The organism is Sphingomonas mangrovi (genome assembly GCF_047975845.1).
Taxonomy (GTDB): domain Bacteria; phylum Pseudomonadota; class Alphaproteobacteria; order Sphingomonadales; family Sphingomonadaceae; genus Sphingomonas.
In genome coordinates this window covers 1-54,839 of sequence record NZ_JBIUCZ010000005.1, presented here as the reverse complement: position 1 = coordinate 54,839, position 54,839 = coordinate 1, and the positions used below count along the sequence as shown (strand labels likewise).

General features: G+C 70.0%; 54 protein-coding genes, 1 pseudogene and 1 riboswitch (1 of these 56 running past the window's edge). Of the genes and pseudogenes, 34 read left to right on the top strand and 21 right to left on the bottom strand.

Annotation, left to right across the window (positions count from 1 at the left end):
* On the top strand, nt 1-263 hold the end of the coding sequence (locus ACBY01_RS04315) for a flagellar motor protein MotB (protein WP_416459539.1). It extends 595 nt beyond the left edge of the window; 263 of the gene's 858 nt are visible here — the last part of the coding sequence; the start codon falls outside the window, past its left edge; its stop codon occupies nt 261-263.
* A 12-nt stretch (nt 264-275) separates the two neighbouring features.
* Complete coding sequence (locus tag ACBY01_RS04310) at nt 276-716, top strand: hypothetical protein (protein WP_416459538.1); 441 nt, start codon at nt 276-278, stop codon at nt 714-716.
* Nucleotides 717-735: 19 nt separating this feature from the next.
* Here the strand turns inward: ACBY01_RS04310 and fliP are convergent, their stop codons facing one another.
* From fliP to ACBY01_RS04295, 3 genes are read right to left on the bottom strand one after another with little or no spacing between them, the layout of a single operon-like run.
* The gene (gene fliP / locus ACBY01_RS04305; protein WP_416459537.1) at nt 736-1,473 is read right to left on the bottom strand and encodes a flagellar type III secretion system pore protein FliP; all 738 of its coding nucleotides are present in this window, start codon (nt 1,471-1,473) and stop codon (nt 736-738) included.
* On the bottom strand, nt 1,466-1,885 hold the full coding sequence (locus tag ACBY01_RS04300; protein WP_416459536.1) for a flagellar biosynthetic protein FliO: 420 nt from the start codon (nt 1,883-1,885) through the stop codon (nt 1,466-1,468). Before ACBY01_RS04300 ends, fliP begins: the two co-directional genes overlap by 8 nt.
* 1 nt (nt 1,886) lies before the next feature.
* Nucleotides 1,887-2,123 carry a FliM/FliN family flagellar motor switch protein gene (locus tag ACBY01_RS04295; RefSeq protein ID WP_416459535.1) on the bottom strand — a complete coding sequence of 79 codons (237 nt, stop codon included), beginning with the start codon at nt 2,121-2,123 and terminating at the stop codon, nt 1,887-1,889.
* A gap of 119 nt (nt 2,124-2,242) precedes the next feature.
* Between ACBY01_RS04295 and flgC the strand changes: the two genes are divergently transcribed.
* From flgC to ACBY01_RS04265, 6 genes are all read left to right on the top strand, one after another.
* Nucleotides 2,243-2,650 carry a flagellar basal body rod protein FlgC gene (gene flgC / locus ACBY01_RS04290; protein WP_416459534.1) on the top strand — a complete coding sequence of 136 codons (408 nt, stop codon included), beginning with the start codon at nt 2,243-2,245 and terminating at the stop codon, nt 2,648-2,650.
* Nucleotides 2,651-2,662: 12 nt separating this feature from the next.
* Entirely contained in the window at nt 2,663-3,004 is a 342-nt protein-coding gene (gene fliE / locus ACBY01_RS04285; RefSeq protein WP_416459533.1) for a flagellar hook-basal body complex protein FliE, read from the top strand.
* 9 nt (nt 3,005-3,013) lie between these two features.
* The gene (locus ACBY01_RS04280) at nt 3,014-3,277 is read left to right on the top strand and encodes a flagellar biosynthetic protein FliQ (protein ID WP_416459532.1); all 264 of its coding nucleotides are present in this window, start codon (nt 3,014-3,016) and stop codon (nt 3,275-3,277) included.
* A 2-nt stretch (nt 3,278-3,279) separates the two neighbouring features.
* Nucleotides 3,280-4,038, top strand: a complete 759-nt coding sequence (fliR, locus tag ACBY01_RS04275) for a flagellar biosynthetic protein FliR (RefSeq protein ID WP_416459531.1) — start codon at nt 3,280-3,282, stop codon at nt 4,036-4,038.
* A 4-nt stretch (nt 4,039-4,042) separates the two neighbouring features.
* Nucleotides 4,043-5,107, top strand: coding sequence for a flagellar biosynthesis protein FlhB (gene flhB / locus ACBY01_RS04270; RefSeq protein ID WP_416459530.1), 1,065 nt, complete (start codon nt 4,043-4,045; stop codon nt 5,105-5,107).
* Between the two features lie 173 nt (nt 5,108-5,280).
* Complete coding sequence (locus tag ACBY01_RS04265) at nt 5,281-7,461, top strand: putative bifunctional diguanylate cyclase/phosphodiesterase (protein WP_416459529.1); 2,181 nt, start codon at nt 5,281-5,283, stop codon at nt 7,459-7,461.
* A 183-nt stretch (nt 7,462-7,644) separates the two neighbouring features.
* Here ACBY01_RS04265 and ACBY01_RS04260 read toward each other — a convergent pair whose 3' ends face one another.
* The 10 genes from ACBY01_RS04260 to ACBY01_RS04215 all read right to left on the bottom strand — a co-directional run bounded on the left by ACBY01_RS04260 (nt 7,645) and on the right by ACBY01_RS04215 (nt 20,958).
* Nucleotides 7,645-8,316, bottom strand: coding sequence for a flagellar hook assembly protein FlgD (locus ACBY01_RS04260; protein ID WP_416459528.1), 672 nt, complete (start codon nt 8,314-8,316; stop codon nt 7,645-7,647).
* A 13-nt stretch (nt 8,317-8,329) separates the two neighbouring features.
* Complete coding sequence (locus ACBY01_RS04255) at nt 8,330-9,289, bottom strand: flagellar hook-length control protein FliK (RefSeq protein ID WP_416459527.1); 960 nt, start codon at nt 9,287-9,289, stop codon at nt 8,330-8,332.
* A 661-nt stretch (nt 9,290-9,950) separates the two neighbouring features.
* Nucleotides 9,951-12,032: a flagellar biosynthesis protein FlhA gene (gene flhA, locus ACBY01_RS04250; RefSeq protein WP_416459526.1), complete on the bottom strand. Its 2,082-nt coding sequence runs from the start codon at nt 12,030-12,032 to the stop codon at nt 9,951-9,953.
* Nucleotides 12,033-12,085: 53 nt separating this feature from the next.
* The gene (locus tag ACBY01_RS04245; protein ID WP_416459525.1) at nt 12,086-13,444 is read right to left on the bottom strand and encodes a sigma-54-dependent transcriptional regulator; all 1,359 of its coding nucleotides are present in this window, start codon (nt 13,442-13,444) and stop codon (nt 12,086-12,088) included.
* Between the two features lie 3 nt (nt 13,445-13,447).
* Nucleotides 13,448-13,810 carry a flagellar motor switch protein FliN gene (fliN, locus tag ACBY01_RS04240; protein ID WP_416459524.1) on the bottom strand — a complete coding sequence of 121 codons (363 nt, stop codon included), beginning with the start codon at nt 13,808-13,810 and terminating at the stop codon, nt 13,448-13,450.
* Nucleotides 13,807-15,375: a flagellar basal-body MS-ring/collar protein FliF gene (gene fliF / locus ACBY01_RS04235; RefSeq protein ID WP_416459612.1), complete on the bottom strand. Its 1,569-nt coding sequence runs from the start codon at nt 15,373-15,375 to the stop codon at nt 13,807-13,809. Before fliF ends, fliN begins: the two co-directional genes overlap by 4 nt.
* Before the next feature lie 127 nt (nt 15,376-15,502).
* The gene (locus ACBY01_RS04230; RefSeq protein WP_416459523.1) at nt 15,503-17,008 is read right to left on the bottom strand and encodes a peptidase; all 1,506 of its coding nucleotides are present in this window, start codon (nt 17,006-17,008) and stop codon (nt 15,503-15,505) included.
* Between the two features lie 7 nt (nt 17,009-17,015).
* Entirely contained in the window at nt 17,016-18,998 is a 1,983-nt protein-coding gene (locus ACBY01_RS04225; RefSeq protein ID WP_416459522.1) for a TonB-dependent receptor plug domain-containing protein, read from the bottom strand.
* Between the two features lie 176 nt (nt 18,999-19,174).
* Nucleotides 19,175-19,403: riboswitch (cobalamin riboswitch) on the bottom strand.
* 108 nt (nt 19,404-19,511) lie between these two features.
* The gene (locus tag ACBY01_RS04220) at nt 19,512-20,624 is read right to left on the bottom strand and encodes an aldo/keto reductase (RefSeq protein WP_416459521.1); all 1,113 of its coding nucleotides are present in this window, start codon (nt 20,622-20,624) and stop codon (nt 19,512-19,514) included.
* Nucleotides 20,625-20,724: 100 nt separating this feature from the next.
* A complete protein-coding gene (locus ACBY01_RS04215) occupies nt 20,725-20,958 on the bottom strand; it encodes a helix-turn-helix transcriptional regulator (RefSeq protein ID WP_416459520.1) in 234 nt (77 codons plus the stop codon).
* Between the two features lie 103 nt (nt 20,959-21,061).
* Here ACBY01_RS04215 and ACBY01_RS04210 point away from each other — a divergent pair, with 103 nt between their 5' ends.
* The 8 genes from ACBY01_RS04210 (at nt 21,062) to ACBY01_RS04175 (ending at nt 28,327) form a co-directional block, all read left to right on the top strand.
* A complete protein-coding gene (locus ACBY01_RS04210; RefSeq protein ID WP_416459519.1) occupies nt 21,062-23,968 on the top strand; it encodes a monovalent cation/H+ antiporter subunit A in 2,907 nt (968 codons plus the stop codon).
* Nucleotides 23,968-24,312, top strand: coding sequence for a Na+/H+ antiporter subunit C (locus ACBY01_RS04205; RefSeq protein ID WP_416459518.1), 345 nt, complete (start codon nt 23,968-23,970; stop codon nt 24,310-24,312). The genes ACBY01_RS04210 and ACBY01_RS04205 overlap by 1 nt, the downstream gene beginning before the upstream one ends.
* Nucleotides 24,309-25,895 carry a monovalent cation/H+ antiporter subunit D gene (locus ACBY01_RS04200; RefSeq protein ID WP_416459517.1) on the top strand — a complete coding sequence of 529 codons (1,587 nt, stop codon included), beginning with the start codon at nt 24,309-24,311 and terminating at the stop codon, nt 25,893-25,895. The genes ACBY01_RS04205 and ACBY01_RS04200 overlap by 4 nt, the downstream gene beginning before the upstream one ends.
* Nucleotides 25,892-26,377 carry a Na+/H+ antiporter subunit E gene (locus ACBY01_RS04195; RefSeq protein WP_416459516.1) on the top strand — a complete coding sequence of 162 codons (486 nt, stop codon included), beginning with the start codon at nt 25,892-25,894 and terminating at the stop codon, nt 26,375-26,377. Before ACBY01_RS04200 ends, ACBY01_RS04195 begins: the two co-directional genes overlap by 4 nt.
* Nucleotides 26,378-26,379: 2 nt before the next feature.
* Nucleotides 26,380-26,655, top strand: a complete 276-nt coding sequence (locus ACBY01_RS04190) for a K+/H+ antiporter subunit F (protein ID WP_416459611.1) — start codon at nt 26,380-26,382, stop codon at nt 26,653-26,655.
* Nucleotides 26,652-27,008, top strand: a complete 357-nt coding sequence (gene mnhG / locus ACBY01_RS04185; protein ID WP_416459515.1) for a monovalent cation/H(+) antiporter subunit G — start codon at nt 26,652-26,654, stop codon at nt 27,006-27,008. Before ACBY01_RS04190 ends, mnhG begins: the two co-directional genes overlap by 4 nt.
* 126 nt (nt 27,009-27,134) lie before the next feature.
* A complete protein-coding gene (locus ACBY01_RS04180) occupies nt 27,135-27,839 on the top strand; it encodes a cytochrome c oxidase assembly protein (protein ID WP_416459514.1) in 705 nt (234 codons plus the stop codon).
* Nucleotides 27,836-28,327, top strand: coding sequence for a CopD family protein (locus ACBY01_RS04175; RefSeq protein WP_416459513.1), 492 nt, complete (start codon nt 27,836-27,838; stop codon nt 28,325-28,327). The genes ACBY01_RS04180 and ACBY01_RS04175 overlap by 4 nt, the downstream gene beginning before the upstream one ends.
* A gap of 44 nt (nt 28,328-28,371) precedes the next feature.
* Here ACBY01_RS04175 and ACBY01_RS04170 read toward each other — a convergent pair.
* Nucleotides 28,372-28,698, bottom strand: a pseudogene (locus tag ACBY01_RS04170) (DUF2231 domain-containing protein); the annotation flags it as partial.
* 117 nt (nt 28,699-28,815) lie between these two features.
* Here ACBY01_RS04170 and coxB point away from each other — a divergent pair.
* Genes coxB through ACBY01_RS04155 form a run of 3 tightly spaced genes read left to right on the top strand, consistent with a single transcriptional unit; the run spans nt 28,816 to nt 32,269 of the window.
* Nucleotides 28,816-29,478, top strand: a complete 663-nt coding sequence (coxB, locus tag ACBY01_RS04165; protein ID WP_416459512.1) for a cytochrome c oxidase subunit II — start codon at nt 28,816-28,818, stop codon at nt 29,476-29,478.
* Nucleotides 29,475-31,961 carry a cytochrome c oxidase subunit I gene (gene ctaD / locus ACBY01_RS04160; RefSeq protein ID WP_416459511.1) on the top strand — a complete coding sequence of 829 codons (2,487 nt, stop codon included), beginning with the start codon at nt 29,475-29,477 and terminating at the stop codon, nt 31,959-31,961. The genes coxB and ctaD overlap by 4 nt, the downstream gene beginning before the upstream one ends.
* On the top strand, nt 31,958-32,269 hold the full coding sequence (locus ACBY01_RS04155) for a hypothetical protein (RefSeq protein ID WP_416459510.1): 312 nt from the start codon (nt 31,958-31,960) through the stop codon (nt 32,267-32,269). The genes ctaD and ACBY01_RS04155 overlap by 4 nt, the downstream gene beginning before the upstream one ends.
* A 111-nt stretch (nt 32,270-32,380) precedes the next feature.
* Here ACBY01_RS04155 and ACBY01_RS04150 read toward each other — a convergent pair whose 3' ends face one another.
* On the bottom strand, nt 32,381-33,148 hold the full coding sequence (locus tag ACBY01_RS04150) for a helix-turn-helix domain-containing protein (protein ID WP_416459509.1): 768 nt from the start codon (nt 33,146-33,148) through the stop codon (nt 32,381-32,383).
* A 148-nt stretch (nt 33,149-33,296) separates the two neighbouring features.
* Here ACBY01_RS04150 and ACBY01_RS04145 point away from each other — a divergent pair, with 148 nt between their 5' ends.
* From ACBY01_RS04145 to ACBY01_RS04110, 8 genes are all read left to right on the top strand, one after another.
* Nucleotides 33,297-35,417: a marine proteobacterial sortase target protein gene (locus tag ACBY01_RS04145; RefSeq protein WP_416459508.1), complete on the top strand. Its 2,121-nt coding sequence runs from the start codon at nt 33,297-33,299 to the stop codon at nt 35,415-35,417.
* Entirely contained in the window at nt 35,414-36,091 is a 678-nt protein-coding gene (locus ACBY01_RS04140) for a class GN sortase (protein WP_416459507.1), read from the top strand. Before ACBY01_RS04145 ends, ACBY01_RS04140 begins: the two co-directional genes overlap by 4 nt.
* A 74-nt stretch (nt 36,092-36,165) precedes the next feature.
* The gene (locus tag ACBY01_RS04135) at nt 36,166-38,436 is read left to right on the top strand and encodes a TonB-dependent siderophore receptor (RefSeq protein WP_416459506.1); all 2,271 of its coding nucleotides are present in this window, start codon (nt 36,166-36,168) and stop codon (nt 38,434-38,436) included.
* A gap of 38 nt (nt 38,437-38,474) precedes the next feature.
* On the top strand, nt 38,475-39,104 hold the full coding sequence (locus tag ACBY01_RS04130) for a DUF4198 domain-containing protein (RefSeq protein ID WP_416459505.1): 630 nt from the start codon (nt 38,475-38,477) through the stop codon (nt 39,102-39,104).
* Between the two features lie 123 nt (nt 39,105-39,227).
* On the top strand, nt 39,228-39,497 hold the full coding sequence (locus tag ACBY01_RS04125) for a hypothetical protein (RefSeq protein ID WP_416459504.1): 270 nt from the start codon (nt 39,228-39,230) through the stop codon (nt 39,495-39,497).
* Between the two features lie 164 nt (nt 39,498-39,661).
* On the top strand, nt 39,662-40,669 hold the full coding sequence (locus ACBY01_RS04120) for a ferritin-like domain-containing protein (RefSeq protein WP_416459503.1): 1,008 nt from the start codon (nt 39,662-39,664) through the stop codon (nt 40,667-40,669).
* 26 nt (nt 40,670-40,695) lie between these two features.
* Nucleotides 40,696-41,724: a ferritin-like domain-containing protein gene (locus ACBY01_RS04115; RefSeq protein ID WP_416459502.1), complete on the top strand. Its 1,029-nt coding sequence runs from the start codon at nt 40,696-40,698 to the stop codon at nt 41,722-41,724.
* 43 nt (nt 41,725-41,767) lie between these two features.
* Complete coding sequence (locus ACBY01_RS04110; RefSeq protein WP_416459501.1) at nt 41,768-43,120, top strand: Nramp family divalent metal transporter; 1,353 nt, start codon at nt 41,768-41,770, stop codon at nt 43,118-43,120.
* Between the two features lie 24 nt (nt 43,121-43,144).
* On the opposite strand, the gene ACBY01_RS04105 is transcribed toward ACBY01_RS04110, so the two are convergent.
* Nucleotides 43,145-43,594, bottom strand: coding sequence for a DUF1465 family protein (locus ACBY01_RS04105; RefSeq protein WP_416459500.1), 450 nt, complete (start codon nt 43,592-43,594; stop codon nt 43,145-43,147).
* Nucleotides 43,595-43,673: 79 nt separating this feature from the next.
* Nucleotides 43,674-43,871, bottom strand: a complete 198-nt coding sequence (locus ACBY01_RS04100) for a YdcH family protein (protein WP_416459499.1) — start codon at nt 43,869-43,871, stop codon at nt 43,674-43,676.
* A 155-nt stretch (nt 43,872-44,026) separates the two neighbouring features.
* Here ACBY01_RS04100 and ACBY01_RS04095 point away from each other — a divergent pair, with 155 nt between their 5' ends.
* Nucleotides 44,027-44,182, top strand: coding sequence for a YdcH family protein (locus ACBY01_RS04095; protein ID WP_416459498.1), 156 nt, complete (start codon nt 44,027-44,029; stop codon nt 44,180-44,182).
* A 255-nt stretch (nt 44,183-44,437) separates the two neighbouring features.
* Here ACBY01_RS04095 and ACBY01_RS04090 read toward each other — a convergent pair whose 3' ends face one another.
* From ACBY01_RS04090 to ACBY01_RS04075, 4 genes are all read right to left on the bottom strand, one after another.
* Nucleotides 44,438-44,791 (bottom strand): PilZ domain-containing protein, encoded by a 354-nt coding sequence (locus ACBY01_RS04090; RefSeq protein ID WP_416459610.1) that lies wholly within the window; start codon nt 44,789-44,791, stop codon nt 44,438-44,440.
* A gap of 81 nt (nt 44,792-44,872) precedes the next feature.
* Nucleotides 44,873-45,340: an RNA polymerase-binding protein DksA gene (gene dksA, locus ACBY01_RS04085; protein ID WP_416459497.1), complete on the bottom strand. Its 468-nt coding sequence runs from the start codon at nt 45,338-45,340 to the stop codon at nt 44,873-44,875.
* 661 nt (nt 45,341-46,001) lie between these two features.
* Nucleotides 46,002-46,241, bottom strand: coding sequence for a hypothetical protein (locus ACBY01_RS04080; RefSeq protein ID WP_416459496.1), 240 nt, complete (start codon nt 46,239-46,241; stop codon nt 46,002-46,004).
* A gap of 356 nt (nt 46,242-46,597) precedes the next feature.
* Nucleotides 46,598-47,107 carry a host attachment family protein gene (locus ACBY01_RS04075; RefSeq protein ID WP_416459495.1) on the bottom strand — a complete coding sequence of 170 codons (510 nt, stop codon included), beginning with the start codon at nt 47,105-47,107 and terminating at the stop codon, nt 46,598-46,600.
* 113 nt (nt 47,108-47,220) lie between these two features.
* Between ACBY01_RS04075 and serS the strand changes: the two genes are divergently transcribed.
* The 6 genes from serS (at nt 47,221) to ACBY01_RS04045 (ending at nt 54,670) form a co-directional block, all read left to right on the top strand.
* Entirely contained in the window at nt 47,221-48,501 is a 1,281-nt protein-coding gene (serS, locus tag ACBY01_RS04070) for a serine--tRNA ligase (protein ID WP_416459494.1), read from the top strand.
* Between the two features lie 72 nt (nt 48,502-48,573).
* Nucleotides 48,574-49,653: a peptidoglycan DD-metalloendopeptidase family protein gene (locus tag ACBY01_RS04065; protein WP_416459493.1), complete on the top strand. Its 1,080-nt coding sequence runs from the start codon at nt 48,574-48,576 to the stop codon at nt 49,651-49,653.
* Nucleotides 49,650-50,693, top strand: a complete 1,044-nt coding sequence (locus ACBY01_RS04060) for a potassium channel family protein (RefSeq protein WP_416459492.1) — start codon at nt 49,650-49,652, stop codon at nt 50,691-50,693. Before ACBY01_RS04065 ends, ACBY01_RS04060 begins: the two co-directional genes overlap by 4 nt.
* A gap of 74 nt (nt 50,694-50,767) precedes the next feature.
* Nucleotides 50,768-52,117 (top strand): 30S ribosomal protein S12 methylthiotransferase RimO, encoded by a 1,350-nt coding sequence (gene rimO / locus ACBY01_RS04055; protein WP_416459491.1) that lies wholly within the window; start codon nt 50,768-50,770, stop codon nt 52,115-52,117.
* Between the two features lie 48 nt (nt 52,118-52,165).
* Complete coding sequence (locus tag ACBY01_RS04050; protein ID WP_416459490.1) at nt 52,166-53,557, top strand: leucyl aminopeptidase family protein; 1,392 nt, start codon at nt 52,166-52,168, stop codon at nt 53,555-53,557.
* Between the two features lie 78 nt (nt 53,558-53,635).
* Entirely contained in the window at nt 53,636-54,670 is a 1,035-nt protein-coding gene (locus ACBY01_RS04045) for a choice-of-anchor A family protein (protein WP_416459489.1), read from the top strand.
* Nucleotides 54,671-54,839: the final 169 nt, after the last annotated feature.

Below are 54,839 nucleotides of genomic sequence, written 5' to 3'. Positions count from 1 at the left end.
AGATCGCGATCGAGGGGCACACCGACGGCACCGGCGGGCAGAGCGAAGCCAATTGGCGCCTGTCTGCCGACCGTGCGCTCGCGGCGCGGCAGGCGATGATCGGCGCCGGGCTGACCGCCGACCGCTTCGCCGAGGTCGTGGCGATGGCGGCGACCCGCCCGGTCTACCCGGACCAGCCCGACCGGCCGGAGAACCGTCGCATCACCATCGTCGCGCTGGGCGACGCCCCGGCGCTCCCCAGCGACGCCAGCTTCAAGTTCTGACGGAAGGCCGCGATGAAGAAGATCCTCCTCCCCCTGGCCGTGCTGGTCGCCGGGCTCGGCGTCGGCGGCGGTGCGGCGTTCGGCACCAGCATGCTGGTCGGCAAGCGTCCCGCCGGCGCCGCCGTCGCCGCGAAGAACGAGAAGACGGGCTTCGTGCCCGCGACCAAGATCATCGCCCCGCTGGTGCTGAAGGACGGCACCATGTCGGGCTACGTCAGCTTCGACGCCTCGCTGGAGGTGCCGCTCGACGAGGTGGAGAGCGTCAACGCGCGCATGCCGCTGCTACTCCACGCGATCAACATGCAGACCTATCGCACGCCAATGGCGGCGGGTCCGGACGGGTTGCTGCCCGAACTGGAGACCTTCCGCACGGTGGTGCGCAACGCCGCGACCCAGGTCTACGGCCCGAACGTCGTCCGCTTCGTCGCGGTCACCAACGCGGTTCCCGCCTGATCGGAGACCGTGGGCGGGTTCAGCTGCCGCTGAAACTCCGTACCAGCGACCCCGCCACCAGCGCCCAGCCGTCGACCAGCACGAAGAAGATGATCTTCATCGGCAGCGAGATCGTCGTCGGCGGCAGCATCATCATGCCCATCGCCATCAGCACCGCCGACACGGCCAGGTCGATGATCAGGAAGGGCAGCAGCAGCAGGAAGCCGATCTCGAACGCGCGGCGCAGCTCGGAAATCATGAAGGCCGGCAGCAGCGTCGGCAGCGGCGTCTCCGCACGCGGCACCAGGGGCTTGTTCGACAGCTTGGTGAACAGCCCCAGATCGTCGTCGCGAACCTGCGACAGCATGAACACGCGGAACGGCTCGGCGGTGCGCTCGAACGCCTGCGTCTCGGTGAGTTGGCCCTGCGTATAGGGACTGACGCCGTTGTCCCAGGCGTTCTGGAAGGTCGGCGCCATCACGAAGAACGACAGGAACATCGCCAGGCTGATGATCACCGGGTTGGGCGGCACGCCCTGTGCGCCCAGCCCGGTGCGCAGCAGCGACAGCGCCACGACAATCCGCGTGAACGACGTCACCGTCATCAGGATGCCGGGCGCGAGGCTCAGCACCGTCAGCATCAGCACGAGGCTGATCGCGCGGCCCGACATCGATCCGCCGCCCAGGTTGAGCGTGGCGGTCTGGGCGAAGGCGGCGGCGGGGGTCAGCAGCGCGACGCCTGCGGCGGCGAGCCGCAGGAGCGTGCGGCGATCAGTCATGGACGGGGTGCTCGCCCTCGCCCCGCACCCGGCGCTTGCGCGCTTGGATGCGGTCGAGCGCTTCGCGGAAGGTCGCCAGCGGTGCGGTCGCCGAGGTGTCGTGCATCTCGGCGGATTCGGCGGCCGGCGCCGCCGCGGCGCTCGCGGAACGGGCGATGCCGGCCTCCACGACCACCGTCCCCGCCGGATCGATGAACAGCAGATGCTCGCGGTCGTCGCGCCGGATCAGCACCACGCTGCGCTTGGCGTCGACCGCGACCCGCTCGACCAGTTCCAGCCGTCGCTCGGCCGCGCCGCCGATGCGGCCGGGCAGCTTGATGTCGTAGCGACGGACCAGCCACAGCGCGCCCCACAGCAGGCCGAGCACGATGCCCAGCCCGCCGAGCGTGCGCAGCAGCGACAGCACGTCCATCTTACAGGTCGCCCTTGCGCACCACGTCGGTGACCTCGAGCGACATCTGGTCCTCGCTCACGAGCACCTTGCCGCGCGCGACCAGCTTGTTGTTCACATAGACCAGCGTCGGATCCTCATGCCCGCAATCGAGCGGGATCATGGCGCCGCGGCTCATCTTCAGGATCTGCCGGATCGGGAGCTGGCACGAGCCCAGCACGATCGACATCTCGATGGATATATCGTCGAGAACCGACATGACGCGTTCCTTTCGAGCAACGTTATAGGATCAAAAAAGCACGCCCGACCGCCGACTAGGAAAAACTTGCCTATAAGTCTGGTGTCAGCGGCAGCCCCTGCCGCCCGGAGAATTTCCAGATGGACCTCAACACAGCGGTGCAGGTGTCGGCATCGGGCCTGCGGGCGCAGTCGCTGCGCATGCGCGTCATCGCCGAGAATCTGGCGAACCAGGACTCGGTGTCGAGCCAGGCGGGGGGCGATCCGTATCGCCGCCGCGTCGCCACCTTCCGCGCCGAAGTCGACCGCGCCACCGGCGCCACGCAGGTGAAGGTGTCGCGCGTCGACACCGACAAGTCGGCCTTCCAGCGCGTCTACCAGCCCGGCAGCCCCGCGGCGGACGCACAGGGCTATGTCTTCACGCCCAACGTCAACAGCCTCGTCGAGAGCGCCGACATGAAGGCGGCACAGCGCTCCTACGAAGCCAACCTCAATGCGATCGACGCGGCCAAGAGCCTGACGATGCGCACCATCGACCTGCTCAAGTAAGGACCTGCCGACATGTCTATCGGAGCATTGGACGCAGCCGCCGCCTATGGCCGGGTGCTGGGTGTCGGCCGCAGCGGCGGGCTCGGTGGCTTGGGCGAGTTGGGCGGCACCAAGGGCGGCGCCGGCGCAGCGGGTGCCGGCGGCTTCGGCGCGATGGTCGAGCAGATGGTGACCGACGCCGCCGGCTCGATGCGCCAGGCCGAGGCGGCGAGCGCCAGGCAGGTCGCCGGCAAGGGAGACCTGATCGACGTCGTCACCGCGATCGGCGCGGCGGAGACCGCGCTCGACACCGTGGTCGCGGTGCGCGACCGGGTGGTGAACGCCTATTCCGACATCATGCGCCTGCAGATCTGAGCACGCGCGATGACCGCCTTCGACGCCATGGAGATCGCACGCGCCGGGCTGGTGCTGGTGCTGACGATCGCGGGGCCGCTGCTGTTCACCTCGCTGATCGTCGGCGTCGTCGTCAGCCTGTTCCAGGCGCTGACGCAGGTGCAGGAACAGACGCTGACGTTCGTCCCGAAGATCCTGGCGATGGGCGTCGTCCTGCTGCTGTCGCTGCCGATGATTGGCCACGCGCTGTCCGACTTCACGCTGCAGATCAGCGACCGCATCATCCACGGCTGACCGTGAACCCCGACGCTCTTCCGCAGGAGGCCACCGCCTTTCTGATCCTGTTCGCCAGGATCGGCGCGGTGCTGATGCTGTTGCCGGTCTTCTCCGAAGATGCGGTGCCCGGCCGCATCCGCCTGCTGATCGCGCTGGGCATGACGGCGGCGCTGTGGGGGCTGCTCGGCGTCCACACCATGCCGCTGGCGACGGACGGCGACGCGCTCCCCGGCATCCTGGTGACGGAACTGCTGATCGGGCTGGGCCTCGGCCTGCTGGTCAAGATGATGTTCCAGGCGATCGCGATCGCCGGGTCGATCGTCAGCCTCCAGATCGGCCTCTCCTCGGCGGTGATCTTCGATCAATCGCAGGGCGGCCAGGCGACGATCGTCTCCAAGTTCGTGAGCGTGGCGGCCGCGGTGGTGTGCATGGCGCTCGCCGTCCACCATCTGTGGATCGCCGCGATCGTGCGATCCTACGTCATCTTTCCCGTCGGCGCGCTGCCGCCCGCGGGCGACTTCGCCAGCCTGGCGCTGCATACCGCCACCCGCGCGATGGCGCTGGGCATCAGCCTCGCCGCGCCGCTGCTCGTCTACGGCATCGTGTTCAACGTGGCGCTGGGGCTCGCCGCCCGGCTCGCGCCGGCGGTCCAGGTGTTCTTCGTCGCGCAGCCGCTCAACCTCCTCCTCGGCCTGGCGCTTTTCGCCACCGTGCTCGGCACCATGCTGACCGGCTTCGCCACCGCGATGGCGAGCTGGATGCAGAGCGGCTGGAACTGACCGCATGTCCGAGGACAAGGACCAGAAGACCCACGATCCGACCGACAAGAAGCTGTCGGATGCGCGGAAAAAGGGCGACGTCGCCCACGCGCCCGAGATGCGCCATGCCGCGATCTTTGCGGCGGCGCTGATCGTCACCGGCGCGCTGGGCGTCTGGACCGTCGGACGGATGGGGCACCTGCTGCTCAGGCTGTGGGGCCGCGCCGACGACTTCACCCTGTCGGCGGAAGGGGCGCAGAGCCTCGCCACGGGCACGATGGCACAGCTGTTCGCGGTGCTGGCGCCGCTGCTCGGCACGCTGGTCGCCTTCGCGCTGCTCGGCGGCCTGCTCCAGGGCCGCCCGACGATCAGCTGGTCGCGGGTCTCTCCCAAATGGTCGAAGCTGTCGCCGCTCTCCGGCGCGCAGCGGCTGTTCGGCAAGCGCGCGCTGGTCGAGTTCGCCAAGACGCTCGCCAAGGTCAGCGCGGTCGTGGCGGTATCGCTGATGGTGCTGTGGCCCAAGGCGGTCGCGCTCGACCAGTTCGTCGGCGCCGACCCGATGGTGATCGGCAGCGCCGCGCTCGACCTGATCGTGATGCTGCTGAAGTCGGTGGCGGTGCTGGTCGGCGCGATCGCGCTGTCCGACCTCGTGTATCAGCGCCGTTCCTGGCTCAGCAAGATGCGCATGTCGCTCCAGGAGATCAAGGACGAGCACAAGCAGTCGGAAGGCGATCCCAAAATCAAGGCCAAGATCCGCATGATCGGCATGCAGCGGTCGCGCAAGCGGATGATGGCCGCCGTTCCGACCGCCAGCGTGATCGTCACCAACCCGACCCATTTCGCCGTCGCGCTGAAGTACGATCACGGCAAGATGGGCGCGCCGGTGGTGGTGGCGAAGGGCGTCGACGCGGTGGCGCTGCGCATCCGCGAGGTCGCGACCGGCGCCAACGTCCCGATCGTCGAGAACCGCCCCCTCGCCCGTGCGCTCTACGCCGCGGTCGAGATCGACCATCCCGTCCCCGCCGAGCACTACGCGGCGGTCGCGGAAGTCATCGGCTATGTCATGCGGCTCGCCCGGCGGCTCGGCTGATCCAGACGCTGACTCCGTTTTTGCAGGCGCTACCGGCCCGACCCGGCCGAAATCACCTATAATGCAACAACATGAACCATTCCGGGGGCAATGGTTCGGCGGCACGCCGCGCTCCCCTGCCCCCGCGAGCGAGCCGAGAAGCGGCACCCATCGCTGAGACCGTGGAGAATCCGGTGAGGACAAGGAAGATCGGGCCGGAGGAGGACGCCAGACTGGCGGCACTCCGGGAGTTCGACGCGCTCGACGGCGAGAGCGACCCCGAACTGGACGAGATCGTCCATCTGGCGACGCGGCTGTTCGGCGTTTCGATCGCACTGGTGTCGCTGGTCGATCGGTCGAGCCAGGTGTTCGCCGCCCGCGCCGGCCTCGACATGACCGGTACCGGCCGCGACGTCTCCTTCTGCGCCCACACGCTGTACAACGACGACATCCTCGTCATCCCCGACGCGTCGCAGGATCCCCGCTTTGCCGACAATCCGCTGGTCACCGGCGAACCGCATATCCGCTTCTACGCGGGCGCACCGCTGCGCTCCGCCAGCGGCTTCTGGCTCGGATCGCTGTGCCTGATCGACCAGCAACCGCGCGGCGATCTGTCGCCGGGCGATCGCGAAAGCCTGAAGCATCTCGCCAGACTCGCGCTCGACCGGCTCGAGCACCGCCGGCTGGTCACCGCGGCGGGAGCCGGCCAGAGCCGCTTCGAGAACATCGCCGCGACATCGCAGGATGCGATCGTCTGCACGGATCGCAGCGGCACCGTCCGCTTCTGGAACAGCACCGCCGAGCGGCTGCTGGGCTATAGCGCGGCGGAAGTGCTGGGGCAGCCCGTCGACCTGATCATCCCGCCGGAGCTGCGCGAGCAGCACAACGCCAGCATGCGCCGCGCGCTCGACGGCACCGCCCCGCATCGTGTCGGCAAGACCGTCGAGTTGGAGGCCCTGCACAAGGACGGGCGCCTCCTGCCGATCGAGCTGTCGCTGTCGATGTGGTACGAAGGCGGCGAAGCGAGCTTCGGCGCCATCCTGCGCGACGTCAGCGACCGACGGGTGAACGAGGAACGGCTGCACCACCTCGCCCACCACGACACGCTGACCGAACTGCCGAACCGCGCGATGACGCTGCTCCGGCTGGCGGAGCGGATGGACCGGCAGCAGCCGGTCGACCTGCTGCTACTCGACTTGGACGAGTTCAAGGAGATCAACGCGAGCGTCGGCCACCGTGCCGCCGACCAGCTGCTCGTCCAGATCGCCCGTCGGCTGCTCCACTGCGTACGGCTGGGCGACATGGTCGCCCGGCTCGGCGGCGACGAATTCGCGGTGGTGCTTCCCGGCGGCGGGGAGGCCGCGGCCGAGCGCATCTGCGACGCGCTCACCGCACCCTTCGCCATCGGCGGCGAGTACTTCCACATCGGCGTCAGCATCGGCATCGCCCGCAGCCCCGACCATGCCGACACCGCCGAGCAGTTGCTCGCCAACGCCGAGCTGGCCATGTACCAGGCGAAGCGTGAGGGTCGCCGGTGCGCGCGGACCTATACCGAAGCGCTTCGCCAGGACTCCTCCCGGCGTCACGCGCGCGAATGCGATCTGCGCCGCGCGCTCGACAACGGCGAGTTCGTGCTATTCTATCAGCCGCAGGTCAGCCTCGACGACGGGCGCCTGATCGGCGCGGAGGCGCTGGTGCGCTGGCAGCATCCAACCCGCGGGTTGCTGCTCCCCAACGAGTTCCTCGGCGCGATCGAGGAAGCGCTGCTTGCGGTCGAGCTCGGCACCTGGGTGCTGGATACCGCCTGCGCCCAAGCCGCTCGCTGGCATGGTCTCGGGCTGCGGCTGCGCATGGGCGTCAACCTGTTCGAGGCGCAGTTCAGCAACGGCAACCTGCCCAGCCAGGTCCAGTCGACGCTGGAGCGTGTCGGCCTCTCCCCGACCTCGCTCGAGCTCGAGATCACCGAGAACATCATCCTGCGCCAGGACGCGACCATGCGCGATGCGCTCGGCGCCCTCCACGCTCGCGGGGTGGCGATCTCGTTCGACGATTTCGGCACCGGCTATGCGTCGCTGAGCATGCTGAAGAGCTATCCGCTCAGCCGGCTGAAGATCGACCGCAGCTTCGTCCAGGATATCTCTGTCAACGGCACCGACGCGGTGATCGTCGGTGCGGTCGCCGCGCTCGGCAACGGGCTGGGGCTCGACGTGATCGCCGAGGGGATCGAGACGCAGGCACAGCGCGACCTGCTGCGCGGCACCGGCTGCGGCAGCGGCCAGGGCTATCTGTTCGGCAGACCGATGCCGGCCGACGCCTTCGAGCAATGGGTACGCGAATGGGACGGCGACCCGATGCAGGCCGATCTCGCCGCATAACCCCCCCGTTCGCGAACACGAGAAAGCCGCCCGATCGTCAGGATCGGGCGGCTTTTCTGTTGGTGCGAACGATGGCCGGAGGGCGTCCGGTGGCGAGCAGAAACGGTTCGCGCTCCGCCCGAAATGATCCGGGCGGAGCGCGACCGTCGTGGGAGATGGAAGCGGCCCGGCGACCGCCCGACGTCAGTCGGCCGAGGAGACGCGGACCAGCTTTTCGGCAGGCATGTCGGCGCCGTTCACGCCCAGCTTGACCGCGCCGCCGACCGTCGTGACCTGCTTGACGATGCCTACGCTGTTGACCGTCACCGGCACGCTGGTGCCCGACAGATCCTGCCCGGCGATCGACAGCGTGTAGCTGCCGGCGGCCGCCTGCCCGCCGGCGGCGAGCTTGCCGTCCCAGCTGAACCGGCCGCTGGTCGCCGGGTCGATGGTGCGCGTGTCGACCACCTTGCCGCTGGAGTCGGTGACCGTCGCGACGAGCGAGCCCACCGTGCGATCGGCGGTGAAGTTCCACTGCGCCGGCGAGGCGCTGGTCAGCCCGGCGACGTTGGTGTCGAACTGCGCCTCGCGGCCGAGGAACGATGAGGATTGCGCCATGTCCTGCGTGGTCAGGCTGGCCAGGATGTCCTTGAGGGTCTGGTTCTGCTGGATCGACTGCTCGACCTGCGAATATTGCACCAGCTGCTGGGTATATTGCGCGGTGTCCATCGGGTTGAGCGGGTCCTGGTTCTGCATCTGGGTGGTGAGCATCTTCAGGAACATGTTGAGGTCCTCCGACACCTTGCCGGCGGCGGTGGTGCCGACGGCCGAGGCGACGGAGGGGGTGTTGCCGGTGAGGGCGGTGATGCTGGTCATGATCGAAAAATCCTCAGGCCATGAGATCGACGCGCCCGCTGGTGCGGAGCGCGCGATAGACGGGTTCTTCGCCGGCAAGATCGGCGGCATAGCCGCGGCCGCTGCCGGAGCCGGACGGGTTGCCGCCGGACTGCTCCTGCCGCTGCCACTGGCCGCCATCGCCGGTTCCCGAACGGGTATCGAAGCGGAAGCTCTGCGCATCGGCGCGGACGCCGGCATCGGTGAGCGCGCGACCGAGATCGGCGCTGTCGCGGCGCAGCAGGTCGAGTGCCGCCGGGCTCTCGGCGGCGACGGTGGCGCGCAGCGTGCCGTGCTCGTTGAACGACATCTTCACCTCGATCCGCCCCATCTCGCCCGGATTGAGGCGGACGGTGAGTTCGCTGCCGCCGTCGGTGAGGCGGCGCGCGATCTCCACGCCCATTTCGCGGCCGATGCGGCCGGGTTGCGCCGCAACCGTCGGCGCGTGCGCTGGCAGCGTCGGGGTCGCGACGGCGGCAGCGGGTGCCGCCGCCGGCTGTGCGGTGGGCTGGACGCCGGCGAGCAGCGCACCTTGCGACGCGGCCGCATCCGGGCGCGGCGGAGCCGCCCCTGCGGGAAGAGAGTTCGCGAGGCGCTCGGCGAAGCCGGCGGCAGCCGGCGCGTCGGCGGCAGCGGCCGGCGTCGGCACTGCCTCCCCGCTCCGCTCGGCAGCGGCTGTGCGCAGCGGCGGGGTCGCGGTCTGCGGCAGGGTCGCGACGTTCGGCTGTCCTGCGGAGGGATCGGCAGGCGTCATCACTGCAGCGCCGGCTGACGCGATCGGCAGCGGGACCACCGGCGCGGGCAAGGTCGGCGCCGCGAGCGTCCCGCCGGACGACGAGGTCGGCGCCCCGTCCGACGTTGCATCGTCGGGAAGCGCGTCTTCACCGACCGCAGACACTTCGGCCGTCTGCGCGTCGGCAACAACCGCAGGACTAGCGGCGAGCGCGACCATCATGGCTGGCTGCTGCGCAACCGCCGGAGCCGACGAAGCCACCATCGGTTGCGCCGGCTTGGCTGCGGGTCGGCCGCTGGATGGCAGCGATACCGGCGATGAAGCAGCAGGCGGGGATGACATCGGCGGCGGCCCGGCTTCGTCGCCAGCGACGATCGCCGCTTCAGCCGTCTCCGAGACGCTATCGCGGGTCTCGATAATGGCCGGTTCGCCAGGCTGCGCGGATGCTGGCTGGGCTAGCGAGTTCGAGAGGACTTCGACGCCCTTCAGGTCCGGCAACGGGGGTGCAACCGCAACGTGGCCCGTCTGCGGCAACGTGGCGGGCACCTGTCCCGCAGGCGCCGCAGCATCTGGATTCATCGCGGGCGTCAGAGGCGCCTGCACCGGCATCGTGCCAGCGAACAGGCTCCGGCCGGGAAACGGAAGCGCGGCCGCATCGCCGGTTCCCGATCCCTGCGCAAGCGGGGCCACGATCCCGGCGCCACCGCGTGCGATGGCGGTCTTCACCGCCTCGCCGAAGCCCGGTGTGGCGGCGACAGGCACCGTCGATGCAGCGGGCGCGGGCGGCGTCAGCGGGTTGGCGGTTGCGGCGATCGACATTCGGCGTGTGTTTCCTGGTGCGGGGCCCTCTTCATTATAGGACGGCCGCACGCGTTGCGGCGGATCAGCCGATCGTCCCCAGCGCCCGGATCCGCGCCCGCGCGTGGATTTCGTTCTGCGACAGCACGACGGTCGACGGCCGGACCCGCTCGATGATGGAGCGCACGAACGGGCGGATCGAGGGGTTGGTCAGCAGGCACGGAATCTCGCCGTCCGTGGCGAGCCGGTCGAGCGTCTCGCGCACCGCCGCGATGAAGGCGTGGAGGCTGGAGGGCGCCATCGCCAGCTGGCGGTCGTCGCCCTGCCCGACGATGCTCTCGGCGAAGGCCGCGTCCCACTCGCCCGACAGAGTGACGATCGGGATCGCACCGTCGCGGGTCTGCTGCGCCGAGATCTGCCGCGCCAGACGGCCGCGGACGTGCTCGGTCATCTGGGTGAGGCTGGCGGTGATCGGCGCCGCCTCGGCGATGCCTTCCAGGATCGTCGGAATGTCGCGGATCGAGATTCCCTCGGCGAGCAGGTTCTGGAGGATGCGCTGGACGCCCGAGATCGAGATCTTGGACGGCACGATGTCGCCGACCAGCTTCTCCGACTCCTTGTGCACCTCGTTCAGCAGCTTCTGCGTCTCGGTGTAGCTCAACAGGTCGGCGATGTTGTCCTTGACCAGCTCGGTGACGTGGGTGGTGATGATCGTTCCCGCGTCGACCACCGTCAGCCCGCGGAAGCCGGCTTCGTCGCGCAGGCTGCGGTCGATCCACAGCGCCGGCAGGTTGAACACCGGCTCGCGCGTCGCCTCGCCGGCGATGCCCACGTCGCCGCCACCCGGGTTGATGACGAGCAGCCGGTCGAGCCGGATCTCGCCGCGCGCCGCCTCGGTCTCCTTGATGAAGACGAGATATTCGTTCGGCTTGAGCGCCATGTTGTCGATGATCCGCACCGACGGCAGCACGAAGCCGAAATCCGTCGCCATCTGCCGGCGCAGCGCGCGGACCTGATCGTCGAGCCGCGGCTCGCGCTGGGCGTCGTTGATGATCGGCAGCAGCGCGTAACCGATCTCGATGCGGATCGAGTCGATCGCCAGCGTGCGCGAGATCGGCTCCTCGGTTTCGACCTCCGCAGCCGCGGCGGCGGCTTCCTCCTGGCGCGCGGCGACGGCACGCACCTCGGCCTGCTTGCTCATCTTCCAGGCGATGAAGCCGCTGGCGACGGCGAACAGCGCGAAGGGCGCGAACGGCAGGCCCGGCAGCAGCGCCAGCGCCCCCATCATAAACGCGACCATGCCGAACGCCTTGGGATAGCGGCCGAGCTGCTCGCCCAGCGCCGCGCCGGTCTTGCCGGTGACCCCGCCCTTGGAGACGAGCAGGCCGGCCGCGGTCGAGACGATCAGCGCCGGAATCTGGCTGACCAGGCCGTCGCCGACGGTCAGCAGCGTGTAGGTGTGGAAGGCATCGCCGAACGGCACGCCATGCACCGCCACGCCCATGATCAGGCCGACCAGCACGTTAATCGCGGTGATCATCAGGCCGGCGACCGCGTCGCCCTTCACGAACTTCGACGCACCGTCCATCGCGCCGTAGAAGCCGCTCTCGGCCTCCACCTCGGCGCGGCGCTCGCGCGCCTGGGTCTCGCTGATCATGCCGGCGGACAGGTCGGCATCGATCGCCATCTGCTTGCCGGGCATCGAATCGAGGCTGAAGCGCGCGGCGACCTCGGCGATGCGGCCGGCGCCCTTGGTGATGACGACGAAGTTGATGACGATCAGGATCGCGAAGATGGTGAGCCCGATCACCGTCTCACCGCCGATCAGGAACTCGCCGAACGCCGCGATCACGCCGCCGGCGGCGTCGGGCCCCTCGTGGCCGTGGCCCAGGATCAGGCGGGTCGAGGCGAGGTTCAGGCCCAGCCGCAGCATCGTCGCGATCAGCAGGATCGTCGGGAACGCCGACAGCTGCAGCGGCTTCTCGATGAACAGCGCCGTCATCAGGATCATGACCGACAGCGTGATCGACAGCGCCAGGCCCAGATCGAGCATCCAGCCCGGCATCGGCAGGATGAGCATGCCGATGATCGCCAGCACGCCGAGCGCGAGCGCCATGTCGCGGTTGGCGCCGATGCGCTGGAAGAGCGAGATCAGTTGCGGCGGCATGGCAGGGCGTCCGGGAAAAGGGGTTCAGGCGCTGAAAGTCGGGCGGGTTGGGATCAGGCGGCCGGCGCGACGGGGATGCCCGCCTCGATGAAGCTCTTGAGCTTGTTGCGCATGGTGCGCACGGAGATGCCGAGGATGCTCGACGCCGAGGTGCGGTTACCGTGACAGCGTTCGAGCGTCTGGAGGATCAGCTCGCGCTCGACCTCCTCGACCGTGCGGCCGACCAGCGCCTCCACCTCGGTGCGGCCGGTCGCACAGGGCGTCGGCTCCGCCGCGGCGGGCAGGAAGATGCGCGAGCCGTCGGTGAGCACGATCGCCTCGGGGGCGACGCTGTCGCCGGTGGCGAGCAGCAGCGCGCGATGGACGAGGTCCTCCAGCTCGCGGACGTTGCACGGCCAGTCGTAGCCGCACAGCAGCGCCATCGCTTCCGGGCCGAACGGGCGCGGCGCCAGGCCGTGCGTCGCCGCCAGCCGGCCGACGAAGTGACGCACCAGGAGCGGCACGTCGCCCATGCGCTCGCGCAGCGGCGGCAACGCCACCTGCACCAGCGTCAGCCGGGCGAGCAGGTCCGCGCGGAAGCTCCCCTGCTGGACCCGATCGTCGAGGTTGCGGCTGGTGCTGGCGATCAGGCGCGCGTCGATCGGCACCGCCTCGCCCCCGCCCAGCCGGCGAACGCGGCACTCCGACAGGGCGGCAAGCAGCTTGGCCTGGGTGCCGGGCGCGAGGCAGTCGACGTCGCGCAGGAACAGCGTGCCGTTGGTCGCTTTTTCCAAGGCGCCGTGCCGCCGCGCCACCGCACCGGGAAAGGCACCCGCCTCCTGCCCGAACAGTTCGGCCTCGACGATGTCGGCGGCGACGCCGGCGCATTCCACCGCCAGGAAGGAACCGCTGCGGCCCGAGGCGGCATGGATCTGGCGCGCCATCAGCTTCTTGCCGGTGCCGCGCTCGCCGCACACCAGCACCGGCGCGCGGCTTGCCGCCAGCGTCCGGGCATAGCCGGCCGCGTGACGCAGCGCGGCGTCGTCGCCGACCAGCTCCATCGCCGGCTGGGGGGTCGCGGCGGTAAGCGCGGCAGCGATCAGCTCGGGCTGCGGCGGCAGCGGCACATAGTCGCGGGCACCGGCGCGGATCGCGGCCACCGCCCGCGCGGCTGGGGCGTCGATCCCGCAGGCGAGCACCGGCACCGCGAAGCGTTCGGCGCGCAGCTGCGCCATCAACGCCGGCACGTCGAGCGCGACGTCGATCATCACCAGCCCGGCATGGCCGGTGCGCAGCATCTCCAACGCCTGGAGCGCGGTGTCCGCCACCATCACCTCGGCGCCGGCGTCGCGCGCCATGCCGGCGGCGATGCGGAATTCGGTCTTTTCAGGCACGCCCACCAGCAGCAGGCGGATCGGATCGACGGCGTCCATCGCTCAGCGTTCCGGCCGGATGATCTCGGTGAGCGTCACGCCGAGCGAGTTGTCGATCATCACTACCTCGCCGCGTGCGATCAGCCGATCGTTGACGTAGACGTCGACCGGCTCGCCGACGCGGCGGTCGAGCTCGACGACCATCCCGGTCTTCAGGCGGAGCAGCTGGCCGATCGGCATCCGCGCCCGGCCGAGCACCGCCCGCACCTTCACCTGGACGTCGTGGACCGCCTCCAGCCCGCGTCCGCCCTCGCCCTCGGATTCCTCGGCCGGCGTGCCGAACTCCTCCAGCGGGACCGAAGCGCCGGCGCCGGCGGCATCCGGGGTGAGCAGGTCGATGTCGTGGTTCATCTTGTCGTCCATCATGCGTTCATCCACTGGCGGATCACGGCTGCGGCTTCGGGCGGGCTGGCGGTGATGGCATCGCCGATCCGCTTGAGGGCGGAAGCCTTGATGCGGCCATCGACCTGGGCGAGCGCGATCTCCTGGTCGAGCAGCTGCACGTCGGCGTGGCCCTGCTGCATCGCCTCCAACCGCTGCAGCGCCTCGACGTCGCCGTCGGCGGCCTGCTCGGCCAGCGCGAGCATCTCCGGATCCTGGCTGTTGAGCAGGATCTCCTCGGCCGGCGCCGGCACGGCGGGTGCCAGCTTCGGCTTGAGCATCCGCAGCGCAATCAGCCCGAAGATCCCGATCGCCAGCAGCTGCAGCAGGCCGATGATCTGGCCGGAGGTGATGGTGGAGAAGAAGCCGCTGTCCGCGTCCTTCAGGCTGTCGTCGGCGGCGAAGGCCATGCTCTCGACCACCACGCTGTCGCCTCGCTCGGCGTCGATCCCCACGGCGTTCTCGACCAGCCGCTGGATGCGCTGGACCTGCGCCTGGGGCAGCCCCTTGGCGCCGCCGTCGACCATCACCGCGACCGACAGGCGGGTGATCTTGCCAGGCGCACGCAGCACGACGCTGTGCGTGCGGCTGTTGTCGTAGGTGATGTCCTCGGAATTCTGCTTCTGCGCGGTGTTGCGGGTGTTTCCGCCCGCGGCACCGGCCGGCTGGCCCTGGTTCTCGGGCAGCTGGGTGGCGACGGAGGCGCCCTGCGCGGCGGCTTCGTTCTCGCTGTTCTGGTCCTGGCTCTCGACCGTCACCTGGTGGGCGACAACCTGCTTGTCGGGATCGTAGACGTCGGACTCCTCGCGGGTCTGGTCGCGGTCGATCTGCGCCGAGACCTCGGCGCGGACCTTGCCCTGACCGACGATCGGCTCGATCAGCGCCTCGATCTCGTCGCGCATCTTGCCCTCGACCGCGGCCTGACGCTCGTCGGCGCCGCTCGCGCCGGCCTGACCCGCCTCACCGGCGCGGGCCAGCAGGGCGCCCGTCTGGTCGACGATCGACACCGCCTCCGGCGCCAGCTCGGGCACCGAAGAGGCGACGAGATAGCGGATCGACTCCACCGCCTCGGCCGGCAGGCGCCCGCTGGTCTTGACCGTCACGCCGGCGGTCGCCTTGCGCGCTTCGGTCGCGAACATGTCGCGCTCGGGCATGACGAGGTGGACGCGCGCGCTGCGGACGCCGTCGAGGCTCTGGATCGAGCGGGCGAGCTCGCCCTCGATCGCGCGGGTCTCGTTCATCTTCGCGCGGCTGGCGGAGACGCCGAACGGCTCCTCCTCGTCGAGCACGTCGTAGCCGATCTTGCCGCCCAGCTTCTCGCCGGCCAGGTCCATACGCAGGCTGGCGAGCTTGTCCTGCGGCGCCAGGATCGAGGTGCCGTCGGCGGACAGCTGGAACGGTACGTTCTGGCTCTTGAGCTTCTCGACGATCGACTGCGCCGCCGACGGATCGAGATCGGTGTAGAGGAAGGCCATCTCGGACGAGCCGCCGCGCAGCGCCAGTGCCGACATCGCCAGCAGCAGCGCGGCGGCGACCCCGCCCATGATCATCAACCGTCGCCGCCCAAGCTGGGCGACCAGTGCACGCAACTGCTCCAAGGGAAACCCCGTATTCAGGCGGGGCGGCGCGCCCCCTCCCTCGACTTATAGGAGGGGCGCGGGGGAGCAGTTTCTGCCGCTAGGCAATTTTTTCCGCGTGCCGTCGGAGCCGCCGCCGCCGTCGACGTGCGCGGGCCTTGCGGAGATCGCGCAGGAGCTTGCGGCCGCCCATCCAGGTGCCGGTGGCGCAGACCAGCGTCACCCCCGCGAGCAGCACGAGCACGACCGCATCCCAGATCGGCCGGGCGCGAAGACCGGGGACGTCGAGGCGATGCAGTCCGTCCTGCAGCCAGCGGAAGCCGCGGGCGTTGCGGTCGACCGCGCGGATCAGCTGTCCGCTGCCTGGATCGACGTAGAGCCGCGTTCCCTCACGATCGACGAGGATCGCGCGCCACACCGGCAGCGTCACCGGCTGCTTGTGCGCATAGTGGTAGGCGTCGTCCTCGCGCAGCAGGTCGAGCGACGCGACCGGCGGACCCTCGGCCAGCGCGCGACGGAGTTCGTCGCGGTCGAGCGGCGCGGCCCGGCCGGTCGGCCCGAACCGCGTCGTCGCCCCCTCCGCGTCCTTGGCGACGAGAAACGCCGTGCCGGCGAGCGATGCGCTCTCCAGCCGGACGGTGCCCGGCGGCACCGCGTCCATTCGCATCAGCCCCGACCGCACCGCATCCCAGCGGACGGTGCCCGCCAGCCGCTGGCGTTCGGCGGGCCCGGCGCTGCTGTCGAGGAAGCCCCAAGGGTTCATCGAGAACAGCCCGCTCGCCACCCAGCTGAGCGTCAGCACCCCGAAGAACAGCCCGGCCATATGGTGCCACCACCACAGTCCGCGGTAGGGCGAGCCGACGCTGCCGTCGCGCCGCCGACGGAGGCGCGCGATGCCGACCCACAGGCCCGTCCCCGTCAGGAAGCAGCCGGCCAGCGAGGTCCAGATCACCACCTGGCTCCACGCCGCGCCGTCCTGGCGCAGCAGCGTCGGGTAGAGCCAGTGCGGCACGGCGCCCAGCCAGCCCCAGAAGCGCTGGAAGCGCGTCGTCCGCTGCACCGCCTCGCCGCTCGCACCGGCTACGTAGAGGACGGTGCCGGCCGGATCGGCGAAGTTGACGCGATAGAGCGGCCGGTTGCGCTGGAAGGTCTGCACCGTCCACTGGTCGATCCCCGTCTCCGCCACCCGCGCGGGCGACCCCTGGATCCCGGTCCGTGCCGCGAAGTCCGCCGCGACCGCATGGATCTCGTCGGGTTGCAGGGGCATGAGCGGCTCGCCGGTGGCGAGATCGTAGCTGGCGGGGCTCGCGCGCAACTGGGCGATCGGCCGTGTCGGATCGAGCGCGGGCACGATCCGCAGCACCGGCCGCCCCGCCAGCATCTCCAGCCGCGCCGACGCGAGCGGCGTGTCCGCGGGCAGGTCGACCCGTGCGAGCGCGGCGCGGTCGGGCAGGCGCAGGGGCGCGAGCCCGCGCCCCTGCTCCGCCGGCGCCAGGCGCGGATAGTCGACGTACATCATGACGAAGCCGGATAGGCACCACAGCGTCATCAGCGCGCCGACGAACACGCCGAGCCAGCGATGCAGGATCAGGACGGGGCGTGGCATCGCCGCCTCAGAAGCCGAGGCTGTAGCGCACGCGCAGCGTCCGCGGGACGCCGCGGGTGAAGTAGAGGAAGCGCCCGCCATCGTCCGCCGCCGCCGAGCCGAAGCCGCGGGTGGCATAATCCTCGCCGGTCAGGTTCTCGACGTTGATCCCGAAGCGGTTGCGCCGCGCGGCGTCGAGGAAGACGTGCGCCCCGAGGTCGACCAGCGCGTAGTTGCCGTAGTTCTGCCGCGCGAAGCCAGAGGGCGAGGAATAGACGTCGCCGATCCAGCTGACCGCCACATTGGCGCCGAACCGCCGCTCGACGGGGGCATAGACGATCGCCCCCTTGGCGAACTGCGCCGGCGAGCGGTCGCGCTGCGTCGTTGCGCCTTCGTTACGGACGCGTGAATAGGTGTAGCTGGCGTTGACGTGCCAGTCGCGACCGAGCGCCGCGTCGAGCTGGGCCTCGGCACCGCGCACCCGCACCTTGTCGTCGACGTTGACGTAGGTGCCGTTCGGGAAGGCCGGATCGTCGTAGGTCGCGTCGATCAGGTCGGTCACGTCGCGGTGGAAGTAGCCGGCCTTCCACGCGACCGTCGCGACGCCCAGCGCGACGCTGCCCCCCGCCGTCAGGTTGAAGCCGAAGCTCTGTTCGGCCTTAAGGTTCGGGTTGCCGACCTCGCAACACGGGTCGATGCCGTAGAGCGACGATGCGTCCGGCAGCACGAACGACGTGCCCCCCGTCCCTTCGACGTACAGCGTGTCGGTCAGCTCGGCGCGGCCGCTCACGTTCCAGATCGTCTTCTTCGTGCCGGCGGTCTCGTTGTGGCGCAGCCCCGCGCTCAGCCGGGCGCGCTCGCTCAGTTCGTCAGTGGTGCGCAGCTGCAGGATGCCGGCATGGACCTGCTCGCTGGTCTTGCCGATCAGCAGCACGTCGTCGCGGCCGTTGAAGTTCTGGAAGTCGTAGCCGACCAGATATTCCAGCCCGCGATGCGGGTGGAGCTTGACCACGGCGCTGCCGCCGTAATCCTGGTAGCCCCAGAAGGTGCCCTCCGGATAGACGGTGATCGGCGGTCCGGCGGGAACCGGGTTGCGGATCTGGACATAGGCCGTCTTCCAGTCGTGGAAATAGCCCTTCAGGAAGAACTGGACGGCGTCGCTGCCGGTATAGTCGAGCCGTGCGCTCGCGATCTCCTCGTTGCGGTCGTTGCGGCTGCGGTTGGTCCGCGCCGGCGACAGATTGTCGAGCTTCGCGTCGGTATGCTGATACTGGAGGTTGAGGCGCAGGTCGGCGGCGACGTCGATCTGGTACTTGCCGCCGACCGACCACAGCCGATAGCCACGGCGACGGTCGGTCGCGCTCGGCTGCATCACGCTGTACGGGCGGTAGCCTTCGCTCTCATTGCGCGAGGCATAGGCGACGAAGCGATGCGCGCCGATGCTGCCGCGCGCGTAGCCGTCGATGGCGGTGCCGCCGAAGCTGTCGACGGCGCCCGCCACCTCGCCGTCGAAGGCGTCGGTGAAGCCGCGGGTGACGACGTTGATCACCCCCGCCGCGGCCTGCGTCCCGTAGAACAGGCTCTCGCCGCCCTTCAGCACCTCGACGCGCTCGATCATGCTGGCCGGCAGCGTGTCGTTGGGGGAGGTTCCGCCGTACAGCCGGTTGTTGATGCGGATGCCGTCGACCGTCCACAGCACGTCCTGCGTGCGCGATCCCTGGAGCGCGACGTCGACGTAGCTAAACGGGCCCGATCCGGGCATAACGTACAGGCCCGGCACCGCCTGCAGCGCGGTGGCGACATCGACGCTGCCGCGGTCGCGCACCTGCTCGGCGGTGACCGTCTCAAGATCGCTGCCGTAGCGCGACAGCTCCTGCGGGAGCGTCTCTTCCAGGCTCTGGCCGACGACGACGATGTCGTCGCCTCCGGCGTCCTGCGCGTGTGCGCCGCTCGCGATGGTGGTGAAAAGCGCGGTCGCGAGCGCGATCCGCGATGCGGTAGTGAAATCCATTCCTGTGCCCCCCGGCGTCGCTCGACGATGGGCGGGGGCGTGCCGTCACACGAACGGTCGGCGCGCGCCTACGGGCGGACGCCGCGGCGCCCGTCGGACGAACCGATGCGGCCCCTGCCGCGTGTTCGTCGCTCAGACGGAGTTCACCGTGCCGCGGCCATCCCCTGGACCGAAGCAAGAGCGACCAGACGCCGGCAGGTATCCTGGCTCGCGGGTCGTCGCTTGATGCATGCCTTCCCAGGCCTCGCGGACGACCGTCCGGCCCAGTGGCCGCTCCCTCGAGAGGAGCCTATGCATCGCGCTCGCCGCTTACAGTTGCAGGGACAGCCGCGGCTTCGGGAAGCACTCCCCTCACCGCATTCCCTTTTAAGCCTCTCTCGAGGCACCGACGCGATCTTCGTTCCGCGCCCGGAAGAACCGTCCGCGAAACGGCGCGCTGGTACGCAAGAACAACGATCTCCGCAAGTAGCGCCGGTGCGCTCTACTTGGGTAGGTGTTCGGCCAACCCCAGGATCAGGCCGGCACCGGTGCGTCCGGCTCGATCAGCTTCTCGTCCTTGCACGCCGCCCAGAAGGCTGCCGGCACGGTGGTGCGGACCGATGCGGCGTTCTGGGCGACCTGCGTCGCGGAGCGCGCGCCGGGAATGATTGCCGATACGGTGGGATGCGCCAGGGCGAAGTGAAGCGCCGCCGTCCTCAAATCCGTGCCATGCGCCTGCGCGAGTGCGGCGAGGCGGCTGCGCTTGGCCCGCATATCCTCAGGGATCGGACCGTAGTTGAAGCGGTTGCCGCCGGCGAGGAAGCCGTCGTTGAGCGGCGCGCCCACGACGATCGACGCGCCGCGCTTGGCCGCGACCGGCATCAGCTGCCGAAGCGCGTCGCGATGTTTGGCGAGCGAATATTGCGTCGCCGAGAGGATGATATCGGGATCGGCCACCTCGAACGCGCGCAGCGCCGGCGGGAGCGTGTTCACCCCCAGCCCCCACGCCTTGATCAGCCCCTCCTCGCGCATGCGCGTCAGTTCGGGGAACGCGCCGGTGCGGGCCTGCTCGAACCGGCGGGTCCAGTCGTCGCCGAGGTCGCGGTTGTCGGGCGACAGGTCGTGGACGAACACGATGTCGATGCGCGCCATGCCCAGCCGCTGGAGGCTCTGCTCGATCGATCGGCGCGTACCGGCGGCGGAATAGTCGTATTCGTGGCGCATCGGCGGCACCTGTTTCCACCCGCCGACCTTGGTGCCCGCAACTGCCGCGTCGGGCACCAGCACGCGCCCGACCTTCGTCGAGAGCACATAGCTGTCGCGCGGCTTGTCGTCGAAGAAGGCGCCGAACCGTCGCTCCGACAGGCCCAGCCCGTACCAGGGCGAGGTGTCGAAATAGCGCACGCCGGCATCCCACGCCGCCTTCAGCGTGCCGAGCGCCTGTTCGAGCGGCGTCGAGAAATGGTTGCTGCCAACCTGCGTTCCGCCCATCCCGAAGCGGCCGGGTGGACGCCAGCGGCCGCCGGGCGGGTTCCTCGGCAACGGCGCGGTGCCGGCGAGGTCCTGCGCCAAGGCCGGCGCGGCGGCAGCGAGCCCGGCCATGCCGGTGGCGCCGGCGAGAAGCGAGCGACGATCGAGCCTGTTCATCGGGGTCCCCTTCCGAATCGCACCGGCGGTTAAACGTCCCAGCGGAAGGGTGGTTCGCTGCGACGGCTGCCCGCCGCCCTCAGCAACATTTTGTCACGCCTCAGGCCGCGGCCTTCCGCAGGCGGACGCCGACCCCGGTGTCGGAGAGCATCTCGACCCCGGCGTCGTCGAAGCTGCGCAGCAGCAGCGCCTCGGTCGAGCGATGAAGGTCGTGGCGCTCGCCTTCGAAGTCGCGCACGGTGCTGCGCGACACGCCCGCGCGGCCGGCGAGCTCCGCCTGGGTCCAGTTGAGCAGCCCGCGGGCGGCACGACATTGTTCGGGCAGCAATTCCACCACAAAGAACCTTGCATGTTGAGGCTAAAGTCAACCATAAAGGCTGAAGTTTCACAAGCCAGAGGATGACGGTCGCAAGCGGATGCAGGGGGAATGGCTGCTCTTGATCCTGCTTGGCCTCCCCTATGCCGGGAGCCTCGCCGCCGCCTTCCTGCCGTCGCACGCCCGCACCGCGTCCGCCACGATCGCGGGAGGCGCCGCCCTCGCCGGGGTCGCGCTGCTGCTGTGGCTGTTCACGCGGTTCGGCGACGCCGGCACGATGCGGTGGCACCTCGAATGGCTGCCGTCGCTCGGGCTCGACCTGACGCTGCGCCTCGACGGGCTGGCATGGCTGTTCGCGCTGCTGGTGACGGCGATGGGCGCGCTCGTCGTGCTCTACGCGCGCTACTACATGTCGCGCGAGGATCCGGTCCCGCGCTTCTTCGCCTTCCTGCTCGCGTTCATGGGGTCGATGCTGGGACTGGTGCTGTCGGGCAATCTGGTGCTGCTTGCCTTCTTCTGGGAGCTCACCAGCCTCTTCTCCTTCCTGCTGATCGGCTATTGGCACCAGAACCAGAGCGCGCGCGACGGCGCGCGCATGGCGCTGATCGTCACCGCGGCGGGCGGCGTGTGCCTGCTGCTCGGCTTCCTGCTGATCGGGCGGATCGTCGGCAGCTACGACGTCGACCGGGTGCTCGCCTCGGGCGATCTCGTCCGCGCCAGCCCCTTCTATACGCCCGCGCTGGTGCTGGTGCTGATCGGCGCCTTCACCAAGAGCGCGCAGGTGCCGTTCCATTTCTGGCTGCCGCATGCGATGGCCGCTCCGACGCCCGTGTCGGCCTATCTCCACTCCGCGACGCTGGTGAAGGCGGGCATCTTCGTGCTCACCCTGCTGTGGCCGGTGCTAGCGGGTACCGACCAATGGTATTTCCTGGTGTCGGGGGTCGGGCTGGCGACGCTGCTGGTCGGCGCGTGGTCGGCGATCTTCCAGCACGACCTGAAGGGACTGCTCGCCTATTCGACGATCAGCCACCTGGGGCTCATCACGCTGCTGCTCGGGCTCGGCAGCCCGCTGGCGGCGGTGGCGGCGATCTTCCACACCGCCAACCACGCGACGTTCAAGGCGTCGCTGTTCATGGCCGCCGGCATCATCGATCACGAGACGGGCACGCGCGACCTGCGCAAGCTGAGCGGGCTGCGCCATGCGATGCCGGTCACCGCGGGGCTGGCGATGGTCGCCGCGGCGGCGATGGCGGGCGTGCCGCTGCTCAACGGCTTCCTGTCGAAGGAGATGTTCCTCGCCGAGGCGCTGGAGGCGCACACCGGCACGCTGCTCGACCGCGCGCTGCCGGTGCTGGCGACCGTCGCGAGCGCGTTCAGCGTGCTCTATTCGGTGCGCTTCATCCACCAGGCCTTCTTCGGTCCGCCGCCACGGGGCCTGCCGCACGCGCCAGAAGAGCCGCCGCGCTGGATGCGCCTGCCGGTCGGCGTGCTGGTCCTCGCCTGCCTGCTGGTCGGCATGCTGCCCGCGCTCACCATCGGCCCGGTGCTGTCGTTCGCGGTGGAGGCGGTGCTGGGCGATCGCACCCCCGTCTACAGCCTGGCGATCTGGCACGGCTTCACCCTGCCGCTGCTGATGAGCACCATCGCGCTGGCGGCCGGCGTGCTGCTCTACATGCGGCTCCGCTCGGCGTTGAACCGCATGGATGCGCCGCCGGTGATCGGCCGCCTGAAGGGACGCCGCGGCTTCGAACTGGTGCTCGCGGCGATGGTCGGGGGTGCACGCCGGCTCGAGCGGCTGCTCGGCACCCGCCGGCTCCAGGTGCAGCTGCGGCTGCTGGTGGGGGTCGCGGTCCTGTGCGGCGTGCTGCCGTTCGCGCGGCTCGGCTACGCGCTGGGGGACATGCCGGGGACGCTGGTCGACCCGGTGTTCGGCATCATCTGGATGATCGGCGGCGTCTGCGCGCTCGGTGCGGCGTGGCAGGCGAAATACCACCGGCTGGTCGCGCTGGTGCTGGTCGGCGTCGCCGGCCTCGCCACCTGCGTCAGCTTCGTCTGGCTGTCGGCGCCCGACCTGGCGGTCACCCAGCTGCTGGTCGAGATCGTCACCATCGTCCTCCTGCTGCTGGGGCTGCGCTGGCTGCCAAAGCGGCTTCCCGAACTCTGGCCCGACGGGCGGACGCCGCTGTCGGTGGTCCGCCGCCGCGGCGGCGACCTGCTGCTGGCGATCGGCGCGGGGAGCGGCATGGCGCTGATCGCCTATGCGATGCTCACCCGGCCGCTGCCGGACACGATCTCGCGCTTCTTCGTCGAGCGCGCCTATCCGCAGGGCGGCGGCACCAACGTGGTCAACGTCATCCTCGTCGATTTCCGCGCGTTCGACACGCTGGGCGAGATCAGCGTGCTCGGCATCGTCGGCCTCACCGTCTTCTCGCTGCTGCGGCGCTTCCGCCCGGCACGCGAGAGCGTCGAGACGCCCGAGCAGCAGCGGCTCCAGAACGCCTTCGACGAAGCGCGCGAGGATCGCGCGGTCGGCGACACGCTCAGCGACTATCTCGCCGTCCCGCGCGTCATCATGGACCTGCTGTTCCCGGCGATCATCGTCTTCGCGCTCTATCTGCTGCTGCGCGGCCACGATCTGCCCGGCGGCGGCTTCGCGGGCGGGATCACCATGTCGATCGCGATCGTGCTGCAATATATGGCGCGCGGCACGCGGCGCGTGGAGGCGCGGCTGGAGGTGCACCCGGTCCGCTGGATCGGCGCCGGGCTGCTGGTCGCCGCCGCGACCGGGCTGGGCGCGATCGTCTTCGGCCAGCCGTTCCTCACCGCCTATTTCACCTATGTCGACCTGCCGTTGATCGGGAAGGTCCCGACGGCCAGCGCCTTCCTGTTCGACATCGGCGTGTTCACGCTGGTGATCGGCGCGACCATGCTGGTGCTGATCGCGATCGCCCACCAGTCGATCCGCGCCCCGCGAAGGAAGCCCGTGCCCGATCCGTCGATCCCGCCGCTGATCGAGGAGGACGCCTGATGGAACTCGTCCTCGCCCTCGCGATCGGCGTGCTGGTCGGCTCCGGCGTCTGGCTGCTGCTGCGCCCGCGCACCTTCCAGGTCATCATCGGCCTGTCGCTGCTTTCCTATGCGGTGAACCTGTTCATCCTCGCCGCCGGGCGGCTGCGCACCCACGCGCCGCCGGTGGTGGAGCGCGGGGTCGCCGCCGCGGCGGCCAGCCACGTCGATCCGCTGCCGCAGGCACTGGTGCTGACGGCGATCGTCATCTCCTTCGCCACCACCGCGCTGCTGCTGGTCGTGCTGCTCGCGGTGCGCGGCCTCACCGGCACCGACCATGTCGACGGGCGGGACGACGAGGCATGACCGACTGGATCGACCATCTGATCGTCGCGCCGATCCTGCTGCCGCTGATCGCCAGCGCGGCGATGCTGCTGTTCGACGAGCGACGGCGCCCGCTGAAGCGCATCCTGAGCTTCGCCACCAGCGGCCTGCTGATCGCGGTCGCGATCCTGCTGCTGATCTCGGTGAGCGGCGCCGACGGCACCGGCGCGCGCGTCTACCACATGGGCGGCTGGCCGGCGCCGTTCGGCATCGTGCTGGTCGCCGACCGGCTGTCGACGCTGATGGTGCTGCTGGCGAGCGGCCTGGGCTTCACCTCGCTGCTCTACGCGCTCGCGCGCTGGGACCGGCTGGGACCGCGCTTCCACCCGCTGTTCCTGTTGCTGCTGGCCGGGGTCAACGGCGCCTTCCTCACCGGCGACGTGTTCAACCTGTTCGTGTTCTTCGAGGTGCTGCTCGCCGCCTCCTACGGGCTGGTGCTCCACGGCGCGGGGCCGCGGCGCACCACCGCCAGCCTCCACTATATCGCGATCAATGTCGCCACCTCGCTGCTGTTCCTGATCGGCGTCAGCATGATCTATTCGGTCACCGGCACGCTCAACATGGCCGACCTCGCGGTGCGCGTGCCGCAGGTGCCGGCGGCGGACCTCGCGATCCTGGAGGCGGGTGCGGCGATCCTGGGAACCGCCTTCCTGGTAAAGGCGGGAATCTGGCCGCTCAGCTTCTGGCTGCCGACCACCTATGCCGCCGCGGCGCCGCCGGTCGCCGCCGCGTTCGCCATCATGAGCAAGGTTGGCGTCTACGTCGTGCTCCGGCTCTACTCGTTGCTGTTCGGCGTCTCGGCGGGCGATGCGGCCGGGTTCGCCGGCGACGCGCTGCTCTGGGCGGGGATGGCGACGATCGCCTTCGGCACGATCGGCATCCTCGCCTCGCGCACGCTCACCCGCATCGCGGGCTATTACATTCTCGTCTCGTCGGGCACGCTGATCGCGGCGATCGGCACCGGCCGCGCCGGCGTGATCGCGGGCGCGCTGCTCTACCTCGTCAGCTCGACGCTGGCAGTCAGCGCCTTCTACCTCATCATCGAGCCCGTCGAGCGCAACGCCGAGGAGGAGCAGATCTTCGCTGCCGAGCCGGTGTTCGACGACGAATATACCGGTGCGCTCCCGGACGAGGAGAACGAGGTCGGCATCGTCATTCCCGGCACGATCGCGCTTCTGGGCGGCGGCTTCATCTTCTGCGCGCTGCTGCTGGCAGGGCTGCCGCCGCTGTCTGGGTTCATCGCCAAGTTCGCGATCATCGCCGCGCTGCTGCAGGGCGAAGGGGTCGTCGATGCGAGCGTCTGGGTGCTGATCGCGCTGATCATCCTGTCCGGCCTCGCCGCGCTGGTCTCGCTGAGCCGGGCGGGGATCGACCTGTTGTGGACGCCGTCCGCCCGCCCGCTGCCGCAGCTGCGCGCGCTGGAGGCGACGCCGATCGGGCTGCTGCTGGCGCTCTGCCTGGGGTTGATGATCGGGGCCGGTCCGATCCTGCGCTACATGAACGCGACCGCGGCGGCGCTGGCGGCGCCGGCAGACTATCTCGTCGCGACCGGCATCGTGCCATGAGCCGCCTGCTTCCCCATCCCGTGCTGACGCTGGCGCTGCTGGCCATGTGGCTGCTGCTCCAGCAGAGCCTCAGCCTCGGGCAGATCCTGCTCGGCAGCCTCGTCGCGGTGATCGCCGCACGGGGCTTCGCGGCACTGCGCCCCACCCCCGGCCGCATCCGCTTCGGCCGGGCGATGCTTCGGCTGATCGGCATCGTCCTGATCGACATCGTCCGATCGAACCTGGCGGTCGGGCGGATCGTGCTGCTGCGGCCCGCGAACCGCAAGGCCGGGTTCCTGCGTATCCCGCTCGACCTCACCAACCGCCACGGGCTCGCCACGCTCGCGATCATCACCACCGCCACGCCCGGCACGCTGTGGGTGCAGCACGATGCGGCACGCAACCTGCTGCTGCTCCACATCCTCGATCTCACCGACGAGGACTATTGGATCCGGCTGATCAAGGGCCGCTACGAGCGCCTGCTGATGGAGGTGTTCGTTTGACGGTGCTCCTCCTCGCCTATGCGATCACCGCGGCGCAGATCATGCTGGGGCTGGCGATGGGCTGCGCAGGCTGGCGCGTGCTGTGGGGCCCCCGCGCGCAGGACCGCGTGCTCGGGCTCGACACGTTGTACGTCGTCGCGATGCTGCTGCTCGTGACCTATGGCGTGCAGACCGGCAGCACGCTCTATTACGAAGGCGCGTTGATCATCGGGCTGCTCGGCTTCGCGAGCACGGTGGCGCTCGCCAAGTTCCTGATGCGCGGTGAGGTGATCGAATGATCCAGGCCCCCGATCTGCCCTTCTGGGCCGCGGCGCTGACCGGCTTCCTGCTGCTGTTCGGCGCGACCGTGACGCTGATCGGCGCGGTCGGCCTGCTCCGGCTGAAAAACTTCTACGACCGCGTCCACGCGCCGACGCTGGGCGCGACCGTCGGCGGATTCGCGATCCTGCTCGGCTCGATCGTCTGCTTTTCGGTGCTCGGCGGACGTCCGGTGACGCAGGAGGTGCTGATCGGGCTGTTCGTGACGATGACGACGCCGGTGACGCTGATGCTGCTGGTCCGCGCCGCCGTCCACCGCGACCTCGCCGAACGCCGCCTTACCCTGCCCGAAGCGGAGAAGCAGGAGGATTGACCCGGCCGGGCTGCCCGCACGGAAACAGTTCGTAACAATCCGGCTGTTGGCATAGCATCGGCCGGCGGCCAAACGATTGAACTGCAACGGTTCGTCCGAGGTCGCGAACAGGGAGGCACGGGAAGGTTGAACAGCGCCTATTGCGGCCCCCCGCCCGATGCCGCCAACTGGGCGGCAAGCTGGAACACCGATCCCGTGCTGCTGGCGATCCTGGTGGTCGCGGCTGTGGCGACGCTTCGGCTGCCCGCGTCGCGACGCCCGGCAGCATTCGGCGCGCTCGCCGCGCTGGTCGTCGCCTTCGTGTCGCCCCTGTGCGCGCTGACCACCGCGCTGTTCTCCGCCCGCGCGGCGCATCATCTCGTGCTGGTCGCCGTCGCCGCGCCGCTGCTGGCGCGTGCCCTGCCGCTGCCCCGCCCGCGCGGCATCACGGCGCCGTTCGCGCTCGCCACCGCGACGCTGTGGCTGTGGCACGTGCCGGCGCTCTACGACGCGGCGCTGCAGGACACCCTCCTCTATTGGGCGATGCAGGCGACGCTGCTCGCGACCGCATGGGCGTTCTGGGCGTCGGCGTTCGCCGCGCCTCCCATGTTCGCGCTCGCGGGCATCGCCGCGTCGGCGGGGCAGATGGGGCTGCTCGGCGCCCTCCTCACCTTTGCGCCGCGGCCGCTCTACGCCTCGCATCTGACCACCACGATCCCGTTCGGGATCGGGCCGCTCGCCGACCAGCAGCTCGCCGGATTGGTCATGTGGGTGCCGGGATTGCTGCCCTATGCGGTGGTGGCGGGGCTGATCGCGGCGCGGCACTGGCGCGCGGCGATGCAGCCGGCATGATCCTGGTCTGGCTGAAGGCGCTCCACCTGAGCGCGGTGGCGCTGTGGTGCGCCGGACTGGTGGCGCTGCCGCTGATCCTCGCCAAGCACCGCAAGGGCGAGGAGCAGACCGAATATGCCGAGCTGCGGCGGGTGAGCCACTATGGCTACATCCGGGTCGTCACGCCGGCGGCGGTGGTGGCGGTCGCGGCCGGCACCGCCCTCATCTTCCTGCGCGGGGTGTTCGTGCCCTGGCTGTTCGCCAAGCTGGTGCTGGTGGGCGTGCTGGTCGCGTTCCACGCCGTCATCGGCCACACCGTGATCCTGATGAGCGAACGCCGCGGCGACTATACCCCGCCGTCCGCCGTGCCGTTGCTGCTGCTTGCCGGCGGGACGATGGTCGCGGTGCTGGTGCTGGTGCTCGCCAAGCCCTCGGCACCAGACTGGACGCCCGACTGGCTCTCCGCGCCGCGCGGCCGTCCGTTACCCGTCGACGAGACCCCGATTTGATATTCGAACACCAGCTTGCCGCCGTGCCATCCGGTGAACCCGGTGAAGGCGACGGCGAAGCCCGACAGCAGGATGCCGTAGGGCAGCACCGCCTGGCCGTAGCCGGTCAGCCGATAGCCCCAGCTCGCCCCCAGCAGCGAGAGCAGCATCACCGCGATCAGGAAGTGCGTCCAGCTCGCGGCGCGCACGCGGATGCCGGGCACCGACAGGAGCTCGGTCGTCCCCGACAGGCCGGCGAGCAGCCCGAACAGGAACGCCATTCCCGCGGCCCACAGCGCGGCGCGCGCCCAGAACAGATCGCCGGTCCACCAATAGAGCGCATCCGCCCCCAGCGTGCAGCTGGTGAGCGCGATCGGGAAGGCGACGAACATCGCGTGCAGCGGATGGCCGGCGACCGCGATACGGGAGTCGGTGCGGTGGAACCCCGGATGTTGCTCGATCGGGTCGCTCAGCGTCTCGGGCGGTTTGGTAGCCATGACAATCCCTGGTTGATCCGCTCCCCATACGCGATCCTGCTGGCGCTGCCAGCCGGCGGGTGCGCGGGGCCGTTGTCGGCGATCGATCCGGCCGGGCCGCATGCGCAGACGGTGGCGCAGCTGTGGTGGGGAATGCTGGCCGGCGCGGCGGTGCTCGCCGGGCTCGTGTTCGTGCTGCTCGCGCTGGCGTTCCGGCGACGGGAACCGCGGGCACCGAGCGACCGGCTGTGGATCGGCTGGCTGGGGCTCGCCATGCCGACGGTGGTGCTCGCCATGCTGCTGGTGACGGCGCTGGTCCTTGGCGCGCGGCTGCTGCCGACGCCAAACCCGCGCGCCCTCCGTATCGAGGTGGAGGCGAGCCGCTATCAGTGGCGCTTCCGCTATCCCGGCGGCACCGCGGCCACCCGCGACGTACTCCACCTCCCCGCCGGCCGCCCCGTCGACCTGTCGATCACCGCGCGCGACGTGATCCACAGCGTCTGGGTGCCCCGGCTGGCGGGCAAGATGGACGCGATCCCGGGCCAGACCAACGTCCTGCGCATCGTCGCGGCGAAGCCCGGCCGCTATCGGGGCGTCTGCGCCGAATATTGCGGGCCGGGCCATGCCGGCCACGATTTCCTGGTGGTGGTGCACGACGACGCCGGCTGGGCACGAGCGACGGGAGCGGCACGATGAAGGCGCTGCGGCTGCACCGCGAACTCACCGCCATCTGGCAGAACGCGCCGGGCTGGCGCGGGACGCTGTGCTCGGTCAACCATTCCGACATGGGCAAGCGGTTCATGCTTGCCGCCTTCGGCTTCTTCGCGATCGGCGGCATCCTCGCGATGCTGATCCGCGCCCAGCTGGCGACGCCGCACAGCGCCTTCGTCGGACCGGACGTCTACAACCAGCTGTTCACGATGCACGGCAGCATCATGATGTTCCTCTTCGCCATCCCGATGCTGGAGGGGGTGGCGATGTACCTGCTGCCTAAGATGCTGGGCGCGCGCGACCTCGCCTTCCCCCGGCTCTCGGCGCTCGGCTGGTGGTGCTATCTGTTCGGCGGCACGATCCTGATCGTCGCGATGCTGGCCGGGGTCGCCCCCGACGCCGGCTGGTTCCTCTACCCGCCGCTGTCGGGCAAGCAGTGGACGCCGGGTATCCATTCGGACGTCTGGCTGCTCGGCATCACCTTCGTCGAGATCTCGGCGATGTGCGCGGCGATCGAGTTCGCGGTGTCGATCCTGCGGCTGCGCGCGGCGGGCATGCGGCTCGACCGGATGCCGCTGTTCGCCTGGTACATGCTGGCGACCGCGGGAATGATGATCGTCGGCTTCCCGCCGCTGATCCTCGGCTCGATCCTGCTGGAGATCGAGCGCGCGTTCGGCTGGCCCTTCTTCACGCCCGAACTCGGCGGCTCGCCGCTGTTGTGGCAGCACCTGTTCTGGCTGTTCGGCCATCCGGAGGTGTACATCATCTTCCTGCCGGCGGCGGGCGCGGTGTCGACGATCCTGCCGGTGATGGCGCGCACCCGCATCCTCGGATACGGCGCGATCGTCGCGGCGGTGATGGCGCTCGCCTTCCTCAGCTTCGGGCTGTGGGTGCACCACATGTTCACCACCGGCATCCCGCACATGGCGCTGGGGTTTTTCTCCGCCGCCTCGACGCTGGTGGCGATCCCGACGGCGGTACAGATCTTCGCCTGGATCGGAACGCTGTGGGGCGGCCGGCCGCAGCTGCGCCTGCCGATGCTCTATCTCCTCGGCTTCTTCGTCGTGTTCGTGCTCGGCGGCCTCACCGGCGTGATGCTGGCGATCGTGCCGTTCGACGCGCAGGCGCACGACACCGCCTTCGTCACCGCCCACCTCCACTACGTCCTGGTCGGCGGCTTCGTCTTCCCGATGCTCGCGGCGGGCTATTACTGGCTGCCGCACGTCACCGGACGGCGCGGCAGCAGCCGGCTGGGCCACGCCGCTTTCTGGCTGATCTTCGTCGGCTTTCACGCCACCTTCCTGCTGATGCACCTCACCGGCCTGCTCGGCATGCCGCGGCGCGTCGACACCTATCCGGCCGATGCGGGCTGGACGGGGCTGAACCTGCTGTCGTCGGTCGGCAGCTTCGTCCTCGCATTCGGCTTCGCGCTGTTCGGGATCGATCTCGCCCTGCAGCTGTGGCTGGGGCGGCGCAGCGGCCGGAACCCGTGGGAAGCCGGCACGCTCGAATGGGCGATGCCGACACCGGCGCCCGCCTACAACTTCGCGAGCCTTCCCACCGTCGCAGAACGCGATCCGCTCGACGATCGTCCCGACCTTCCGGTCGCGCTGGCGCGCGGCGAGGGCTGGCTGGCGGAGCCGCGCAACGGCTGGCGCGAAACGCTCGCCATCAACATGGTGACCGGGGCGCCCGATCATATCGCGATCCTGCCGGGCAACAGCTGGCACCCGATCGCGGTCGCAGCGATGCTCGGCGGCTTCTTCCTCGCGATGCTGGCGGGCCTCTACGCGCTGGCGCCGCTCGCGCTCGTCGGCGTGGCGACGCTCGGCTGGCGCTGGGCATGGAACAACGGCGCGCGGCACGACATCGGCCTGCTGCCGGCAGGGCCGGACCGCGACCTGCCGACCAGCCGCGAGGCGAGCGGCACCACCGGCTGGTGGGGCAGTCTGTTCGCGCTCGGCGCCAGCGCGACGCTGTTCGTGTCGCTGCTGTTCGGCTACGCCTTCCTCTGGACGGTGGCGCCGGCCTGGCCGCCGACGCGCTGGGCCGAGCCCAGCCTGGGCGAGCCGCTGATCGTGGCGATCGGCGTCGCTGCGGCGCTGCTCGCGCACCGCCGTTCGCTCGCCGCCCTCGCGGCCGCCGCCGATCCACGGCGCTGGCTGGTCGCCGGCCTGGCCGGACAGCTGGCGATCGCAATCGGGCTGATCCTGTTCCTTGCGCTGCGCTGGCCCGCCCCGACCTCGCACGCCTATGCCGCGACGGGCGCGGTGGTGGTCTGCTACGCACTCTTCCACGTGCTGCTCGCCGCGCTGATGACGGCGTTCGTGCAGCGGCGCGCTACGGCCGGCTACCTGTCCGCGGCACGCAGCATGGAGGCGCGGATCGCCGGGCTGTGGAGCGACCATGCCGCTGCCGTCTCGATCGTCGCGATCGCCGTGGTCGCGATCCCGGCGTGGCTGCGATGAGGCTCCTGATCCGCCTGCTGGCCGGCCTCACCCTGTGGGCCGCCGCCTTCGCGCTCCTCTACGGCCTCCACGGTATCGGCTGTGCCGTCGGCTGGGATCGCCGGATCGTCGCCGGCGTGAGCGTTCAGCACGGGGCGCTCGCCGGTGCCTGGTTCGTGTCGCTGGTCGCTGCCGCACTCCTCGCCTGGCGATTGCGAAGGCCTCGTGCGACCGTGCTGGATCGCGCCACCGCCGCGCTGGGGCTGGTCGGTCTCGCCGCGACCTTCGCCACGGGCCTACCGATCCTGACCGCGCCTGCGTGTCTATAGGCCCGAGGGCTGAGAGCCTATCTTTGCTCAACCGTCAGGCCAGCGAACGCTGGCATCTCGTGCCGCACGCGGGACACCCCAGCCCTCGCTGCGGTGACGCGTGAGGCCTTCTCACCCGGTCGCGCCGCCCCGCCAGCGGCAGAAATCGTCGGCGGTCGCGGTGTCGAGCATCGCCTCGCACATGTCGAATTCCGGACTGTTCGGAGCGACAACGCCTAGGGCGATGTCCAGCTGTGGTTGCGGCACGAACGCGATCGGGCTCGCCACCGGCACCAGCTGCGACCCCGGCCCTGCCTGAAGCGTGCTCAGCAGGCCGAACATCCGCCCTTCCCGCGTCGGCCGGCCGAGGATGACGAGCCGGTGCTGCCCGGCCTCGTTGGTGACCAGATAGGTGTGCCCCGACAGGTTGGGCATCGACACATGGCCGGCTTGGGCGAAGGCGCCGTCCGCCCGGTCGCTCTCGGCGAAGCGTAGGTGGCCGGCGGCATCGTCCCAGCAGATCCGCGTGCGATAGGCGACGATCGCGCCCGGCGTGGCGAAGCTGGGCCGCAACGTAACATAGTCCTGCTCGATCCAGCGTACCGCGGCGCGGCTGTACGCGCCCATCGCGTCGGGCGCCTGGTCGCGCGGCGTCGCGGCCGCCGCCTCGCCGCGCAGCGCGGTGCCGAGCGCTTCCTCCAGCCTTACGATCGTCGCCAGCGTAAACGGGCGGCTGCCGGCAAGCGCCTTTTCCAGCGTCGACAGGCTGATCCGCGCCATGTCGGCGACCGCCTGGCGGGAGATGCGGCGCCGCGCGAGCTCTTCGCGCAGCCGGTCGGCGGTCCGCAGCGCCTCTCCCTCCGGCAGTTCCGACATGATCGCATTCCCCTTGCCGGACATTTCCGCACAAATCCGCACGCGCCGTCAAGCGCGCCGCCGGCTTCGGCACGCACGCGCCTGCCGCGGCCGAAACTGCCGCCGATTGCCCGTGGCTGTGCGGCACCCGCGCTGCATAGGGGAAAGGCTCCCTCGATGATGGAGCCATGCCATGTCCGCGGTTCTTCTCTCTTCCCACGCGCGGCGACGGGTGTCGCTGGCGCTTCTCCTGCTGCTCGGCCTCGCCGCCGCGCTGTTCCTCGCCGGGCGGCTGGCCGCCTCCGAAGCCGAGGCCGATCCGGATGCGGTCGGCAGCGGCACGCTGATGCTGGCGGGCAAGGGCGTTGCCGAGGCGGTGCCCGCGGTACGGCTCGGCACCGACATGGACGTGACCGTCAGCGGCCAGATCGCACGCGTCCGCATCACCCAGGCGTTCCGCAACACCAGCGACCGGTGGATGGAAGCGACCTACCTCTACCCGCTGCCCGACGACGGCGCGGTCGACAGCCTCAAGATGGTGGTCGGCCAGCGCGTCATCATCGGCCGGATCAAGCGGCGCGAGGAAGCCCGCGCGATCTACGAAAAGGCGAAAGAGGAGGGCAAGAAGGCCGGGCTGGTGGAATCCGAGCGCCCCAACCTGTTCCGCAACAGCGTCGCCAACGTCGGTCCCGGCGAGACGGTGCTGGTCGCGATCGAATATCAGGCGCCCGTCCGCCAGCTGGGCGGCGAGTTCGCGCTGCGGCTGCCGCTGGTCGTCGGGCCGCGCTACGTCCCGCCGCACACGCTGAGCGATGCCGCGAAGACCGCCGATGCCGATGCGGTCACCGCCCCGCTTGCGCATCCCTCGCTCGGCAAGGACCTCAATCCGGTCTCGATCACCGTCCGGCTCGCGCCGGGCTTCGTTCCCGCCAACCTCGTCAGCCCCTATCATCGCGTCGCGGTGACGCAGGACGGCGCGGAGGCGCGCACCGTCACGCTTGCCGACGCCACGGTGCCGGCGGACCGCGATTTCGAGCTGCGCTGGCGCTCGGCGAGTGCGGACCCGACGGTCGGGCTGTTCCGTGAGGTCGCCGACGGCGACTCCTACCTGATGGCGTCGATCGTCCCGCCCGCAGCCAATCCCGGCACGGTGGTGCCGCGCGAGATGGTGTTCGTGATCGACAACAGCGGGTCGATGGGCGGCGAGTCGATGGCGGCGGCCAAGAACAGCCTGCTCTACGCGCTCGGCACGCTGCGCCCGCAGGACCGGTTCAACGTCATCCGCTTCGACGACACGATGACCCAGCTGTTCGAGCGCAGCGTTCCCGCCACCGCCGACCAGGTCGCGCTCGCCCGTCGCTTCACCCAAGGGCTGGAGGCGAACGGCGGCACCGAAATGCTGCCCGCGCTTCAGGCGGCGCTGGTCGATGCCACGCCGGCCGATCGCCGCAGCGTGCGCCAGATCGTCTTCCTCACCGACGGCGACCTGTCCAACGAGCGCGAGATGATGGCGGCGATCGCGGCGAAAGCCGGGCGCAGCCGGGTGTTCATGGTCGGCATCGGCTCGGCGCCGAACAACTTCCTGATGCGCCGCATGGCCGAGGCCGGGCGCGGCACCTACACCAACGTCGGCAGCGGTGAGGAGGTCGCCGCCAAGATGACCGCGCTGCTCGACCGGCTGAAGGCACCGGTGGTGCGCGACCTGCAGGTCCGCATCGACGGCGCGCCGCTCGACCTGACGCCGCGCCGCCTGCCCGACCTCTATGCCGGCGAGCCGCTGGTGCTGCTGGGCCGCGGCAAGGCGGTGTCGGGGACGCTCACCGTCACGGGTACGATCGGCGACCGCCCCTGGTCGCAAACGGTGGCGCTCGATCAGGCGGTCGACAGCGCCGCGGTCGCCAAGCTGTGGGCCAACCGCCGGATCGCCGAGATCGAGGCGGCACGCTGGGCGAACGAGATGGAGGACTCCGCAGCCGACGCCGCGGTGGCCGAGCTCGGCCTCGCCTACAGCATCGTCACCAGCCAGACGAGCCTGGTCGCGGTCGACGAGACGCCGAGCCGTCCCGAGGGAGCGCGGCTGACCCGCGAGGAGCTGCCGCTGCTGCTGCCGGCCGGCTGGGACTTCGACACGCTGTTCGGTGGGGCGCTCGCACCGTCGGCACCGGCGGCCGAGGGTCAGGCGGCGGACCAGCCCGAGGCGCTGGAGCTGCCGCAGACCGCAACCGGCTATGCCGCGGGGATGCTGCAGGGGCTGTGGCTGCTGCTGATCGGGCTTGCCGGCCTCGCCTGGCAGCGGCGGAGCGCGCGGGCATGACCGCCGCCACGCTTCCTGCCATTACGGGAGGGCGCGCCTGCGGGCGCGTCCTCCAACTGGCGCTGCTCGCGCTGTGCGCTTTCGGACTGGTGCTGCTCGGCCGCAGCGCGACGATTCCGGCCAAGGCCTGGGCCGCCCAGATCCTGCTCGACCGCGCGTTCACGCGGAGCCTTGCCGACGGACGGTCGGTCAAGCCCTGGCCGTGGGCGGATACCGCGCCGGTCGCCCGCATCGCGCTGCCGCGGCTGGGCGTGCGGCAGGTGATCCTGTCGGGGGGATCGGGCCAGGCGATGGCGTTCGGCCCGACCGCACTCCCCGCCCCGCAGGCGCAGGGTCGCGTCACCATCCTGGCCGCACATCGCGACACCCATTTCGCCTTCCTTGCCGATGCGAAGATCGGCGATGTCGTGACGGTACAGCCGGTGGCGGGTGCCACGCAGCGATATCGCATCCGGAGCTTCGCGGTCGTCCGGCACGACCGCTTCGCCTATCCGCGCGATCCTACCCGGCCGCTGCTGCTGCTCACGACCTGTTATCCCTTTGGCGCGACCGAGCGCGGCCCCTTGCGGCTGGTGGTCGCGGCCGAGCAGATCGGCGGCGCGGCTGCAACACAACCGCAATCAATTGCGGGGCGTCGTGATATTGAGAGTGACTCGCAGACGATCCCGCGCTAGGCGCCCCCTCATCATCGCACAAAAAAGGGGGAAATCGCGTGCGTCTGCCGAATTGCTTGCTGTCGAGTGTTGCCTTGGCCTGCCTCTGCGCCGGAGCCGCCCAGGCCGCGTCGACCGAGGACGACGCACCGGGCCAGGTCGCGACCGAGACCGGCGCCGGTGCCGAGGAGATCATCGTCGTCGGCAAGAGCTATGGCCAGGCGGTCGGCAAGACGATCACCCCGCTGAAGGACGTTCCGAACACCATCACCGTGGTCGACAGCGAGCAGATCAAGGCGCAGAACCTGTTCACGCTCGAGGACGCGCTGACCGCCACCAACGGCATCACCGTGACCGGCGTCGGCAGCGAGGACCCGTCGTTCCTGTCGCGCGGCTTCGCGATCAACAACTATCTGGTCGACGGCGTGCCGACGCTGGCGTTCGGCTTCCCGGGCGTGGTCCCGGACCTGTTCTTCTACGATCGGCTGGAGGTGCTGCGCGGCCCCGCCGGCCTGTTCAGCGGATCGGGCAATCCCGCCGGCAGCATCAACCTGGTGCGCAAGCGGCCGCTGGACGAGAACCGCATCTCCGCCTCCGCCGGCTACGGCAGCTACGACAACCTGCGTCTCGAAGCCGATACCTCCGCGCGCGTCGGCGACCGGGCCGGCATCCGCGTCGGCGCGATGCTGCAGGACCAGGACCAGTTCTTCGACGTGGCGCATCGCAAGCGCTGGGGCGGGTTCGCGGTCGGCGAACTGGAGATCGGGGGCCGCACCACGCTGACCGCCGGCATCTACTATGATCGGTTCAAGCCGGCGATCCAGTCCGGCCTGCCCGGCTACGCGGGCGGGGCGGACGGCAGCGAGGGCCGGCTGCTCGACGTCCGCCGCTCGACCTATCTCGGCGCCGACTGGAACCGCTTCGACGCGGAGAGCACCTCCGCCTTCGTCGAACTCGCCCACCGGGTGAGCGACCGCTGGACGCTGCGCGCCACCGGATCGTTCGCCAACGTCGACCGCTTCGACGTGTACAGCTACATCGGCAGCCAGGCGGTGACGACCGCTCCGGTCGGCGCGACCCCGGCGAACAACGGTGTCACCAGCCACATCGCCTTCCGCGGCGACAACCGGCAGAAGACGCGCGCGTTCGACTTTAACGGCATCGGCAGCTTTCCGCTGTTTGGCCGCGACCAGACGCTGATCCTGGGCATCGACTACCAGGCGCAGGACTATACCAGCGACTATACGCGCCTTTCCAACTACGCGAAGATCGATGTCTTCAACCCGGTGTCGCCGCTGGAGCCGCCGCTCAATCCCTACGGCCCCCTGCCCTATTATCCGGTGCAGGGCACCAATGCGACCTGCCCGAACACCAGCACCCCAATCGTCCCCGCGCCGGTCAACTGCGTGCTGCAATCCTATGGCGGATCGCTGACGCAGGTCGAGCAGTACGGCCTGTACGGCCAGACCCGCATCAGCCCGGTCGCGGGGCTGACGCTGGTCGGTGGCGGTCGCCTGACCTTCTGGGACACGAACACACAGGTCACGCGCCCCACCCTCGGCCCGGTCGGCGGCTACGGCGTCGATGGTCGCTTCACCCCCTATGCCGCAGCTTTGTGGGACGTGACGGACAATTTGAACGTCTATGCCAGCTATGCCGACAGCTTCACCCCGCAGGTCGGCCCCGGCGGCCGTACGCGCGCCGATGGCGAGCGGACCGAGCCGCTGATCGGCGACCAGTACGAAGCGGGCACGAAGCTGGCGCTGTTCGGCGACAAGCTGCTGCTCTCGCTGGCGGGATATCAGATCGTCCAGAAGAACCGGATCATCAACGATCCCGACGACACGACGCTGTTCGTCCAAGCCGGCCGCGTCCGCGCACGCGGCATCGAGGCGGAGGTGAGCGGCGAGATCCTGCCGGGCTGGCGCGTCAACGGCGGCTACAGCTTCACCAAGACCAAGTACCTGGAGGACGCGCAGCCGCAGTTCAACGGCATCCCGCTGACCCCGATCATCCCGGAGCATATGGTGAAGCTGTTCACCAACTATGCGCCGGTCGACGGGCCGCTGGCCGGCGCCAGCATCGGCGGCGCGGTGACGTGGTTCGCCGAGACCTATGGCGGCAATCCCGCGATCCTCGGCCCCACCGGCAACGTCGTCACGCGCTCCACGATCGTCCGGCAGGGCGACTATGCGGTGGTGGACCTGCGCGCCGGCTACAAGGTCGACGATCGGCTGTCCTTCTCGGTCAACGTCAACAACGTGCTCGACAAGAACTACTACGCGCGCATCTCGTCCACCGGCCGCGGCAACTACTACGGCAGCCCGCGCACCGTGTTCGCGACCATCCGGCTCACCTACCCGTGAGGCGCATTCCTTCCTCCCGTTCCACGAAAGGGCATTCCATGAAAAAGATGCTGTTCGCCGCGCTGCTGGCGGGTCTGTCGACCACCGCCCAGGCGCATGAAGTGTGGATCGAGCGCGACGGCACCGGCCCGGCGCGCATCTACCTCGGCGAGCCGGCCGAGGCGATGCCGGAAGGCGGCGATCCCGAGTTCGCCAAGCTCAAGGCGCCCAAGCTCCTGTCCGCCCCCGCGGCGCGGCTGGAGCGCAAGGTCGGCTTCCTGCAGGCCAAGGTGCCCGCCGGCGACGTGCGCGCCTGGGACGATTCGGTGTTCGCTCCCTGGGGCGCGGCCGGCAAGAAGGAAGCGGTGGTCTACTACGCCCGCGCCGGGCGCAGCGAGGCCAAGGCGGCGCTGCCGTTCGAGTTCGTGCCGACCACCGCAGGGAGCGACCGCTTCCGCCTGGTCCGCGACGGCAAGCCGGTCGCCGCCACCGAGGTGACGTTCATCGCGCCGGACAAGGCGACGCAGAAGCTCACCACCGATGCCGATGGCGAGGTCGCCGCACCCGTCGCGGCCAAGGGGCGCTACCTGATGACCGCCGCGCTCAAGGACGAAGGCGCGCACACCACCCCGGCCGGCCCGGTCGCGGTGCTGCACCGGATCACGACGATCAGCTTCGTCGCGCCCTGAACCCCGGCGGACCGCTTCGGCCGGTGGCTTGCCGTCGCCGGGCGAAGCGGTCGCATCCCTCTCGCGCACGCCGGCGCGACGATGCTAGACGATGGCACCCGCCCGTCGCCGAGGAGCGCATCGATGATCCTGCTTGCCGTGTTGCTCGCCGCCCCCGCGGCCGTTCCGGCCCAGGCCGTGCCGCGCGACGTCCGGCGCTTCGTCGACCGCCGCGCAATGTGCGACCATTGGAGCGGCGAGGAACCGTACGACCAGGCGCGCAACGCCCAGATCTTGGCCGCGCTCACCCGTCTTCGCTGCGAGACGATCGACGCCGACGAAGCCAAGCTCCGCCGCCGGTATGCGCAGGACCCGGCCGCGCTGCGGGCGCTCGATCCGGTCGAGGAGCCCTGATCGCGCGCACCCTGCGCGCGCTTCACCGAAAGACAGTTGGTAATCGGCGGTTTCGCCGGTAACAGCAGCGGTTCGGATACGGGCCGGCGCTCTCCTCCAGAGGCCGCGACGGATCGTACCGCCGATCGCCGACGGCGGATCGGCGTGTTCATTGGGAGGCGTTGATGAGCGACGACACGGGGCTGGACGAGGTTCTGGAGGCACGCGAGGTGCGCCGGGCCGACCGGCGCGACTTCATGCGCTACGCGGGCGGCTTCACCGTCGCGGCGGCCGGTGCCGCTCTGGTCGGCGCGTGCGGCGGCGATGACGACGACGACAATTCGTCCACGCCGACGCCCACCCCGACCCCGACGCCCACCACCTCGGCGACCAGCGGCATCAGCGACGCCGACATCCTGAACCTGTTGCTCAACCTCGAGTATCTGCAGGCGCAGTTCTATGCGTTCGCGACGTCCGGCAGTGGCCTTGCCGACACGCAGCTCACCGGCACCGGCACGCAGGGCAAGGTGACCGGCGGCAGCAAGGTCAGCTTCACCGATCCGGTGGTCGGCCAGATGGCGCTGGAGATCGCGCAGGACCACCGCGCCCACGTCGATTTCCTCCGAAGCGCGCTCGGCTCGGCCGCGGTGGCGCAGCCGGCGATCGACCTGAGCGTCAGCGCGACGAGCGCCTTTTCGACGGTGGCGCGTGCCGCCGGGATCATCGGCACCGGCGAAAGCTTCAACCCCTACGCCAACGACGAGAACTTCCTGCTCGCAGCGTTCCTGTTCGAGGATCTGGGCGTCAGCGCCTATCGCGGCGCGGCCTCGGCGATCAAGAGCTCGGCCCTGCTGACGGTGGCGAGCGGGCTGATGTCGGTCGAGGGCTATCATGCGGCGATGGTCCGCACGACGCTGTCCATCAAGGGTGCCGCCAACGCGGCCCTGATCGCCAATACCGAGGGCCTATCCAACGCACGCGACGGCTACGACGGCGGCAGCGACCTCGACCAGGGCCTCGCCAACCGCGGCGAAGCCAGCAACATCGTGCCCGCCAACGAGGACGGGCTGGTGTTCGGCCGGACGCTCAAGCAGGTGCTCAACGTCCTCTACCTGAGCGCCGCGGCGGCGGACAAGGGCGGCTTCTTCCCCAGCGGGGTGAACGGCGCCGTGAAGACCAGCGACGCCAACTGACGCACCGACAGCCAGGAAGCCTTATCATGGATCAGCAGGATACCCTCCAGCAGGTGCTCGAAGCCGGCGACAAGCGTCGCGCCGAGCGCCGCGAATTCTTCCGCTACGCCGGCGGCTTCGGCATCGCCGCCGCGGGCGCCGCCGTGCTATCGGCATGCGGCGGCAACGACGACGACGACGGCGGCACGGTGTCGCCCACCGCCACGCCGACCCCGAGCCCGACGGGTTCGGCCACCAGCACGCCGACTCCTACGCCGACCGCTACCGAAGCCGACGTGCTCAACTTCGCGCTGAACCTCGAATATCTCGAGGCGCAGTTCTACGCCTATGCCGCCAACGGCACCGGGCTTCCCGCCAGCATGCTCGGCGGCGCCGGCACCGCCGGCGAGGCGACCGGCGCGCGCCAGGTGGCGTTCACCGACCCGCTGGTCGCACGCTACGCACGCGAGATCGCCGCGGACGAGCAGGCGCACGTCGCCTTCCTCCGCCGCACGATCGGCACGACCGCGATCGCGCAGCCGGCGATCGACCTGAGCACCGCGGCTACCGGCGCCTTCTCCGCCGCAGCGGTCGCGGCCAAGCTCATCAAGCAGGGCGAGACCTTCGACCCCTATGCCAGCGACGAGAACTTCCTCCTCGCCGCCTTCCTGTTCGAGGATGTCGGCGTGACGGCGTACCGCGGTGCGATCGGGTTCCTGAGCACCACCGCCTATATCGACGGCACCGCCGGCATCCAGGCATCGGAAGCCTATCACGCCGGCCTCATCCGCACCGTGCTCTATCGTAAGGGCGTCGACGCCGCCGCGCTCATCGAGGCGACCGAGACGATCTCGGACGCACGCGACGGGCTCGACGGCGCCGGCGATGCCGACCAGGGCGTGAAGATCCAGAACGGCGCGTCGAACATCGTCCCGTCCGACGGCACCGGTCTCGCCTATGGGCGTACGCCGCAGCAGGTGCTCAACATCGTCTATCTGAACCGGGAATCGAAGACGAGCGGCGGGTTCTTCCCGCAGGGCGTCAACGGCTTCCTGAAGACGAGCGGCGCCAACTGACCGCGTCCCGCCGGTGGCGGGAGCATCGAAGAAAGAAGCCGGCATGACTCCACCCTCGGCGAGTTCCCCACCGCTCGCCGAGGGCGGTAGCCTCCCCCGCTCCCCCAGCCTTCCCGACGCCCATCGCACCGTCGCGGTGCCGTCCGGCGCGGGCGGGTTCTGGCGCAAGCTCGGCGCCTTCGCCGGACCCGGCTATCTCGTCGCGGTCGGCTATATGGACCCGGGCAACTGGGCCACCGACCTCGCCGGCGGATCGGCGTTCGGCTATACGCTGCTGTCGGTCATCCTCCTTTCGAACATCATGGCGATGGTGCTGCAGGCGCTCTCGGCCAAGCTCGGCATCGTCGCCGAGCTCGACCTCGCCCAGGCGTGCCGCGAACGCTATTCGCCGGCGGCGCGCTGGGTGCTGTGGGCGTTGTGCGAACTGGCGATCATCGCCTGCGACTTGGCCGAGGTGATCGGCACCGCGATCGCGCTCCAGCTGCTGTTCGGCATCCCGCTCCCCTGGGGCGTGGCGCTCACCGCGTTCGACGTGATGCTGATCCTGCTGCTCCAGCAATATGGCTTCCGCAAGCTGGAGGCGTTCATCGTCGCGCTGTTGCTGATCATCGCCGGCTGCTTCGCGGGCGAGCTCTTCCTGGCGCAGCCGAGCCTGGCCGGGATCGCCGCCGGCCTGGTGCCGAGCACCGAGATCGTGACCAATCCGGCGATGCTCTACATCGCGATCGGCATCCTCGGCGCCACGGTGATGCCGCACAATCTCTATCTCCACTCCTCGATCGTCCAGACCCGCCGCTTCGACCGATCGCCGGAAGGGCGGCGCGAAGCGGTCAAGCTCGCCACCATCGACAGCTCGGTCGCGCTGATGCTGGCGCTGTTCATCAACGGCGCGATCCTGGTGCTGGCGGCGGCGACCTTCCACACCGCCGGGCGTACCGACGTCGCCGAGATCCAGGACGCCCACGCGCTGCTCGCGCCGATGCTGGGCGCCGGCATCGCCAGCGTGCTGTTCGGCGTGGCGCTGCTCGCCTCCGGCCAGAACTCGACGCTGACCGGCACGCTCGCCGGGCAGATCGTGATGGAGGGCTTCCTCGACCTCAAGATGCCGGTGTGGATGCGGCGGCTGATCACCCGGCTGATCGCGATCGTCCCCGCGGCGATCGCGGCCGTCTGGTACGGCGAGAGCGGCACCGCCCAGTTGCTGCTGGCGAGCCAGGTGGTGCTCAGCCTTCAGCTGCCGTTCGCGGTGTTCCCGCTGGTGCAGATCACCAGCGACCGCCAGCGCATGGGGCGTTTCGTCAATGGGCCGGTGATGAAGATCGCGGCCTGGACTATCTGCGCTGCGGTGATCGTCCTCAACTGCGTGCTGCTGGGCCAAGTCGCCGGGCTGATCTGACCGCCAGCGGTTGGACGGCGGCGGTCAGAAGGCGGCGGAAAGCCGCGCCAGCATCGAACGCGCGGGGCTGGCGATCGCCGCCTCCGGAGCCGGGACCAGGCGCGCGACCCGGCGGTGCAGGTCGATACTCGCCTCGATGAGGCTGCGTGCCGTCTCCGGCAGCATCGCGAGCACGTCGTCCGAGCTTGCCGGCGCCTCTGCCAGCGGCCGTGCGGCGCTGCTTCGCGCGCCCATCTCGCCCGCGTCCCCGGCACGCTGGCCGAGCAGCCAGCCCAGGACGTGCATCAGCCGGGTCGTGAGCTTGAGCGACTCGCAGGAGAAGGCGACTCGCGCGACCGGCTCCAGCCGACCGCGCTCGTGCCTGCCGGCCGCGTCGAAATAGGCGCGTGCCTCGTCCGCGAGCAGCAGCGCCTCGACGTGAAGCGGTCCGAGCAGCCGGTCCTGCAACGCCGGCGGAAGGGCAGAGCGATCCATACGCGATCGGATGCCACAGCCGCCGGGCTGCGCCTATCGCTCAGCGCGCGGCGTCATCCCGATCCGGGACGGGTCGCCGTCAGGCGATGATGTCCGGGATCAACTGGTCCTCCAGCTGTGCGATCTCGTCGCGCAGCCGCAGCTTGCGCCGCTTGAGCCGGGCGATCTGGAGCTGGTTGACCACCCCTTGAAGCTGGAGCGCGGCGATGGCGTCGTCGAGGTCGCGATGTTCCACCCGAAGATGCTCGATCTGGGCGGTGATCTCTAGGTCCTGCATGCCCAAGACCATCGCCGTTGCTGCGGCGCGGCGCAACGCTCCGTCTGCACTTTCCGCACGGCGCGCCGAAAGCGCCGGCGCAAGGCGGAGACAAGCGGCGCATCGCGTGTTCTAACAGGCATCCCCCAACCCCCGAACAGCAGAGGATTGCCTTCATGCAGACTGCCCATCTTGCCGCTCTCGAGGCCAAGCATGCAGCGCTGGACAGCCAGATTCTGGCGGAAGCGCGGCGACCGGCACCCGATCAGGAAGTGCTGGCGACGCTGAAGAAGCGCAAGCTGCAGATCAAGCAGGAGATCACGGCCGAGTGATCGCTGCGGGGCGCGGATCGCACGATCCGTGCCCCGGTCGTTTTAGGCAAAGTGTGCGTGGTGGAGGGTCGAGGAACCGCGTGGAAGCTACGTCCCGCCCAACCGCAGGAGACCCCAGCGTTCGCTGGGGTGACGCAAAAAAAGGCCAAATTCACTAGAAGCGTACGGTCGCCTCAGGCACCGTCATCCCAGCGCAAGCTGGGATCTCCCTGAGGAGTACGCAACAGCCCCCCACCCGCAAGCCTCGTCCCCGACCTACAGCGGCCGCTTGAGCGGCTTCGTCTCCGTCGGCCGAACCGCGACCGGTTTGCGCGCCGCCTTCGGATCGATCTCTTCCACGAAGGCGATGCCGACCCGCCCCTCGGTCGACCAAGCGACGGTGCCGCGAACCAGCCCGATGCCGCGTAGTTCGACCTCGACCTCGGCACCGACCGGCAACACCGGGCCGTGTTCGGCCATCAGCCCGCCGGCGGACAGGTTGCGCACCCGCACCGGCACCGGATCGCCGCGGCCGACGCGCCGCAGCGTGGCCGTCAGCAGCAGGCTGTCGCGCTCCTGCGCGCGCTTGTAGGCGACCGGTTGGTCTTCGGAGGAATCGTTCTCGCTAATCCCATCTACTCCGCAGCGTCGCTTCGTGCAGAAGCCTCCAGCAACTGGTACCGAAACGTCCGCTGCGGAGACAAGGCCGAGCTATTCCTCGCGCGAGATTTTTTCGTTCCGCTCGTGCTTTTCCTGCGCCTCGACCGTCATGGTGGCGATCGGCCGCGCTTCGAGCCGGCCGAGCGAAATCGGCTCCCCGGTCACTTCGCAATAGCCGTATTCGCCATCCTCGATCCGCCGCAGCGCCGCGTCGATCTTGGCGATCAGCTTGCGCTGGCGGTCGCGGGTGCGCAGCTCGATCGACCAGTCGGTCTCGCTGGCGGCGCGGTCGGTGAGGTCGGCCTCGCGCAGCGAGTCGACCTGCAATTGCGACAGCGTGCCCTGCGCCTCGCGATGGATCGCGTCCTTCCACGCGAGCAGCTTGTGTCGAAAATAGGCCTGCTGCCGCAGGTTCATGAACGGCTCGTCCGCGCTTGGCCGGTAGCCGTCGGCGAGTTCGTCGTTCGCCGCGACGGGCGGTGTATCAACGTTCGCCGTCAAATCGAAAACACTTGCCATCCCCACTCTCCACCCCGGTCTCCCACCCGAACGAACTGGCGGGGACCGCCTGTACCTGGCGCGCCTATACTGACAAGGACTGGGCACGACAAGCGCCTCAAGATTACGGAATGACTGGAGATTATCCCTGCAGTTCGCTGGGATAATATGGCCGTTGCTTCGCGATCATTTCGGATGCGCTTTCTCGGCGACCCGCTGGGCGGCGGCAGGGCGGGCGTGCCATAACGAAACATCGCTGGCGGCAGCCTGAGAGAAAGCGGTGCCGTTATGCGACTTTAAGGTTATAGAGACGTTAATGGTCGCGCATCCGCTTGGTTCGCCGACCCGGTGCGTTCCTCCGTCCGGCCGCCGTCGCAACGGTGACCGCGACTTCCCGCCCAAAGATGAAGAGTGGCACTATGTCGGTTCGTATGGCCTTGGCGAAACTCTGCGCATGCGCGGTCGGCGGCGCCTTCGTCGGCGGCGGCGCGGTGCACGTCGCGGAGAATCCGCAGAGCTACGGCATCTCGCGCCGCTACGTTCCCAAGACGGAAGTGGTCCGCACCGGCAAGCCGCGCCCGACCAAGAAGCTGCTGCGCCGCCCGGTCGAGGTCGCCGCCGTCTGCCCGCCGGTGGTCACCGTGGCCAACGAACCTCCCGCCCCGGTGCCGGTGCTTCCCGCCTATGTCGAGTCGCCGGTCGTGGCGCCCGTGGTCGCCAGCAACGAGCCGCCGGTCGTCGTGGGCGGCACGAGCGGGGGTGGATTCTTCGGCGGCGGTTTCTTCGGCGGGGGCGGATTCTTCGGGGGAAGCGGCGGATCGAGCTCGTCGTCGACCAGCACATCCACCAGCACGTCCACCAGCACCTCGACCTCCACGTCGTCGAGCAGTTCGGGCGGCGACGAAGAGCCGGGCACGTCCACGGGCGGAGGCCCGCCGGGACCTCCCGGCCCCCCGGGGCCTCCCGGACCTCCGGGACCTCCCGGACCACCGGGACCTCCTGGACCCCCGAGTCCCCCTGGACCTCCGGGTCCTCCCGGACCTCCGGGCCCGCCGGGACCTCCCGGACCTCCTGGGCCGCCGACGAACCCGCCCGGGACGCCGGAGCCCGTGCCTGCGCCACCGATGATGCTGCTATTCGGCGGCGCGGCGGCAGCGCTGGTCGCCCGCAAGCGGTTCGCCAAGAAGCCGGCCTGACGCAGAACGCCGGGACCGGGCACGAAAAAAGGGCCGCGCGATCCTCTCGCGCGGCCCTCTTCATTTCGGCAGCAGGCGGCGATCAGGCCGCGAGCAGCAGCTTCTCGATCTGGTCGACCGGATGGCCGGTCAGATCCTTGTCGAGCTCGCCGACGAGGCGGTTGCTGACTTCCTTGTGATAGTGCTTGCGCAGCTCGCCCAGCGTGCGCGGCGGCGCAACGACGATCAGCGACTCGAACTTGTTGCCCAGCGCCTTGGTGCGCAGCATGTCGGCGGTTTCCGCGGCGAAGCGGTCTTCCTCCAGCTGGTGGAAGTCGGTTTCCTCGAAGGTGCCGCGTGACGGCGCGAACTGGGCGCCACCACCCTGCGCATGGCCCGAGCCGCCCTGCGCCACTGCCGGTGCGTTGGCGCCCGACTGGGTCGACGACGCGCCGCCGGCGGCGTCGGTCTTCTGGTCGCGGTCCGCCGGGTTGTGGTGGATCTCCTTCGCCTCGACCTGCAGGTTGGGATGCTCGGCGTCGCCCTCGTTGCGCAGGAACAGCATCTTGCGGCCGTCGGCGACCAGGACGAAGGCGTCGTGGGGGATCTGCATGGAAGGGTCTCCTCTCTTTCCAGTCCCCTCCCCAACGCTTCGCCCGCCGTGCGGGTTTCGACGGTCCGCCTTGCGGCTTGCACGGCGCGGGCGGCGTCGCCATAGCCGCGGCCATGCACGACATCCGACTGATCCGCGACGATCCCGCCGCCTTCGACGCAGCGCTCGCCCGCCGGGGCCTGCCGCCCGCCGCCGCCGAGTTGGTCGCGCTCGACGAGCGCCGCCGCGCGCTGACGACCGAGCTGCAGCAGGGTCAGGCGCGCCGCAACGAGGCGTCGAAGGCGATCGGCGCGGCCAAGGCGAAGCGCGATGAGGACACCGCCGCGGCGCTGATGACCGAGGTGGCGGCGCTCAAGGAACGCCTCCCCGGGCTGGAAGCCGAGGAGCGCACGATCGGCGACGACCTGACCGCACGGTTGGCGGCGATCCCCAACCTGCCGCTCGGCGACGTGCCCGAAGGCGCCGACGAAGACGACAACGCGCTGGTGCACGAGCGCGGAGCGCGCCCGGCGTTCGACTTCGCGGTGCGCGAGCACGACGCGATCGGCCCGGCGCTGGGCCTCGACTTCGAGACGGGCGCGGCGCTCGCCGGCGCACGCTTCACGCTGGTGCGCGGCGCCGCCGCCCGGCTGCATCGCGCGCTCGGCCAGTTCATGCTCGATACGCTGTCGGAGGCGCACGGCTTCGAACAGGTCGTGCCGCCGCTGCTGGTGCGCGACGAGGCCGCGTTCGGTACCGGCCAGCTGCCCAAGTTCGCCGAGGACCTGTTCCGCACCACCGACGGCCGCTGGCTGATCCCCACCGCCGAGGTCAGCCTGACCAACATCGTCGCGGGCAAGATCCTCGCCGAGACCGAGCTGCCGCTGCGCTTCACCGCACTCACCGCCTGCTTCCGCTCGGAAGCGGGGGCCGCCGGCCGCGACACCCGCGGCTTCATCCGCCAGCACCAGTTCGAGAAGGCGGAGATGGTATCGATCACCACCCCCGATCAGTCGGAGGCGGAGCACGAGCGGATGACCGCGGCGGCCGAGGACATCCTCACCCGGCTCGGCCTGGCATTCCGCCGGATGAAGCTGTGCACCGGCGACATGGGCTTTTCCGCGGCGCGCACCTACGATCTGGAGGTCTGGCTGCCCGGTCAGGACCGCTATCGCGAGATTTCCAGCTGCTCAACCTGCACCGATTTCCAGGCGCGCCGGATGAACGCGCGCTTCCGGCCCGAGGGCGAAAAGGCGACCCGCTTCGTCCATACGCTCAACGGATCAGGGCTGGCGGTCGGCCGCACGCTGGTGGCGGTGCTGGAGAATTATCAGCGCGCGGACGGCAGCGTCGGCGTGCCGGAGGCGCTTCGCCCCTACCTCGGCGGTCTCGAAACGCTCGCCCCCGCCCGCTGAACGCCGCACCCGGAGGCTTGACGCGACACGCCAACTGCCGCTCGATGGGCGCCGGATCGTAGAGGGAGACGCATGAACGGCCGACGCGCTTGCTACCGCCACGCGGTACCGCTGCTTGCGGTGGGACTGCTCGGCGGGTGTATTCCGCACGGCCGTACCGAGCAGGTGCCCTCGCGTACCATCGCCGGGCCGCCGGCGGAGGTACCGCGCGGATCGGCGTCGCAGGCGGAGGGCGTCACCGCCCCGCCGACCGCGCCACCGGCCTGGGAGGTCAACCGGGTCGCCGCCGACGCACGCGCCGTGGCCCAGAGCGTCCATGTCGTCGCGCGCGGCGAGACGCTGCGCAGCATCGCGGCGAAAACCGGTGCCGGATCGGAAGCGATCGCGCGCAGCAACGGCCTTGCCCCGCCCTTCACCATCTATCCGGGACAGCGGCTCACCATTCCCGGCGGCCGCTATCACCTCGTCCGCGAAGCCCAGACCGGCATCGCCATCGCGCGCGCGTACGGCGTGCCCTGGTCGACGATCGTCACCGCCAACGGGCTCGAGGACCCGTACATCCTGCGCACCGGCCAGCGCATCCTGATCCCCGGCGGCGCGACTGCCGGCATGAGCGTCGCCGAGCGCGCCGCCGCGTTCCGCCTCGACATCGACGACATTCTGACCGGCGGCGAGCCGGCGATCGAGCCCGAGGACAAGCCGGTGCGCGCCACCCCCTCGCCGAGCCGCGTGCTGCCGCCCACCGCCGCGGTCGCGCCACCCAGCCGCCTTACCAGCCAGTTCCAGTGGCCGGTCGGCGGGACGGTGGTGAAGCGCTTCGGTGCGGGTGAAAGCGGCGAGCGCAACGACGGCATCAAGATCGGCGTGCCCGTCGGCACCCCGGTGCTCGCCACCGCCGACGGCGTCGTAGCCTATGCCGGCAGCGGCGTGCCCGGCCTGGGCGGTGTCGTCATCCTCAAGCACGGCGACCGCTACACCAGCGTCTATGGCCATGCGAAGGAGCTGCTGGTCCAGCGCGGCCAGTCGGTGAAGCGCGGGCAGCAGATCGCGACCTCGGGCGACACCGGCTATGCCAGCCGCCCGCAGCTCCACTTCGAGATCCGCCAGGGCCGCGCGCCCGTCGACCCACTCACGAAGCTTCCCCGCCGATGAACCCCAGCGAACTTGCCCGTCGGACGCTGCGCCGCCGATCGCAAACCCCGGTGTGGGCTCAGATCCTGTGGCGCGTGCTGGCGGTGCTCGCGCTGTTGGGGATGGCGGTCAGCGTCCACTGGTTCGATCGCAGCGGGCTGCGCGACACCTACGACGGCGAGGTGAGTTTCCTCGACGTCATCTATTTCACGATGATCTCGATCACCACGACCGGCTATGGCGACATCGCGCCGGTGTCGGAGCGCGCGCGGATGTTCGACGCGCTGGTGGTGACGCCGATCCGCGTGTTCGTGGTGCTGCTGTTCATCGGCACCACCTATCAATTCGTGCTTCGACGCACTTGGGACCGATGGCTGATGGCACGCATTCAACGCAATCTCGACGCCCACGTGATCGTCGCCGGCTTCGGCAAGACAGGCTCCGAAGCGGTCGCCGAACTGGTCGCGCGCGGCGAGGCACCCGGCGACATCGTCGTGATCGATTGCGACCAGACGAACATCGCACTCGCGGAGAAGCTGGGCTGCACCGTGCTGCAGGGCGACGCCACGCGCGACACCGTGCTGCAGGACGTCCGCATCGCCAATGCCAAGGCGATGATCGTCGCGGCCGGACGCGACGACACCTCGATCCTCATCACGCTCACCGCGCGGCACCTGGCGCCCGACGTGCCGATCAGCGTCATCGTGAAGGCGGACGACAACGAACTGCCGGCGCGCGCCGCGGGCGCCACCACCGTCATCAATCCGGTGAGCTTCGCCGGGCTGCTGCTCGCGGGCTCGTGCCGCGGCGCACACATGGCTGATTATCTGGTCGACCTCGCGTCGATCGGCGGGCCGGTGGCGCTTTCGGAACGGCCGGTCGCGCCGCAGGAAGTCGGCAAGCCGCTGTCGGCGATCACCACCGGCCTTGGCGTGCGGGTCTATCGGTCTGGCGGATTCTTCAGCTTCGCAGCCCCGCAGGCGGAGTCGCTGGAAGCCGGCGACATGATCGTGGAGGTCGTCGCCAATCGCGCCGACACAAAGGCGCCGACGCTGACCTGACGGCGGTCGCGCGCGGCGGCGACGCGCCCCGCCTCTATCTTTTTGGCGCGAACGCACTATGTCGCGCGGCGACCATGGCAACCAGACTTCCCGAAGCCCCGAAGGTGGGGATGGTTTCGCTCGGCTGTCCGAAGAACCTCGTCGACAGCGAACGGATTCTCACCAAGCTGCGTAGCGACGGCTACGGCCTGTCGCCGGATTATGCCGGCGCGGACGTCGTGCTCGTCAACACCTGCGGCTTTCTCGACTCCGCCAAGGAAGAAAGCCTGGAGGCGATCGGCGAGGCCATCGCCGAGAACGGCCGCGTCATCGTCACCGGCTGCATGGGCGACGAGGCCGCGGCGATCCGCGCGCGCTTCCCCAACGTCCTCGCGATCACCGGCGCACACCAGTATGAGTCGGTGGTCGAGGCGGTGCACGACGCGGCGCCGCCGATCCCCTCGCCCTTCGTCGATCTGGTGCCGGAGGCGGGGCTCAAGCTCACGCCGCGCCACTACAGCTATCTGAAGATTTCCGAAGGCTGCAATCACCGTTGCTCCTTCTGCATCATCCCGTCGATCCGCGGCGACCTGGTGTCGCGCCGGCCCGACGCGATCCTGCGGGAGGCGGAGAAGCTGGTCGCCGCCGGCACGCGCGAGCTGCTGGTCATCAGCCAGGACACCTCCGCCTACGGCATCGACATTCGCGATCAGCCGCGGATGTGGAAGGGCGAGGAAGTCCGTCCGCACATGACCGATCTCGCGCGGGAGCTCGGCAAGCTCGGCACGCACGACCAGCCGGTCTGGGTGCGGCTGCACTATGTCTATCCCTATCCGCACGTCGAGCAGGTCATCCCGCTGATGGCGCAGGGGCTGGTGGTGCCGTACCTCGACATCCCGTTCCAGCATGCCAGCCCCAAGGTGCTGCGCACGATGAAGCGCCCGGCCAACGACGCCAAGGTGCTCGAGCGGCTGCGCGGCTGGCGGGCGATCTGCCCGGACATCGCGATCCGCTCGTCCTTCGTCGTCGGCTTTCCCGGCGAGACCGAGGAGGACTTCCAGTACCTCCTCGACTGGCTGGACGAGGCGCAGCTCGACCGCGTCGGCGCGTTCCGCTTCGAGCCGGTCGAGGGTGCTGCCGCCAACACGCTTCCCGATCCGGTGCCGGAAGAGGTGAAGGAAGAGCGCTACACCCGCCTGATGGAGAAGACCGCGGCGATCTCCGCCGCCAAGCTCCAGGCGAAGGTCGGCCGCACCATCCCGGTTATCATCGACGACGTCGATGCCGAGGGTGGCGCTACCGGCCGCTCGCAGGCCGACGCACCCGGCATAGACGGCGAGGTGTTCCTGCGCGACTCCGGCCATCTCGCGCAGGGCGACATCGTCCCCGTGCTGATCGAGGACGCCGACGAGCACGATCTCTACGGGGTGCCGGTCGCCCGCTGAGGCCGGCCGCCCCTTCCGTTCGCGGGCGGGGCTCCGTAGAGCGGGCGCATGTCCGATCTCGCCTCGCTGCTTCAGCCCGACCGCGGCCAGTCCGCGCGCACCCTCCACCTGATCGACCCGCAGGGGTTCGACGGCTGGCTTGCGAAGCAGTCCGCGCGACACCGCGCCGCGGTCGCCGCGCAGAAGCTCAAGCCGAGCGGCTACGCCCATGCGATCCTGCCCGGCGAGGCCGCGGAGGAGTGGTCGGTGGTCGCGGTCGTCGCCGACACGGCGAGCCTCTCGCCCTGGTGTCTCGCCAAGCTCGCCGAGGTCCTGCCGGCGGGCAGCTATCGCCTCGCGGAGGGCGAGCCCGGCGCGGCGGCGTTCGGCTGGATCGTCGCGCAGCACCGCTTCGCGCGCTACCGCAAGGAAGACAATGCCGAAGGGCCGCGCGTACTGCTGACCGGCGATCCGGCGCGGGTCGACGATCTCGTCCGCCAGGCCGCCGCGACGCTGCGGGTGCGCGACCTGGTCGATACCGGCGCGGGCGACCTCGGGCCGGCCGAACTGGAGGCGGAGGTCGCCACGCTGGCCAAGGCGCACGGCGCGACGCTGACGGTCACCAGGGGCGCCGAGCTCGAGCGCGGCTACCCGATGATCCACGCGGTCGGACGGGCCGCTGCCGCCGGGCGCGAGCCGCGGCTGATCGAGCTGGAATGGGGCAACCCCGCGCATCCGCGCATCGCCGTCGTCGGCAAGGGCGTGTGCTTCGACTCGGGCGGGCTCAACATCAAGCCGGGCAGCGGCATGGCGCTGATGAAGAAGGACATGGGCGGCGCCGCGCATGCGCTCGCGCTCGCCGCGCTGGTGATCGAATCGCGCCTGCCGGTGCGGCTCCACCTGCTGATCCCCGCTGTCGAAAACGCGATTTCCGGCGCCGCCTTCCGCCCCGGCGACGTGCTGCGCTCGCGCAAGGGCCTGACGGTCGAGAACACCAACACCGATGCCGAAGGGCGGCTGGTGCTGGGCGACGCGATCACCCGCGCGGTCGAGGGGGAGCCCGAGCTGCTGCTCGACTTCGCGACGCTGACCGGCGCCGCGCGCGTCGCGCTCGGGCCCGACCTGCCCGCCACCTTCGCCAACGACGACGCGCTCGCCGCCGACCTGCTCGCCTGCGGCACCGCCGAGCACGACCCGCTGTGGCGGCTGCCGCTGTGGGATGCCTATGACGACATGCTGAAGTCGAGCATCGCCGACATGGTGAACTCGGCCGAGGGGGCGTTTGCCGGCTCGATCACCGCGGCCTTGTTCCTGCGCCGCTTCGTCCCCGCGAAGATCGCCTGGGCGCATCTCGACACCTTCGCCTGGCGCCCCGCGGCGAAGCCGGGCCGTCCCAAGGGCGGCGAGGCATACGGCCTGCGCGCGGCATGGGGGCTGCTGCGCACGCGCTACGGGCGCTGAACCACCGGCGCATTTTGGGACAGGGCGCGCGAAGTTTTGCCGTGCTGCGCCGCGGCGGACTTCGTAGAGACCGGCGCCATGAACAAGCGCCTGATCGCCGCGGCCCTGTCGGCCACCGCCCTCGCCCTTCCCGCCGCCGCCTCGCCCGTGGTCGGCGTGGACGCGTTGCGCGAGTGGAACCTGATCGTTCTCGGCGACCTCACCTCCAGTTCGGAGGTGGAGGGGCGCACCTTCGTCGGCGGCAACCTCGACGGCAATTCGTCGAACTACCAGATCCGCACGCCGGCACCGTCGGCCTATGACCTCCCCGGCCTTACGGTCGTCGGCGACGTCACCGGCGGGACCAAGAACCTCAACAACGGCTCGGGCGCGGTGGTCGGCGGCAACGTCACCAGCGGCTTCAACCTCAACGGCGCGGTCCAGACGGTAAAGGTCGGCGGCACGATCGCCAACACCAACGTCAACCAGAACACGGTGAATGCGGGCCTCGCCGCCAACGCCGGCTTCCTAGAAGGGCTGCAGCAGCAGAAGAGCCTGTTGTCGAGCGGCATGACCGACCTGTCGCAGGGCATGACCAAGCTCACGTCGAACAGCAACGTGAGCGTTTCGGGCAACCGCGCGACCTTCGACGCCAAGCCGGATGCCAAGGGTGTCGCGGTGTTCACCCTCACCAGCGACGACCTCAACCGCATCGGCGAGATCCAGTTCAACCTGAACGGCGCCGATACTGCGATCGTCAACGTCAGCGGCGCGAACATCGTGCTCAACGACAATTTCCTCGGCGGCACCAAGGGCCTCGGCGAGCACGTCATCTGGAACTTCGCCGACGCGAAGACGCTCGATCTCTCCACCGCCTGGGGCGGCTCGGTGCTGGCGCCGGGCGCCGCCGCCAAGACCGGCAACTATATCGAGGGCTCGGCGGTGTTCGGCAGCCTGAAGCAGAACGGCGAGTTCCACCTCGGCACCTACACCGGCGGCTACACCCCGACGACGCCGGTGGACCCCGGCAGCCCCAAGCCGGTGCCGGAGCCGGGCACCTGGGCGCTGATGCTCGCGGGGCTCGGCCTGGCGGCGCTGCTCTTCCGCCGGCGTCGGGCGCTGACGGCGGTCTGAGGTTCGCGGCGCCGGCCGAAGTCCATCGACCGAAGCCTCCGGCCGGAACCGCAGGCGGTGCGCGTCTGGATGCCCCGAGTTCACAAACGAAGTGCAACACCAGGTTGAGGTGTTGCGATGGGAACCAGGTACCGACAGCTCTCGTATGCGGAACGGTGTGCGATTGCCC

What these genes read in the sequence shown, in the direction of transcription:
- ACBY01_RS04095 (WP_416459498.1), top strand. Translation starts at nt 44,027, where the DNA reads ATGCAGACTGCCCATCTTGCCGCTCTCGAGGCCAAGCATGCAGCGCTG.
- ACBY01_RS04195 (WP_416459516.1), top strand. Translation starts at nt 25,892, where the DNA reads ATGAGCCGCCTGCTTCCCCATCCCGTGCTGACGCTGGCGCTGCTGGCC.
- fliP (WP_416459537.1), bottom strand. Translation starts at nt 1,473, where the DNA reads ATGACTGATCGCCGCACGCTCCTGCGGCTCGCCGCCGCAGGCGTCGCG.
- flgC (WP_416459534.1), top strand. Translation starts at nt 2,243, where the DNA reads ATGGACCTCAACACAGCGGTGCAGGTGTCGGCATCGGGCCTGCGGGCG.
- flhB (WP_416459530.1), top strand. Translation starts at nt 4,043, where the DNA reads ATGTCCGAGGACAAGGACCAGAAGACCCACGATCCGACCGACAAGAAG.
- ACBY01_RS04125 (WP_416459504.1), top strand. Translation starts at nt 39,228, where the DNA reads ATGATCCTGCTTGCCGTGTTGCTCGCCGCCCCCGCGGCCGTTCCGGCC.
- ACBY01_RS04120 (WP_416459503.1), top strand. Translation starts at nt 39,662, where the DNA reads ATGAGCGACGACACGGGGCTGGACGAGGTTCTGGAGGCACGCGAGGTG.
- ACBY01_RS04230 (WP_416459523.1), bottom strand. Translation starts at nt 17,008, where the DNA reads ATGCCACGCCCCGTCCTGATCCTGCATCGCTGGCTCGGCGTGTTCGTC.
- ACBY01_RS04065 (WP_416459493.1), top strand. Translation starts at nt 48,574, where the DNA reads ATGAACGGCCGACGCGCTTGCTACCGCCACGCGGTACCGCTGCTTGCG.
- ACBY01_RS04130 (WP_416459505.1), top strand. Translation starts at nt 38,475, where the DNA reads ATGAAAAAGATGCTGTTCGCCGCGCTGCTGGCGGGTCTGTCGACCACC.
- ACBY01_RS04105 (WP_416459500.1), bottom strand. Translation starts at nt 43,594, where the DNA reads ATGGATCGCTCTGCCCTTCCGCCGGCGTTGCAGGACCGGCTGCTCGGA.
- ACBY01_RS04150 (WP_416459509.1), bottom strand. Translation starts at nt 33,148, where the DNA reads ATGTCCGGCAAGGGGAATGCGATCATGTCGGAACTGCCGGAGGGAGAG.
- ACBY01_RS04255 (WP_416459527.1), bottom strand. Translation starts at nt 9,289, where the DNA reads ATGATGGTCGCGCTCGCCGCTAGTCCTGCGGTTGTTGCCGACGCGCAG.
- ctaD (WP_416459511.1), top strand. Translation starts at nt 29,475, where the DNA reads ATGAAGGCGCTGCGGCTGCACCGCGAACTCACCGCCATCTGGCAGAAC.
- ACBY01_RS04175 (WP_416459513.1), top strand. Translation starts at nt 27,836, where the DNA reads ATGATCCTGGTCTGGCTGAAGGCGCTCCACCTGAGCGCGGTGGCGCTG.
- dksA (WP_416459497.1), bottom strand. Translation starts at nt 45,340, where the DNA reads ATGGCAAGTGTTTTCGATTTGACGGCGAACGTTGATACACCGCCCGTC.
- ACBY01_RS04225 (WP_416459522.1), bottom strand. Translation starts at nt 18,998, where the DNA reads ATGGATTTCACTACCGCATCGCGGATCGCGCTCGCGACCGCGCTTTTC.
- ACBY01_RS04140 (WP_416459507.1), top strand. Translation starts at nt 35,414, where the DNA reads ATGACCGCCGCCACGCTTCCTGCCATTACGGGAGGGCGCGCCTGCGGG.
- fliF (WP_416459612.1), bottom strand. Translation starts at nt 15,375, where the DNA reads ATGATCATGGGCGGGGTCGCCGCCGCGCTGCTGCTGGCGATGTCGGCA.
- ACBY01_RS04310 (WP_416459538.1), top strand. Translation starts at nt 276, where the DNA reads ATGAAGAAGATCCTCCTCCCCCTGGCCGTGCTGGTCGCCGGGCTCGGC.
- ACBY01_RS04050 (WP_416459490.1), top strand. Translation starts at nt 52,166, where the DNA reads ATGTCCGATCTCGCCTCGCTGCTTCAGCCCGACCGCGGCCAGTCCGCG.
- ACBY01_RS04045 (WP_416459489.1), top strand. Translation starts at nt 53,636, where the DNA reads ATGAACAAGCGCCTGATCGCCGCGGCCCTGTCGGCCACCGCCCTCGCC.
- serS (WP_416459494.1), top strand. Translation starts at nt 47,221, where the DNA reads ATGCACGACATCCGACTGATCCGCGACGATCCCGCCGCCTTCGACGCA.
- flhA (WP_416459526.1), bottom strand. Translation starts at nt 12,032, where the DNA reads ATGCCGCCGCAACTGATCTCGCTCTTCCAGCGCATCGGCGCCAACCGC.
- fliN (WP_416459524.1), bottom strand. Translation starts at nt 13,810, where the DNA reads ATGATGGACGACAAGATGAACCACGACATCGACCTGCTCACCCCGGAT.
- ACBY01_RS04220 (WP_416459521.1), bottom strand. Translation starts at nt 20,624, where the DNA reads ATGAACAGGCTCGATCGTCGCTCGCTTCTCGCCGGCGCCACCGGCATG.
- ACBY01_RS04200 (WP_416459517.1), top strand. Translation starts at nt 24,309, where the DNA reads ATGACCGACTGGATCGACCATCTGATCGTCGCGCCGATCCTGCTGCCG.
- mnhG (WP_416459515.1), top strand. Translation starts at nt 26,652, where the DNA reads ATGATCCAGGCCCCCGATCTGCCCTTCTGGGCCGCGGCGCTGACCGGC.
- ACBY01_RS04075 (WP_416459495.1), bottom strand. Translation starts at nt 47,107, where the DNA reads ATGCAGATCCCCCACGACGCCTTCGTCCTGGTCGCCGACGGCCGCAAG.
- ACBY01_RS04260 (WP_416459528.1), bottom strand. Translation starts at nt 8,316, where the DNA reads ATGACCAGCATCACCGCCCTCACCGGCAACACCCCCTCCGTCGCCTCG.
- ACBY01_RS04205 (WP_416459518.1), top strand. Translation starts at nt 23,968, where the DNA reads ATGGAACTCGTCCTCGCCCTCGCGATCGGCGTGCTGGTCGGCTCCGGC.
- ACBY01_RS04155 (WP_416459510.1), top strand. Translation starts at nt 31,958, where the DNA reads ATGAGGCTCCTGATCCGCCTGCTGGCCGGCCTCACCCTGTGGGCCGCC.
- ACBY01_RS04060 (WP_416459492.1), top strand. Translation starts at nt 49,650, where the DNA reads ATGAACCCCAGCGAACTTGCCCGTCGGACGCTGCGCCGCCGATCGCAA.
- fliE (WP_416459533.1), top strand. Translation starts at nt 2,663, where the DNA reads ATGTCTATCGGAGCATTGGACGCAGCCGCCGCCTATGGCCGGGTGCTG.
- ACBY01_RS04100 (WP_416459499.1), bottom strand. Translation starts at nt 43,871, where the DNA reads ATGCAGGACCTAGAGATCACCGCCCAGATCGAGCATCTTCGGGTGGAA.
- ACBY01_RS04145 (WP_416459508.1), top strand. Translation starts at nt 33,297, where the DNA reads ATGTCCGCGGTTCTTCTCTCTTCCCACGCGCGGCGACGGGTGTCGCTG.
- ACBY01_RS04280 (WP_416459532.1), top strand. Translation starts at nt 3,014, where the DNA reads ATGACCGCCTTCGACGCCATGGAGATCGCACGCGCCGGGCTGGTGCTG.
- ACBY01_RS04110 (WP_416459501.1), top strand. Translation starts at nt 41,768, where the DNA reads ATGACTCCACCCTCGGCGAGTTCCCCACCGCTCGCCGAGGGCGGTAGC.
- ACBY01_RS04245 (WP_416459525.1), bottom strand. Translation starts at nt 13,444, where the DNA reads ATGGACGCCGTCGATCCGATCCGCCTGCTGCTGGTGGGCGTGCCTGAA.
- ACBY01_RS04115 (WP_416459502.1), top strand. Translation starts at nt 40,696, where the DNA reads ATGGATCAGCAGGATACCCTCCAGCAGGTGCTCGAAGCCGGCGACAAG.
- ACBY01_RS04300 (WP_416459536.1), bottom strand. Translation starts at nt 1,885, where the DNA reads ATGGACGTGCTGTCGCTGCTGCGCACGCTCGGCGGGCTGGGCATCGTG.
- rimO (WP_416459491.1), top strand. Translation starts at nt 50,768, where the DNA reads ATGGCAACCAGACTTCCCGAAGCCCCGAAGGTGGGGATGGTTTCGCTC.
- ACBY01_RS04295 (WP_416459535.1), bottom strand. Translation starts at nt 2,123, where the DNA reads ATGTCGGTTCTCGACGATATATCCATCGAGATGTCGATCGTGCTGGGC.